Source organism: Nostoc sp. DSM 114161 (genome assembly GCF_052692665.1).
On the sequence record NZ_CP195141.1, the window covers coordinates 1,331,447 to 1,389,117 of the forward strand.

Here is a 57,671-nt window from a genome sequence, read left to right on the forward strand (position 1 = left end):
GCGCCATGCGCTACTAGCAAGATATTTTCTGGGAAGAATTCATTGGCTAAACATCTGGCGGTTTGTCCAGAACGTTCCCGTACTTTTTCGTGAGTTTCAGGATAATTGACGGCGATACGCGGAGTGTAGCCAATGTCAATTCTGGGGAATAATTCCGCTAAGGCTGGAGTCGAGAGTCTTTTGGGTTCTTCTGTCATCCAAACTGGATTTAGCCATTCACTCAAACCTGTTTCGAGTTTGATAGGCAAATTCATCACTTCTGCAACCGCGTTTGCTGTTTGTACGGTTCGCAAGAAGGGTGAAGCAAAAATATGAGCTATCTTTTCTCCTTTTAAACGCTTTGCTAACTGCTGGGCTTGGATCGTACCATCATCAGACAAAGGTGGATCGTAGCGTCGTTCGGCGGTGAGAAACCAATCAGGATTTACGAAGTCGAGGCGGTTAGCGTGTCTTGCGATCCAAACTATTTGACTCATGGGTTTAAATATTTTCGCGAATAGAATTCGCCGCTAAACAAATATAGATATCTGCAAGCAGGGCTGCAAATATTAATATATGACAAAAATCGTAATAATTTTTAATAATATGATTTATTTGGAAAAATTATCTATCAGTGGCGCAATTCAGAAGTTAAAAGTAAAACAGTTTGAACGTTGGGTTTGAGACATAGTTTGTCTACTTCACATTTCTTGAACTGTATGCATTTAGCTTGATGCATAACTGCTCAGATATTAACTGAGCAATTTATAGGAGGCCAAACAATTTTAGATTTTAGATTAACTGTACAAAATTGAGATTTTAGCTGTGTGCTTAGGTTAAGGAACGTAGCAAGCCGGAGGTTAACCCAACATACGATTCTCTTTAACTTTAATTCCAAACTTCAAATCTTCAAGTTTCTACTTAGAGTAGTCTCGTTCAATCCAAAATTGTCTAACTCTTTTTTCTAAGTTATTTATGGAGCTAAGAGGCTATTTATAAAGTAAAAATAAAAATGTTGTAGGGTATGTTAGGCGCGTATTTTGAGATTATTTTTCATAAAAAATTATTATATCAGCACCTAACGCACCATCTTGTATGTCGGTGCGTTACGGCTTGAGCCTAACGCACCCTACTTAAGATTTACTAAGTTCTTCTTGGAGCCAACAGCAGGTTCGAGCATCTAAGCCTTATCAATTCTGAATTCTTCATTATGCATAAATTCTCCCAAATTGCTTGAGAGAAATTGTAGAGGTCTGCATGATGAGGCTAACAAAAGGCATAAATTGCTATGGATGAAGAGCTTCGAGAATTGATCGGACAAGCTTCAGAGTTGTCTTTAGATAGTCCGCAACGAGCCAAGGCCATTTCTTTGCTCGTAGTTAAAATACAACAGCTACCAGGATTTTATCAATCTTGCCACCAAGATTATTTTGATGCCTTAGATCAAATTTGGGATTGGCTGGGGAGAAATATTCAAGATTTTGAAGAACATCCACCATCGCTAGCTGTCAGTTTGGTACGTTGGATTAACGGAAATTTACATTGGAGAATAAAAGATATTAGAAATAAGCGAAATCAAGGTATTAGTCTCGATACACAACTCAATGGAGACAGTATGAGTATTAGCTTTAAGGAAGTAATATCTGAAACTGGGTTTGAACCTCCACGCTTAGAGGGACTCGAAGGCTACATTGAAAAAATTCAACAGCAGAATATCAGGTTTATAGCTCAAAAGCTGAAAGAATATATTGATGAAGATCCTGATTTTGTCTTGCGAAAAGCACATTTAAGAAACAATCCTGAATGTAATTTTCAAGTGATTATTCAGCGACTTTATTTAAAAGATAAACCAGAAACAAAGCGAGCGATCGCTCAAGATTTTGGAGTTTCGGAGCAAACCCTCTACGCACACTACAGAAGAAATTGGTCAAACATTCAATCACATCTACAACAAGTTGCTTTTAATTCTGGATTGGAGCAGGATTACTTACTATGAATGAGGCAAAAATGCATAAATCTACAGTTCCTTTATCAAGAAAAGCACATCAGTTGGCTAAGAAATTTGCGGTTCAACAACTGACATCTGAAAAAGGAAAGCAAGTTTACCTCAATATTTTAAGTGTCTATGCTGTACATCGCTATTTAAAATACCTTGGAATTCATACAAATTTAGAGCAAAGTGATTGCTGGCAATTATCTAATCATATTATATCTGATATTGCTGATTTAGTTTTACTAGACATCAATCAAAGATTAGTGTGCTGTCCAATTTTACCAGGACAAACACACTTTGAGTTATCGTTGGAAGTGACAGAAAATTTGCTTGGTTATATTGGCATACAGTTTAACGATCTCCTCAGGGAAGTTGAACTTATGGGTTTTTTACCTGTAAATCAAGCGAGCGAACAAGAAATAGTAAATATAGCGATTGATGAACTGCGATCGCTAGATATTCTCATCGAACATATTTATGCTGTTAAAGCTGCACAGCAGACAGAAGATATAACACAGCAACCAGGTTTATTGAATAAATTAAAAAACACCAATATTGCTGAGATATTTCAGGAAACTGTCAAAGATATTTCCTCAGAAACTTTTCCATTTTATGTAACTCGTAGTCTTTCTATAAGTACGCTAGTTACAGCCATTAACTTAGGCTCAAAAAATATTCTACTGATTGCTGAAATTATACCTAAAGACCAGCAACGCCAACGTATTTCCTTGCGTCTAGAAGCAATTGACACCGAAGAATTGCCTTCATTACAACTCTCAATCATTGATGAATCCGAACATATCTTTCCTTACAAAATAGACTTAGAAAGTCCTACTTATATTCAACTCCAACCCTTCATTGCACGTATCGGAGAAGCTTTCCAGGTAAAAATAGCGAGCGAAGAAATTAGCGTCATAGAAAATTTTGTTATTTATTAAAAATCAGAATTTTCCAGTGCCTTAATTAATCATCCCAAATAAGCTTTTTTCACTCGATCGTCACTAATTAATTCTGATGCTGCACCTGTTAAAGTGATAGAACCAGCTTCTAAAACATAACCTCTATCTGCAATTTGTAGTGCCAGATTAGCGTTTTGTTCAACTAATAAAATAGTCACACCTGTAGCCCGCAGATTTTCAATAATTGAGAAAATTTCCCGGACGATGGCAGGTGCTAAACCTAAGCTAGGTTCGTCTAAAAGTAATAGCTTTGGCCTACTCATTAAAGCACGAGCGATCGCTAACATTTGTTGCTCGCCACCGCTCAAGGTTCCTGCTAGCTGATTGCGTCTTTGTGACAAACGTGGAAATAGCTCAAATTGACGCCCAATATCTTCTTTAATCTCTGCTTGATTCGAGCGAATATAAGCACCCAAAAATAAATTATCAAATACTGTTTGCCGCGCTAACACTCTCCGTCCTTCTGGGCAATGAGCAATACCAAGTTTCACAACTTCATGAGCTTGACGGCGGGTAACATTTCGTCCCTCATAGATAATTGCACCACTTTTAGGATTAACTATTTTCGATATAGCCCTGAGTGTAGTAGTTTTCCCAGCACCATTAGCACCGATTAAAGTAACTACCTCACCTTTTTTTATAATTAAATTAATTTTCTTCAGCGCTTGAATCCCGCCATAATTTACATCAAGTTCTTGAATTTCTAAAATTGTATAATTTGGTGTACTATTAGCGTTCATCGGCAGTTTAGATCCATAAATATCTTGATTTAAAACCTAACATACATCAATCATAGGTTTCCTCAAACAGTACGCAGGGGCATCCCGTCGTAGATACTGCATTAAGTAAAAAACCAACGCCAGAATACTCCAATATTTGTGGTATACCTTTAATTACTAATAAGTAATATTAACTGTCCTGTGGCAAAAGCAGCAGATATTGGTAGCAAGCGATTAATTAATTTAGCTCCCGATGCATGGGTACAATGGGTAACACAGTGTCCCGAAGTCGTGGCAAAAGAAATTCTTGGTTCGGAGTTTCAATGGGTTAGCCGGGAAACTGATGTTTTGGTGAAAGCATACAGCCCTACTCATGGAGATTTTCTAGTACTAAATGAACTACAGTTGCGTTACACAGCACACATGCCTCTACGGATGAGAGCCTATGCTGCTTTAGCACAAGAACGCTACCAACTACCAACTTACCCAGTACTCGTTAACATCTTACCGCCCCCATCCAGCTTAACTATTGTCAGTAGTTACGAGCAGGAATTTTTGGGATTACGTGCTATTCAAGATTATCGCGTGATTAATTTGTGGGAAGTCGATGCTGAAATAGTTTTTAGGCAACCACTACCGTCATTGTTACCGTTTGTACCCATCCTGCGAGGAGGGGGAGAAGCATCGGTAGTGCGACGTGCATTACAAATATTGCGAGCAGATGCACAGTTAGATCAATTAGAATCTTTGCTGGCGTTTTTTGCTAGCTTTGTGTTAGACACACCTTTAGTACAACAAATCATGAGGTGGGATATGGCAGTATTGCGAGAATCACCTTGGTATCAAGAAATTGAGCAAAGAGGTATTCAACTGGGTCTTCAGCAAGGTGCGCGACAGCAGTTAATCAGAGTATTACGACGACGTTTTGGCGAAATTCCTCAAGAACTAGAAGCAAGGCTTGAAAGCGAAAGTGTAGAGCAATTAGAAATTTTAATGGATAGTGCGATCGCTGTAAATTCCTTAGACGAGTTTATAAAAATTTTCTCTGTGTGAGCAAATGACGAAGCCTGCTGATGTCAGTACCAAAAAATTAGTCAGCCTTGCACCGAATAACTGGGTGAGATGGGTAACACAGATTCCTAATATTGTTGCTGGGGAAATTTTAAATAATGAATTTCAGTGGATTAGCAGGGAAACTGATGTTTTAATCCGTGTTAGTAGTCCCCAACATGGAGAGTTTTTACTTCTCAATGAATTGCAATTACGCTATCAATCCGTAATGCCACGTCGAATGCGTGCCTATACTGCACTTGCAGAAGAAAAATATAACTTACCAACATACCCCGTTCTTATTAACATTCTTAAAACTGGTAATAACTAAATACCCACAAGCTTTACATCAAATATTGCTGGATTACGCGCAATCCAAGATTATCGGGTAATTAACCTGTGGGAAATTGATGTTAATATTGCTTTTCAACAACCCTTACCATCTTTACTACCATTTGTACCTATTCTCAAAGGTGGTGAAAATGAATCTATTATTAGAGAAGCATTGCAAATTCTCCGTGCCGATGAACAACTAAACCAACTGGAAACAGTCCTAGCTTTTTTTGCTACGTTTGTTTTAGAAAGTACGCTTGTTCAAGAAATCATGAGGTGGGATATGACTGTATTACGTGAGTCACCTTGGTATCAAGAAATTTTACGCGAAGGGCAAGCACGTGGAGAAGCCCTTGGAGAAGCACGCGGAGAAGCACGCGGGGAATTGCAAGGAATACTTTCTGCTATTGAAATTAATTTACAGTTTAAATTCGGCGATCGCGGCTTAAACTTGATGCCACAATTGAAGCAGATTCAAGATTTAGAGCGTTTAAAAACCATTTTACGGCATATTGTAACTGCAAACACGATTGACGAATTACAACAGTTTTTGTAATTCTCAATTTAGTTACAGCAAGTACACAACATTAGTATCAAAGGTTGTTTAAATTCTGACTTCTGAATTCTGAATTCTCCTCTATCATTCATTACCCAAATAAGCTTCAATTACAGCCGGGTTGTTTCTAACTATAGCTGGTTCGCCCAAAGCAATCAATTGTCCAAAATCTAAAACAGCAATGCGATCGCACAAACCCATTACTAATGGTACGTGATGTTCGATCAGCACAATTGTCAAATTAAATTGTTCTCGCAGACTGCGGATAAATTCACTCAGTTGGTGTTTTTCATTAGGATTCATTCCCGCAGCAGGTTCATCCAGAAGTAAAATTTGCGGTTCTAGGGCTAGAGAACGGGCGATTTCTAAGCGGCGTTGGTCACCATAAGCGAAGTTTTTCGCTTTTTCTTCGGCGCGATCGCTCAAGCCCACCATCTCCAATAATTGTAAAGCTTTTCGCCTGGTTTTTTTCTCTTCACGACGCGCTTGCGGTAACCCCAAAACTCCTGTTAATACATTACTTTTATTATCCAAATGTCGGGCAATTACTACATTTTCTAACGCTGATAATTCACCAAATAAGCGAATATTTTGAAAAGTTCGAGCGATACCTAAACCTGCAATTTGATGCGGGCGGAGTTGGGAAATATTAGCACCCTGATAGCGTAATTCTCCACTAGAAAGGGGAATAAAAGCTGTAATTAAATTAAACAGTGTTGTTTTCCCAGCCCCGTTAGGGCCAATCAATCCAAAAATCTCATGTTGATTGACTGTAAAAGAGACATTATTCACCGCCACTAAACCCCCAAAGCGGCGAGTGAGTGATTTAGCTTCTAAAATAACATTGTTTGTCATTGAGCTACGGCTTTAATCAAATCGGCTGCTTTTTCACCAATCATAATTGTTGGTGCATTAGTATTTCCCGTAGTAATTGTTGGCATAATTGATGCATCTACTACACGCAAGCCCGCAACACCATACACTTTTAGTTCCGGATTGACCACCGAATCACGGTCAGTTCCCATTTTACAAGTGCCCACTGGATGGTACACACTATCGCAGGTTTCCCGGATATAAGCTAAAAGTCCTTCATCAGTTTTATTATCAATACCAGGCGCTGCTTCCTCTCTTCGCAATTCGTCAAATACACTTGATTGGAATATTTGCCGACAAATTTTGATTCCTGTGAGCAGCTTTTGCCAATCAGATTCACATTGCAAATAGTTCATCCGAATTATCGGTGGGTCTTTGGGTGAACCAGAACGCAGGCTAAGACTACCACGGCTTTCGGGATTAGTTATACAAGCTGCACTAGTGAATCCCGACACAGAACGCGCATAAGTAGGATGTGTCCAAAAAACAGGTGCACAGAAAAACTGTAAATCTGGCGGAGCATCTAAACGACCTTCACTATGTACAAACGATCCAACTTCGGCAATATTAGAGGTTAGGGCGGGTTGAATATCCTGGGTTGCTTCGTGTGCAACGCTCACTAAGAGGTGATCGTGGAGATTCTCACCGACACCAGGTAAATCAACAACCACAGGAATGTCCAAACTCTTGAGATGTTCTGCCTTACCAATCCCAGAAAGCATCAACAGCTTGGGCGAATCGATGGCGCCAGCGCTTAAAATCACTTCCTGTTCTACCCAAACTTGGTGTATCGTTCCCTGATGGATGTATTCTACCCCTACGGTTTGCGTTCCCTCAAACAATAACCTGGTAACTAATGCACCAGTGGTAACGGTTAAGTTGGGACGCTGCAAAATTGGTAGTAGAAACGCCGTTGCTGTACTATGGCGCTTGCCATCTTTAATTGTTAACTGATAAAATCCGGCTCCGTGCTGTTGTGCGCCATTGAAATCTGGATTGTATCCATAACCCAATTCAACAGCAGCTTCCACAAATTTTTGTGAGACGATGCTCTTGGTTATGGGATCTGTGACACTCAAAAATCCATCAACTCCGTGAAATTCAGATGCTCCTCGCTGTTGATTTTCAGATTTTTTGAAATACGGCAACACATCTTCATAATTCCAACCAACATTGCCTAACTTTTCCCAGCGATCGTAATCATACCGACTGCCTCGAATATAAATCATGGCATTGATCGCACTGCTGCCACCCAAAACTTTCCCACGCGGACAATAGATTTTACGATTATTAATATAGGGTTCTTCTTCTGTAGAATATGCCCAGTCCGCCTCTGTACCCCAAAGTTTTGTCCAGCTTAGAGGAATTTCTTGTTCCGGTAAATTCGGCGGATTTCCGGCTTCCAGCAACAACACAGTTGTTTCCGCATCTTCCGTCAATCGATTAGCAACAACACAACCAGCAGAACCAGCACCAATTACAACATAATTATATTTAGTCTTCATATGATTAACTTATTTGTTTTGATGTGTTAAAAAATAAATTTAGGAATTGCTTTTTACATTTTTTCAAAATATCTGGAGTCACAAATCCCTGGGGGAAAAATATAGTCCCTAAGACGATTAAACAACCGTAAATAATTAATCTTCCATCGCGTAAAAATTGAGCTAACCAAATAGGCAATCCCCCTATATCAGCTATTCTTCGCAAAATAATTTCTAATAAAACTTTCAATACGATCGCACCTACCACCGAACCTAAAAAAGTTCTTGAGCCACCAATTAACACAATGGTTAAATAGGTAATACTGGCATCAAAAGTACCTTGTCGAGCATTCCAGGTATTGAGAAAATGAGCGGTAATTACACCCACAATACCGGCAAGAATGGCTCCCAAGGTAAATGCTAAAACTTTGTAGTAAGTAGGATTGATTCCCATTGCACTGGCGGCTAATTCATCTTCACGAATGGCGATGAATGCCCTACCCGTGCGAATACGTTCTAAACGGTAAAATAATACCATACTAATTAATAGTAATGGCAGAGCAATCCACAAATATTCAAGTTGGCTTTGGAATGGTTGAGGAATACCAAAAATCCCTACAGCACCGCCTGTAATATCTAAATTTAAAGATACAACTCGCAATACTTCTACAAAAGCAATAGTGGCGATCGCTAAATAAATTCCCCGCAATCGTAAGGCGGGAATTCCCACTGCTACAGCTAATATCCCAGAAACTATACCAGCAATTAACATTTCTAATAAAAGAAATGGAATTGGAAATAAATTATTACTAGATGGGAAAACTTTTGTAGATAAAATCGCTGCAATATATCCACCTAAAGCATAAAATCCAGGACTAGCCAAAGACAACTGTCCAGCCATCAATGGTAAATAAAGCGATAATCCTAATAAAGCTTCCAATACCATGTAGACTATTGGTGATTCATAAGTAGAAAAAAATTCAGCCATTGTAAAATATTTTGATTAAGCTATCACTTTGATTAATTCTTAAGCTGTTAATATTTGCTCTGCTGTTAGTGCTAGTTCAGGAAAAGTTCGTGAGACAATTCGTTCAGAACCTCTAAAGTGTGTGCGTTGATATTTCCCCTCAGCATCTAGTAGAAAAACAAACACAGTTGGAACTTTAGGATTTCCCAAATACTCCCTTGAACCAATTGCCAAATAATCTATAATCCAATATTCTGTAATACCTAAACGTTGATATTCATCTAATTTATCAATGTAGTAATCTTCCCAATTAGTTGATGTTACTTCTATAGCTAACTGGATAGGTTCTTCAAGTGCAGAATAAGCAGAACGATTTGAGCGCCATACATCTTTATCTATCACACTGACATCAGGTTTGCGCCCTTGTTCTATTCCATTAGCAGTGATAGTTCTCAAAACTGCTGTGATTTTTACTACGTAATTCAGATTTAAACGTTTAATTTCATCTTTGAAAGAGTCAGCTGCAAAATCAGCGACATCATCGTGATTTCTAGTTGCACGCACTTCTACAATTTCTCCATCCACCAATTCATAGAAACCTTCCTCTGGACAATGTTCCACAAAATCATCAAAAGTTAATTTTTGTTTGGCGTATGTTTTCATAGTGCTACGTCTGTTTAAACTTTCTGAATAAATCGACGACCTAGCAAACCTTGAGGTCTAACTAACAACATGATAAATAATATTCCATAGGCTACAGCGTCTTTGTAACCGGAATATTCCGCTGGCACGAAAGCTTCAACTAACCCAATGAGCAATCCTCCTAAAACTGCGCCGGGAATACTACCTAAACCACCCAAGACAATTACTGCTAAACCCCTCAAACCAAAGGCAATGCCGAAATAAGGCCCGGCGATACTAACACTAGAAGCGACTAAAGTGCCTGCTAATCCTGCTAAGAAACTGCTGATAAAGAATGTTAAAACAATAAAGCGATCGCTATTTATTCCTAATAAACTAGCAGTAATTGGATCTTCTGCGATCGCCTGCATTGCTTTACCATATTTTGTGCGATTGATAAAATAGCTGAGAATTGCCACAATCGCTACTGATACAGCAAAAATTACTATCTGAACGGTGCGAATGGGAATTTGCTTGTCTTGAGTCCCAAAGTTAATAGAAGGTGGTAAATTCCCATAAGTATTTGCTGGGTAAGTGTAACTTTCTGCGCCTACTAAATACTGAATTAAGTTCACAATTACCACTGCTACTCCCAAACTAGAAACAACAGTTAGCAAAGGATCGGAACCTTGACGCCGCAGAGGTTGAAAAGCAACTCTTTCCATCACTACCCCAACCAATCCCGCCAAGCTACTTCCTAAAATCAAAGCTATAGGAAATGGTAATTTTATCGGCAAAGCTGCATTCGCTAATAAGCCATTAAATCCAAAGTTACCACCCATAAGTGCATAGGTAAAATATGCACCCAAGGTGAAAATCGCCCCATGAGCTAAATTAATAATGCCCAAAATAGAATAAACCAAGGTATATCCCAAGGCAAAAATCGCATAGACACTGCCAATGGATAAGCCGTTTAATAATTGCTGCAAAAATAGACTGATATTCATGTAGCAACTATTTCAAAAAACTAAATTTACCTTGACTTCCATCTTTTTCCATTTTGATTTGGGCTACATAAAAATCTTTTTGCACTACTTCACCTACGGGAGTAAAACCAATCTCACCCAGCGGTGTATTGTATTTTCCAGCAAGTATTTCTTTATTTAATTGCGTCCGTAATTCTGGTAGTTGTAATTTATTAACTTTGCTTTTGTTATCTAAAGCTTTTAGTGCTTCGACATAAACTTGCACGGCTGCAAAAGCTTGGGCGCTAAATTGGGGTGGTTCTTTCTTATATTCCTCTGTATAGGCTTTGCGAAATCCCGCATTAATTTCCCCAGGATGTTCTGGACTATAGGCTTGAGCAATCAATACGCCATCACAAAGTGCCTTACAAACTGGCAATATATTCGATGTATTTAGACCATTCCCACCAACAATTAAACCTTTATAACCTAGCTCGCGCAATTGTCGTATCAAATTACCACCATCAGCAGCCAAACCAGAAATAATAACCAAATCTGGTTTAAGGTTAATTGCATTGGTAGCTTGGCTTTGAAAATCTGTATCGCTAGTTTGGAACTTTTGGACTGTTACTAATTCCAGTCCTTGATCCTTAACAGTTTGTTGAAAAATTTCCGTTTCTGACTTGCTAAATGCATCGTTTTGAGCATAGAAAACTGCGACTTTTTTAATTTGGGGATTTTGCTTGAGTGCAGCTTTCACCGAATTAGGAGCTACAACAGAAACTGGTGCAGAAACACGAGCTACATAATCACCAATTTCCGGAATATTTTTCGCAGTATTCGATGGGCCAATAATTGGTACTTTCGCCCGTTCGGCAACTGGATCGGCACTAAAGGCTTGCTGTGATAAAGTTGGTCCCACAATGCCAATAACTTTATCTTTATTAATTAAATTTTGAACAGCGTTAATTGCTCCTGCTTCATCACCGCTAGTATCTTGAAACACTAATTTAATTGGAGTGCCGTTGACACCACCTTTAGCATTAAAATACTTCTCGGCAATTTTAACTCCAGCCACTTGTTCTTGGCCCAATAATGCCACATTGCTAGTTTGAGCAACCGCAATGCCGATGGGAATCGCACCTGATAATGTACCTGTATTTGCTGTAGCGTTAGTTGCAGTGTTATTTGTATTACTATTTGAACTATTATTTGGAGAATTTGTCACAGTTGTACTGTCGCCACCGCAGCCTGTCAGTAGCAAAGCGCAACTTGATAATAATGCTGTTATTCCAAAGAAAGTTTTTTTCATCGTTAAATAATTATCTAGTTATCAGATAGGTTCAGAAAACTTAAAAGTAAAGGTTAGAATCTGCAAACAATATAAGGCAGATTTTAGCTTTTGCAAGAATTATATTAAATCATTTTTGCCAAAATTCAGAAGTTATAATTCAAGAACTACAAGAGTTCAAGAATCAGGACAATACTAGATGAATAAATACACAAATCATACTAGACTAGCTAGAAATTGTGACTTTCAAGTTTTGGGTATTGAATTCTTGCTCATTTTTATTTGACCATACAAAGACAAATATTCAAAGTGTTTGTGAATACAAGTTATTGTAGTAGCCCATGATTTTATCATTCCCTGGTTCAACCTGGGAATGCGGTAAGAAGTTAGTTTTTCAGTTAATTTGGGTATCAGGGGTTAAGTTCATCCCGCCCCGAAAAGGAAATGGGATTTCACGCTGACTGTTGACGGTTAACAGTCAACACTTAACAACCTTTTTATCAAAACTATCAAATCTTTTTTTCATTACTGGTTAATTCTTTTGGCTCGTAGTGACGACAACCGTTACATGGCCCGTCGGGATTCACGGCACAGCGGATGTAGCCAGATCGGGCATTAAACTTGCAGCTGATGTCGCCAATCAGGTAACCCACCCCTTCTAAATAATAGCGATCGCCTTCAGGCGATGTGAAATTTTGTCCTTGCCGCATCCTGGGAAAATTCATGGCTGCTTGCCTCATCCGCAAACGCGCTCGCGATCGCGTTTTGCGGATCGCCCACAGGGAAAACAGGGACGGTAAAAAACCAACGGCAATCACTAAAAGTGTCTTTAACACCTTCTTTTTACCCCTTTTGAGCACCGATCGATCGTCCCTGATGTTGCGCCTGGTTTTACACAAGTGCAAATCTGAGGGCGGATGTGCTTTTTGATACCATAACTGGTAGCAATTAGCAACTCTCTGTGGTATTAGGTAATAAAACAGCATCTTTTCCTTCTACCACTTCAATCAGCATAACTGTTACAACCTCAGAGGTGGATTACCTTTAAATGGCGATCGCTTTAAGATTTGTTGACTAATGTTTTTTGAAGAATCGTTTTATATCAGCCTCAGCCTTATTTTTTCTGTGTCGCTGGGACGCTAATCTTTTTTTGGTTTGCTGACGCAGTTGCTGTGCTAATAGTGCAGCTTCCCTTTCTGCTCGGAATAAATCAACTCTTCGCGTTGTCAAAATAAAAGACTGGTCTGATTTTTTTCTTACCCAAGGCACGCTGACTGCCAAATACTGACAAATATTTTTATATTGGTTCGGCTTGATGAGCGGGCAATGTTTTTGAGTGTTGAGCGTGTTAGCGATCGCTTTCAACTCTAGTATCGCTGCTTCTAGCTCCCCTGCCATCCGGTTGATGCGTTCAACTTGCGCCACTAAGCGTTCGCGATCGCTGATGATTTTTTCCTCTTGCGGTTGTAGTGGCACTATGGCAGTATTCACAGATGCCGACTGCAACAGCGATTTGGCTGGAATAGGCTTTTTGTAGCTGTCTTGGATTTTTTTCATACTACCTCAAACAAGGCTAGCTGACTTGTAAGGCATTTTAGCAGCAAATCAGTACATTTGTACTGTAAAATTTTGTATATTGAGGTCTAGGAGCTTGTATACCAGGCAACAAGGAGTAAGCTTAAAAATCTCTAGGTTGAAAATCAATCAAAAAACCTCTCCCTGCTTTTACTACGCAAAACCGTCCCTCTCCGAGTCGGAGAGGGACGGACTTGAACTTCAGTTCAAAGCGGGGAGAGGTAGATGGAAGCTTGCGTCGAGGTATAGGAGTTTTGCTCGCCTACACGCTTACGTTCCTAATTCCAAACCCTTGATTTTTTGTATTAACAATTTTAAGTTAATTAACCGTTGGCACTTCGGTAATCAGCATCTAACCAACAGCGTGGTAAATCTTCGCCAGAAGGAAAAATGAGATTTTCTTTTTTAAAAGAATCAGGTTCCTGTTCTTCCTGACCTTCTTGGTCTTTTGCATGAACAACATCAGTATTGGGATCGAGTAATTCTTCAATTTTCAAAATTTTTACCAGCTCGCCAGTATCTTTCAGTTGTAAGAGCATATAACTAACCTCAATAAGTTTGCATGAAAATTTGTAGCGAGTCTCAATCCAAACTCGCCAAAGTTACAGAATTTATTCCAAATTCTGAATTCTGATTTCTAAAATTCCGTTTTCCTAAAATAGGATTTTGGTTTTAGCGATTAAAGTTCGCGTAGATATTTTTCCAAAATATCTACTAAAGTTACTTGAGATTGTAGTGGCAGCAAATCTATCAAAGGCAGTTCGCGTTTGCCGCCGCCAATTTTTACTGGAATGGATTCCAACACTTGTGTCACTTTGTCTTCACTAACAGAGTTGGAAGTAATTAAAGGATATAGTTTTTCAGCAACGATTGTATGCAGTTTGGCATTAGATAAATAAAGATGCCATTTAGCAACGTCTATATAGACATTCTCGCCAATTTCGGCTGCTAGGGCTTCTAGTAATTCTGTGGTGTTAGTCTTAGCCATAAAAATAACCCTATATTGAGAAAGAGCGCAAAATTTCAGGCTTATTTACATTATTGCTCAATTAACGAGGCTGATTCTACTGCCACAGGTTACAATCGCCCTAGCATCAGCAGTCCATCTTCAGGTGGATTTACGTGGAGTTTCGGTATAGTTGGCGATCGCAGCAATATAAATTAGATGTACCAACAATATTACTAGCCAACTAACAGTTAACCAAGGCAGCCACTCCCAACTAGCGCCTTTCAACTTGTGGAAGAACCACAATCCAGAATTAATAGTAGCAGCGATCGCCACATGCACGGCAAAATTCATTCGGTCATCGATTTTGCGATACTCTGGGTCATTGCGATCGGGTTTGCGAGGCCAACGAGGAGGCATAAATATTTGTTACAGATCTAAATACACCCTACTCATTCTAAGGGTTTTGGGACTAACGTTACTATCCTTCCTCAAGAAGCAGTCATAATCGAATTGGAAGTTAAGATTAGCTCTTTTAAATCCTATGACTATCTTTGGGCAAATAGACTCTGACCTCCTTTATCCAGACAGCGATGGCAAACCAATGGCAGAAAATACAGAGCAGTATCGTTGGATTGTCTTGATCAAGGAGAATTTAGAGATTCTGTTTGCGAATAATAATAATGTCCTGATTGTAGGAGATTTGCTTTGGTATCCCGTCCGTTCCCAGTTGATTACACCGACAGCACCCGACGTAATGGTTGTCTTCGGTAGACCAAAAGGCAAACGTCGTTCCTATCGTCAGTGGCAAGAAAACAATATTTCACCGCAAGTAGTCTTTGAGATTCTTTCCCCTAGTAACGATAACAAGGAAATGGATCGCAAATTAGAGTTTTACGATACCTATGGTGTTGAAGAATACTACCTATACGATCCTGAAAGTTTTCAATTAGATGGTTGGTTACGGCAAAACAACCATTTAAATAAACTATGGCAAATGGATAGTTGGATCAGCCCCCGCTTGGAAATTAAATTTGAAACAGGGCAGGGAGAGTTAGTAATTTACCGTCCAGATGGACGAAAATTTTTGAACTCACTCGAACTCAATGAACGTGCAGAACAAGCTGAGTTCTTATTAGAACAAGAACGCCTACGGGCCGAACAAGAACACCTACGCGCCGAACACCTGGCAGCACGCTTACGTAGTCTTGGCATCGACCCTGACAACCTCCCTTGAATCGACTGGACTTGGAGAGAGGCGGGGACGCAAAGAAGAACTAATGACAAATGCCCCATAAATGATTCATCAACCTTGTGGATGACCTTTGAACGTTTTCAAGTTAGAAACGATTCATCTGTTTGATAGAGGGAGTAAATATATCCACTTGTGAATATGGGGGATAACCATTAGAGGTGGACAAAAATGGCCAAGGCTAATCCAGTCGAAATCCAAAAACACTTGAAAGGTGTTGACTATCCTGCTAAAAAGCAAGATTTAATTCAACACGCCAAAAAACAAGGAGCAGATAAGGAGATTATCTCTTTGTTAGAGAAAGTGCCAGAAGACAAAGAATTTGAAAGCCCAACGGCTCTTAATAAAGCTTTAGGGGAGATAGTGTAGCTTATTGCCCTGGCGGGGAATAATCTCCTGATTTCCCGCCACTTTTAGCGATCAATCGAACTGATTCAATTTGAATCGATTTTTCTAAGCCTTTAGCCATATCGTATAAAGTTAAAGCTGCAACAGAAACGGCAGTTAAAGCTTCCATCTCTACGCCAGTTTCAGCTTTAGTTTTGACTGTGGCTTGAATTTCATAACCGGGTAGTTCGGGATGGGGTGTAATCTCGATCGCAATTTTCTGCAATGGTAACGGATGACATAAGGGAATTAAAGCCGCCGTTTGCTTAGCTCCCATAATTCCAGCCAGCCTTACAGTTCCCAACACATCGCCTTTTGGAACGTTTCCAGCTTGAATTGCAGCAAAGGTCGTCGCCAACATCCGCACCTTGGCAGCGGCTACTGCTTGGCGCACGGTGGGTGCTTTTTCAGACACATCCACCATCTGTGCTTGTCCTCGATCGTCTAGATGGGTTAAGTTACCAAAATTGGATGGAAAATTATCTTGCGTCATTTAGTGAGAACGTGTTAATATAGTTTCTTGTCAAGGGCGTGTAGCTCAGTGGACTAGAGCACGTGGCTACGGACCACGGTGTCGGGGGTTCGAATCCCTCCTCGCCCGTTTTTTAAAGTTAGGAGTCAGCAATTACAACTCTTAACTACTAACTTTTAAGTTATTCATAGCGTAGGGATCTGGGGCACGCCCCAATGCAAAACGCAATGAGCTAACTAGGGTTTTGCTGGACTTAGTGAAGAAAATCACAAGCGCGACACAAGCGAACCCAGCACCATAGGCAAACATATTGCGATAGCCGATTTGTTCGGCAATGGAACCCAAAACAGGAGCAGCGATCGCAATTCCCAGGTCAAACCCAGTGACGCAGATAGCAAAAATTCGCCCCCGTTCTTGTGGTAGCGATCGGTCTGCCATCATTGTCACAATCATCGATATAACTGTACCACCACCAGCGCCTTCAAAAATCGCCGCTAGTAAGAAACTAATTACACTGTGAGCCTGCCATAGCAGTATCGAAGCTAAAGTATAAGAAATTATACCAAAACTGATAAATAAACCACGCCCCAAGCGATCGCTGGCCTTACCAGCAAAGATTCTAATACTAAAACTAGATATTGCTGCAACTGTAAAAAATAACCCGCCATTAAAGTCTATTTGGCTTGATTTGATAAACAGAGATACAAAGGTATGTACAGCACCAGCAGACAAACCAACCAGCAACATAATTAAAGTCGGAACTCTCACCCGTGGGCTAATCAGAATTTGCCAAAATTTTCGCTCGTCGTCATGAGTTTTTTCCTGTGTCTGTATATGAGGATTGGTAACTTGTACAATTGCCAAGAGAGTGACAAAACCCAACTCAGCAGCAACCAAAAACAACACTCCATAACCAGTTGTGGCTTCTAAAAATCCTCCCAAGGCAGGGCCAATTGCTAAACCAATGGGAGTTGCTAGGGTCATGTAACTAATAATTTCACCACGTTTATCAGGTGGAGCTAAATCTGCAACTAAGGCACTGTAGCCAGTGGTAAAAGCGGCAATACTAACGCCGTGAAAAATCCGCACCAAGATTAACAGCCCAATAGATTGGGTTGCCAAGTAACCAAAAGGTGCGATCGCAGCTACTATCGTACCAATCAACAACACAAATTTTCGACCGCGTTCATCAGCTAACCGTCCCAGCATCGGGCGAGTTAGCAATAAGCCGATTGCGAAACTGCCCGTTACAATCCCTATTTGTTGCTTAGTTGCGCCCACATACTCAAGATAAAGCGGTAGAGTTGGTAAGAGCGAAGCCACGCTCGACCAGAATAATAAACCTGCCGTGAATAAAATCAGCAGGTTGTACCGCAGTTCGGTATCAAAGGTATTAAATATTTTCAAGGTAGATGCAATTTAATTAGTTTTTTGTCATTAGTCATTAGTCATTTGTCATTTGTCTTTTGTCTTTTGTTTAGAGTCAACCAATATTTACTCTTAACTATTTACTAATGACCAATGACCAATGACCAATGACAAAAGACAAATCATTACTATTGTTACCTTAGTTAACCTTTTTTGCTACCACCTCTCGCACGCGATAGATAGGCCGTCCTTGGGATTCATGATATGTACGCATGAGTAATTCTGCTAAAAGACCGAAGCAAAACAGCTGTACTCCAGTTACAAGCAACAGAACTGCCAAAATCAGCAAAGGGCGATTGCCAATCATTTCACCTAAAGCTAATTTAATGAAAGTCAAATAAATTCCGATTAGCGTCCCCGAAACCATTGAAATCAAGCCCAACAGCCCAAAAACATGCATCGGCCGGGTAAGGAATTTTTTCATAAACAAAATGGTTAATAAATCCATCAACACCCGGAATGTCCGCCAAATCCCATACTTACTGCGGCCAAAGCGGCGGGCGTGATGACGCACGGGCATTTCAGTAATTCTAGCTCCTTCGATGTAAGCCAAAGCAGGTAAAAACCGATGTAATTCACCGTAGAGGTTCATATCTGCCAATAGTTCTGCACGATAGGCTTTGAGCGAACAACCATAATCGTGAATATTGACGCTAGTGGTGCGGCGAATCAGCCAGTTAGCGATTTTAGAAGGAAGTAAGCGATTTACAGCTCCATCTTGGCGTTTTTGTCGCCAACCGCTTACCAAATCGTAACCTTCATCGAGCTTGGCCAATAACATCGGAATATCAGCCGGGTCATTTTGCAAATCAGCATCTAAAGAAACGATCGCTTTACCTAGTGCATAATGAAATCCAGCAGCCATAGCCGCAGTTTGTCCGTAATTACGACGCAAAATCACCGCTTTCAAATCAGGACGTGTTTGCGCTGCTTGCTTGAGATATTCCCCGGAACCATCCGTAGAACCATCATCAACACAAATGATTTCATAACTTATCTGACTCGAAGATAATGTAGATGCGATCGCTTCTAATAAAAGTGGCAAACTTTCCACTTCATTATGTATGGGCACCACCACCGAAACATCTGGAACAATTGTTGAAATCGCCCCATTCACCCCTTCATAAACCAACTCGCTCCCCATATTCCTCTACGTCCTCAGCGTCTTGACCGAAGTTCCGATCTCAGGAAGCCTTAGCTCAGACTTCTCTCTGTGGTTCGTAACTCTTAAAAACTCTACCAGCACCCCGCAGCTGCTGATAGTACGACTGACTAACAGTATCCCCCTGTTCCGAAAGAACATCAATCCCAATGCCATTACGTCCCTGTTCCTTCCCAGAACTATGGATATAATAACCATCCGCCAAATAAAGCCCCACATGGGTTGCTTTTTGGCTAGTCCCAAAAAATACCAGATCCCCAGGTGCTAACTCTGCAATAGTAATTGGTTGAGTAAATCCTTCCTGTTGATAGGCATCTCTCGGTAACCAAATACCCACCGAAGCAAACGCCGCTTGCATTAACCCAGAACAATCATAATTTGGTCCTACCGTACCGCCCCAAAGGTAATAATTTGATTGTTGCATCGCTTTTTGGGTAAAAGCGATAACCTGTGCTAGCAGTTTTTTAATTTCAGATTCAGAAAATGTTGCAGCCTGATAAAGTACAGTAGCAGGTTGTAATAAACCCAAATCTGAAAAGGATACCCATCCGGGATAGTCATCTTCACGCAAATACACCTCAACCGCCGAATCATGATGATTTGATGTTATCCATAAATGTCGCCCAGATGCGGCTTGAGTTGCTAGGCGCGTACACTCAGGAGAATCGTATAAATTCAGGTCAGCTAGACACTGATACTCCGCTGATTTGAGATTTGGGATTTGGGATTTTAGGTTAAAGGACATTATTCTAGAATGATTTTTTTTAATAAAGACGAACAACTCGAAAATCTTGGGTTAGGCATTTTAGATGCAACTTGGACAGCATTTCCTACCTTAGCTCGCAATCAAATTGCCTTGACTTGGGTTGTTTACGATCCACCAGTGCCGGTAAATACTGGTGGTGCGCTGACTCCCGACGCTTTTTGGAACCATCCAGTTCGGGGTTTTACTTATCGCGGTGTTGAACGGATTTACCCTGCAAGTGTAGTCAAACTATTTTATCTGGTGGCAGTAAATGAATGGCTGGAAAAAGGCATGAGCCAAACTTCTAAGGAGTTAGAGCGAGCCTTGCGGGATATGATTGTAGACTCTAGTAATGATGCTACCAGCTTGGTTGTGGATATTCTCACTGGCACCACCTCAGGGCCAGAACTACCAGTCGGCCCATTTGAAACCTGGAAATATCAGCGTAATATCGTTAACCGCTATTATCAATCCTTGGGATGGGAAGAAATGGAGACAATTAACGTCTGTCAAAAAACTTGGGGTGATGGCCCCTATGGACGGGAGCGGGCGTTTGTGGGAGAGTTGCTGGAAAATCGTAATATGCTGACCACAAATGCGATCGCCAGATTAGTGCATAGTATTATCGGCGGAGTAGCAGTTTCAAGTACGCGATCGCAAGCGATGATGGCTTTGCTCAAACGCGATCTCCAAAATTTGCCCGCTGATGTTGAAGAAGATCAAGTGACAGGTTTTTTGGGCGGTGGACTTCCGAAAGATGCCCAAATTTGGTCAAAGGCCGGCTGGACAAGCCAAGTTCGCCATGATGTCGCCTATATTGAGTTACCAAACCAACGCCCTTACCTTCTAGTAGTATTTACTGAAGGCAAAGCCCAAGCTAAGAATCGTGAAATTTTACCCTTTGTTTCCAAGCTAGTTGTAGAAGCCATTAGCAGTCTGTAAGAGGGACTGGGGACTGGGGATTGGGGACTGGGGACTGGGGAGACAAGGAAGACAAGGAGAATAATTCATAACCAATGCCCAATGCCCAATGCCCCATGCCCCAATCCCTATCTTTTTTTAGTTTTAATCTCTCTAAAGATAGATGCAATGTTGCGGGCATCGTCGATGCCACGATGGTGTGTGCCTTGTAATTTAATGCCCAACTCATTGAGAGCTTGTGCCATACCAAATTTTTTAGATACACCAAGGTATTTGGAAAATTCGTCTTTGATATTTATGTGTTCTGAACTAAAAGGATAAGCAACATTATGAAATTTGCAATCTTGAATAAATTGATTTTTGTCATAATTGCCCCAAGAACAAAAAACATGATTGGGAAATAAATTAATCCATTCTTGGAAGCGAGAAATTGCCTCTATAAATTTTGGTGCTTCATCAACATCTTGCTGCCGAATAGTAGTCAATTCTGTGCAAAAGGGTGTTAGTTGTGGGTGTCTAACAGGTTGGATAAATTGCTGAAACTCTGAATCAATTTCCCACGTTTCTCGATTCAGCATTACTGCACCAATTTCGATGATTTCCATTTCATGACGGGGAACAGTCCCACTGTCAGAGCAGGTAGCCTCTAAATCAACTATTAAGTAATAATGGGATCTTTGAGTTTTCATATTAGGTAATATTGAAGAATAATACAGAATCAATTTAACTTTACATAGTAGTTTTAAAACTTAATGTAATTATTATACTACAAAATAGTCGTTAGAGATAGGAGCAATAGAATTTTGGGCTATTTAGCTCATGAATTGATGCGCCTCAAGCACAGTAAACTACCATATTTTCAGCGAAATTTACACGTTATGACTCTTATCTCATCTGCTTTATAACTTCTTTGTCACTCCTTTAGGTATTGAAGGTTGCACCTATCATTAGCTTATGTTTAAATCGGTTTCTATAATTTTTGTACTTCAAAGTTTTGCAATTATTGCTTAGGGCGAAAGTAGAATAGCCGCGCTCCATCTACTTCTAGCTACTTAAATCACAAGTCTTTACGCTTTTGTTTGTATGATTGATTTAGAATCTGTAATCGGCATTATACTTGTCGCACACCAGCAAGCCTGATTTTTCTAAGTCTGAGTTATACGATTGCTTGGAAGAATAAAAGCCTCGCACTCTCGGCAGCAACAGCAAGTTGCTGGGTATATACTAGGCTTAGTACTGTGCGTCAATTTCATACAACGGATTGAGTTGGCGATAATGTTCGGCAGGTTTGAAATACAGCAACCGTAACCCGTCCGCAGCAAGCTGCTGTTGCCGGGTGTAAGCTAGGTAAAACAAATTCTCATAAAGATACCAATAAGAGGGGGAACCTCCCAGCAGAGGCTCTAAAGCTTCATCTATTCGCCGATAATGTCCCTTGAGTAATTCTGCAATTTCAAATTGGGCATCAAATGGCTCCTCCTCAGTTCCTATCAACATATCTAATTCTTCCAACCTTCTTTCTTCTTCCTGTTGCTGTTCGGGAGAAGGTGGTTTCATAACTGCCTGTATTTCCTCTGGCACATCTAGTAAGAAGAACTGTGAGCGTCCACGTCTATTAATCTCTTCGTCATAAAACTGGTTTTCTTCTTCTATACGGTCAACACTACCAGAAATAAACGTCTGACCCATAGCATCTGCTTCCAGAAGGATACCATGATGACCGTATGCGCCGAAGTGAAAAGCATTGCAACCAATTTGCATAGCTAGTTGTGATAGTCGAGGGCGAGTAGCACCTCTAGCTCGACGGCATAGTAGTTCACTCGGTTCGGTTTTCACTATAGTCCATCCCTGAGTGCTAACGAACAGTCCGACAATCCATAGGTCGCGTAATAGCAGCCAGGGAGTTTGGCGCAATTTCTCTTTTGATAAAGTTTGAGAAGGTTGGGAAATGCGACGGCAACCTTCAAGCTCAAGGATGCGGCTGAGAGCTAGTTCGATTGAATCTAAATTATTTGACTGGATACAAGTAGTGTAATTTCGGAACTCGATAAACAACAACAACCTCCTATTCTGAAAAGACAAGATTAGAAAGATTCATTCTCATCATTTTCAAACAGAGGCTCAGGTGGTAACAGGATGACGGGATGAGAATTGTACGTAATTGGGGGTTGAAAATACAACAGTTGCGCTCCCTTATCTTCTAGCTGTTGCGGTTCCGCATAAACATAGTAAAGTAAATCACCCAAATACCAGCAGAAATTCGAGCTATCTATTACTTCCGCTAAGGCATTATCTATACGTTCGGCATAACCCTTTAGAGCTTCATATTGTAGATCGATTAATAACTCTGATTTGGGGTTTTCTATCAACAGCCGTTGATACTCAGCTTCAATTCTTGCAATTTCTGGTTTTTCATGTATTCGCATCGCTTCCTGGATTTGCTGTGATACTTTTAACAGAGAAAAGTGTGAAATTAGCTCAGGTGCATTAATTTGTTCTCCGTAAAAAAAATGGGTTTCATCTAAGCTATTAACTCCTTCGTAATCATTCCAACCAGAAAGGAAGATATGACCAGTTGCATTGGCTTCCACCAAGATTCCGCAAATGTCACGAACTACCCGAAAATGAAAAATATCAGACTTTAACTGCATTGCTAACGCTGATAGTCGGGGGCGAGTAACGCCTTCTACCCGCTTACAAAGGAACTCGCTTGGCCAAGTTTTCACAATTGTCCATTCGTCTTCACCTCTGCACAAGCTAATGACTCACAGGCGCGGTCGCTCCCAAGCAGGAAGATAGCGCAGTTTTTGTGAGTCAATCGTAATCTCAGGCAGCTGAGTAAGACGACGGCAACCTACTTCCTGCTCCAAGAGGTGGGTCATTGCATCTGCAATGGCAGCAAAATTATCCGACCGAATACAAGTGGTAAAATTCCAGTATCTCTCAAACATTTGATGAAAAAGGTTTAACCCAATTCAGCTGCATAGCAATATCAAGTGCGATCGCTGCGATTGCAAACCACAATACACTTTCTGCTGCCAATACCAAAAAAGGCCAAATTGTGCTGTGCAAATTCCATCCAAGTTCTATTTGAGTTAATCCCCGCACTAAACCAAAAGCCAGCACACCACCAGCTTTGAGTTGAGGGTTTTTATCCGAACGGATGATATAGCGGTAAGTTACACCAAACAAAAAACCAGTAAAAGTTGCAACAGCAGCACTCACCCATAAATGCCAATTAACATTAGTTTGTAAAGTTACAAGTATTTGAAAATACTTTGCCAATACCAAAGTATTTAAAAAACTAGCGATCGCAAAGCCAGAAAATAAAGAAAAACCTCCAACTATACCAGCCTTGAGAGATTCTAGGCGTTCTGCCATTAATTGAGGATTTGAAATTGTGTTCACTGTATGGGCCAAACAGGACATTGGGTATGGGGAGACAAGGGGACGAGGCAGGGGAAAAGGTTAAAGGTTAAAGGGAAAAGGAATAAATTTAATCTTTCCCCTTTTCCCCTTACCCTTTGCCCTTTGCCCCATGCCCAGATCCTACTCTCATGTGGGAATTTTGATAATAAATTCAGTTCCCATACCTGGGTGAGAGTTAACTTCTAATATACCTTTGTGTTTTTCTACTACTATTTCATAGGCGATTGACAAGCCAAGTCCAGTACCTTTACCAACACTTTTTGTAGTAAATAACGGTTCAAATAAGCGTTTTTTCAACCGTTCCGGAACACCAATTCCATTATCAGCAATTTTAATTACAGCTAATTTTTCAGAATCTAGTGCTGTTGTAATTTTAATCTGAGGAATTACATTGCTGATTTTGCCTTGGATTATAGCTTCATCTAAAGCATCAACAGCGTTTGCCAGAATATTCATAAATACTTGGTTCATCTGCCCTAAATAACAGTTCACTTGTGGTAAAACTCCATAATTTTTAATCACTTCAATCTGCGGGCGATCGCTATTCGCTTTGAGACGGTGTTGCAAAATCATGAGTGTGCTATCTAGCCCTTGGTGCAAATCAGCAAAGATTTTGGCATCGCTATCCGAACGAGAGAAGTTGCGGAGTGAATTAGAAAGGTTACGGATTCGTTCGCTTCCTACTTCCAGTGAGTTTAAGATTTTTGTGATATCTTCGAGAATAAAATCTAGATCCAAGTTGTTAATAGCAGTAGTAATTTTAGCTGTTGGCTTTGGATACTCTTGTTTATACAGTGAAAGCAACTCGGTTATTGCTGCAATGTATTCTTGTAAGGGTGGAATATTGCTAGAAATAAAATTGACTGGGTTATTGATTTCATGACCAATACCAGCAACTAACTCTCCGAGTGTTGATAGCTTTTCTTGTTGCACTAGTTGGACTTGGGCTTGTTGCAAAGCCTTAGTGCGATCGCTAACTTGTTGTTCCAAAGATTCAGTCAATTGTTTGAGTTGTAAATGCACGCGCACTCTAGCAATAACTTCCTCTTGTGCAAAGGGTTTCGGGATATAGTCTACAGCACCAAGTGAAAAACCCTTAGTTTTGCTGTCAGTATCTGCTAAAGCAGTGGTGAAAATAATCGGAATGTTTTGAGTAACAGGATTGGCTTTGAGACGACGACAAGTTTCAAAACCATCAATACCAGGCATTTGTACATCTAGTAAAATTAACTCTGGTTGATTGCGTTCGACTTGAGCGATCGCACTTTCTCCATCTACTGCAACACGGAAACGAAACCCCTCACTGTTGAGGGCTTCACATAGAAGAGATAAATTTGTCGGATTATCATCCACAATTAAGATAAATCCAGTATTTGATTTTTTGTTCATAGTAGATTTGAAATTATAATTCAAATTTTATTAATTAATCAATATATTGTTCAATAAAAGTTGCCAAGCGTTTGAGTTGGAAATTACTAGCAAGTTGGACAATGTGTTGAGTAAAAACGTTTAGTTTTTCATCAGATGTGGAAAGTTGATCGGCCAATTCCAAAATATTTTGAATATCTCCATCATGTACGAGTTCAAGCAACTCTTGTAAAATCTGTTGGTTTGGAGAAATGGTATCAATAGATTTCTCCAAGGCAGCTGGTTTATTTTTTTGAATTGCGTCTATTTTCTCATCAAAAATCCATTTAAGCTGCAAAATTTGTCGGAGCATTTCTAACAGCACTTCAGCTTCCACAGGCTTTGGTAGAAATGTATCTGCACCAACATCAATACTCTTATGTTGGTCGATTGCAAATACACTCGCAGACGAAGCAATGATAGCAATATTTTTAAATTGCTCCGACTGACGCAAACGATTAATTAACTCAAATCCATCCAATATCGGCATCACTAAGTCAGTGATTACCAAGTCTGGTTTGTGGGCTAGAGCTTGTTCCCATGCTTCCTCACCGTGGCTAGCTTCAATAACAGTAAACCCAACTGGCTCTAGTAAATTTACAATTACCGATCGGTTTTCCCATTTATCATCTGCAATTAAAATAGTGCGTCTTTGTCCCATATAACCAACGATCGTTCCTTGGTCAACAGCTCTAGAAACCTTTGCCCAGTCTTTAGATTCTAGGAATTTTGCCTCAAACCAGAAAGTGCTACCTTTGCCCAAGGTACTTTGCACCTGAATTTGACCGCCCATTAACAAAACAATTTTTTGGCTAATTGCTAATCCCAAACCTGTACCTTCAGATTGTCGTTTTTGATTTCCTACTTGCTCAAAAGGTTGGAAGATTTTTTCAGCTTGTTCGGGTTTTATACCTGCACCAGTATCTATTACCTCAAAGCGAATTTTGTAGTTAGTTTTTCCATTAACACCTGATTCTCGTTCGGTGATTTTAACTTTGAAAGTGACACTGCCTTGGTTAGTAAATTTAATCGCATTACTAAGCAAGTTAATCAGTACTTGTCGTAAGCGTTTTTCATCACCGTGAATCCCTGTTGGCAGATCGGGATCGAGTTGGACTTCAAAGGCAATGACCTTTTGTTCTGCACGGATGCGGCAAATTTCAGTGACGCTATCAATAAATGCAGGCAAGTAAAAATCAACAGGATGTAATTCGAGTTTGCGAGCTTCGATTTTGGAAAGATCGAGAACATCATTAATCAGAGTTAAAAGATGAGAACCACATTGATAAATGACGCCGAGTCCTTTACGTCCTTTTTCACTCAAAGATTCTGTGCGTTGAAGGATTTGTGTATAACCCAAGATGCCATTGAGGGGTGTACGTAGTTCATGACTCATATTCGCCAGAAATTCACTTTTGGCGTGGCTGGAATCTTGAGCCACTTCTTCGGCTTTGCGTAGTTCTTGCTCGATGCGCTTGCGCTCTACAATTTCAGTGGAAAGCGCTCGATTGATAGCTTCTAACTGGGCTGGACTTGGTAGCGTCAAGGCTTGAGGCATCAGAAAAATTAAGGCAAATGCGGTGTATATCGAAATAATCGCAGTTAGAGCTTTTAGACAACCTGAAATCCAATAATCTGGATGCCAAAGCGTCCAAATATCCATTAAGTGTCCGGTACCGCAAGCAGTGATAAAAGCACCAAATAAGACAAAAACTCCATTGAAAGGCACGTCTTGGCGCTTGGAAATAAAGTAAATTAATAAGAAGGGAATAGAATAATAGGCAAGAGCAATAATGCCATCAGCAATAATGTGGAGCCAAACTAATCCAGTTTTCCAGAGATAACAATGTCCGTGGGGAATAAAACCGTCGGAGTTGAAAGCGTAGCTAAGAAATGTCAGCATTGATACTAGGGGTTGCTAAATTTGAAATATATGCGCCTAACCCTAATATTCCCAAGTCAGCGAATATAACAGCGCGATCGCTACTTTTTTACACCTGTTTTCATAATTACTTAAATTAATAAGTACTAATATTGAAATGGTGGTAGAGAAAGCGATCGCTCACAAAACGTTAGAACATCATTGATAAAAAAATCTCACCCTGCCCAATCCCTGTATGATAAACATTAGAGACCTTTTGTAATGATTTGAAAAGCGGGACTATGGAAATTTTGACACTGGGCTGGGTATCACTGCTAGTCGTGTTCACTTGGTCAATTGCAATGGTAGTCTGGGGACGTAACGGGCTGTAAAGGCATGGTAGAAAGTCCATTCCTGAGTATTTTGGCTTTAATTGCCGTAGTGCTGCTCGTAGCAGTGACAGGTGGTATTGGTTATTTGACCCTTGCAGATTGGCGCGATCGCCGTCGTCGAGATGAAGAAAAACGCACCCCTAGCAGGACTACTCCCAAGCGGCGATAATCCACCCTTAGTTGAAAAATCTTTTTGTAGGGACATGATAATACCATGTCCCTACATTATTTTATTTGGTCGCGTTTAGCGAATTTATCCAACCGCCCTACCCTGCGGGAACGCTAAGAGCGAACGAGTACTCTTCGAGAAGGGTTTTGCCCAACACCAGCGACGCAGGAGCGTCCCTAACGCGATCGACGCAAGACGCTAATAATGCCAATAATCCGAGAGAGTACTAGCGTGTCAAGGCTAAAATGTTGCAAAAAATTTTATTGTGGGATGGGTGTCCTCACCCGTCCGGGCGGACTTTCTGTCCCACCCCACAAGAGTTTACTAATGCACTATTTTAGCCTTGACATGCCACTACGTATATTTCAAAAATCAAATATCAGTCCTATAAAAACTTTTTACGTTAGTCACTGCATAACTCGCCGAAAGCATTTTACAGATTATTAAATTAAAAACTGCTCTTGCTGAAACCAAACAAGAGCAGTTTTAACACCAAAGCCCAAAATTAAAAATTTACGCATCCTCAAGTTCCAATTGAGCCACCGTAACGGCGTTAAAAGCGAAAGCCAAAACTAAAGGCATCGGAGACTGGAACCAGTAGGTAAATAGAACAGCAAAGATTGTGCCAATTACTGCTGAACTAGACCATAATCGTTCTTCAAAAGTTAATCCTTTTTCCGCTTTAATCAATCTCAGAACGTGAACAGGAATTGGTTCTGGCATTACACAACCTGGAGGAAAAGCCCAGTAATTATTACGCCGCTCGACAAATAAATCTGTCCAGCCATTTTCTTGGCACCATGCCTCAATCCATTGAAGTGAGTAATGATTAATCATCGCAGTTGAGAGTTGCTGTTTGTGGAATTTGTCTAGTTGCTGAAGATAACTTTTCGGAGATTCCTAAAATTTAACTAATTCAGTATAAAATTAACTCTATCTCTGGTATTTTTAAGCTTTGTTAAGCAGTTGAGATAAATCACTATTAGACTCAAACGTTGCTTGACTTAATTAAAAGCCTAGCAGCCAATAGAATCTGTTTACTTCAAATGACAATAAACTTTACGTGAAAAATCATAAGTTAAGAATTGTAAATTAGGCGGTAAGTCTTAGTGCTTAAAAAACTATGCAATAGGGAATAGGAAAGAAACTTTAGAGCTTTACTTACCTTTACAAAAATCAAATAGGAGTCGTAATATATCTGAAAAACCAAATTTTGAAATCAAGAATTGTAAATAAATCAAAGGGCATAGATCTAGCTATTGGTAGATATTGCTTGAAATCATTTCTTAATAGTTAAAAAAAAAGAAAGTTACTCATATCAGCCTTCGGTAATAATTTTGTTGGTAAGTTGAACGACTAAATGAAACCTAACTTAATTACCGGGTTTCGACTGCGCTCAACCCTCTTTTAGTCAGACTACTGAGCATTGAGCGGAGTCGAAATACCTCTTATAAATAATTGTGTCCACCTACTTATGATGTGGCGTAGACATCGCCCTCTCCATTACACCCAAGCGATCGCTGCTTTGTGCCTATAGTCGGATAAATAATTTTGCTCGCAGTGAGAAGCGATGCCTGTTTTTAGGTTACAAAATATTAAGCAGGGAAATTTATAGATTCCCCAAATTTAGCAGCAGGATTGCTGGTCTAAATAACTTAGGCTGTCAACAGTCAACAGTCAAAATGCGGTAAGGTTACAATGCAGCAATTATACACCAAATTGGCTCTCGATATGTTTTGGCGGCGAGGATTGGCGTTACTTTTGGCGATTCTTGTCTGGTGCGTGGCTCATCCTGCACTGGCGGTAGACTGGACTCATCCACTGTCATTTAGTAATGCAGAGTTGTCAAGACGTGATTTTTCTGGTCAAAGTTTGCAAGCTGCGGAGTTTTCTAACGCCAATATGGAATTGGCTAATTTTACAAACGCTGACTTGCGGGGAGCAGTATTGAGTGCTTCAGTTATGACACAAGCAAATCTCCACGCAGCCGATTTAACGAATGCAATGGTCGATCAGGTAAACTTGACTAAGGCCGATTTGAGCGATGCAGTTCTGAAAGAAGCCCTTCTGCTCCGCGCCATCTTTAATGATGTGAATATAGACGGTGCAGATTTTACAGATGCAATTTTGGATAAAGCACAAATCAAAGAACTGTGTGCAAAAGCTGGTGGTGTGAATTCCAAAACAGGCGTGCAAACTCGTGATTCTCTGGGATGTTAATGAAACGTGTAGGTGTAATTGGTGGCGGACAACTGGCCTGGATGATGGCAGATGCAGCACGCAAGCTAGGAGTAGAATTAGTAGTACAAACTCCTAGCCAAAGCGATCCTGCGGTGTCCATCGCTCAGGAAATTGTTTTCGCTCCGGTAGATGATGCCAGTGCTACAGAAATATTAGCGAAAAAATGCGAAGTCATCACCTTTGAAAATGAATTTGTTAACTTAGATGCTTTATCTGTTTTAGAAAAGCAAGGGGTTTGTTTTCGTCCGAGATTAGAAGCATTAACTCCTCTTTTAGATAAACATCATCAGCGTTCCTATTTAAGGGATTTAGGCTTACCGGTTCCGCAATTTTTCGCCGTTGAAGAGAGAGAAAATCTCAAATCTAAAATAGAATATCTAGGTTTTCCTGTAGTTCTTAAATCCCGACGCCACGGTTATGATGGTCAGGGTACCTTCATAATTAAAGATTTCGCGGCTTTAGAAGAAAAGTTAAGTTATGAAACCATAACAAAAACTGCCAATCAATCGCTTTTTTTGTTAGAAGAATTTGTACCTTTTGAAAGAGAACTAGCAGTCATAGCAGCTCGCTCTTTAAATGGAGAAATTGTCACCTATCCAGTGGTAGAAACTCAACAAGAACAACAAGTTTGTCGGAGAGTGATTGCGCCAGCTGATATTTCGGCAGATCGAGTAGCAGAAATAGAAGCGATCGCACATACTCTATTAAATAGCTTGCAAGTAGTAGGAGTGTTTGGAATTGAGCTATTTCTGACTGCTGATGGTAAAGTGCTGGTAAATGAAATTGCTCCCCGCACCCACAATTCTGGGCATTTTTCCCTCGACGCCTGTGAAACCTCTCAGTTTGAACAACAGCTAAGGGCAGTTTGTGGTTTACCGTTGGGAAATCCTGGTTTGCAGCGTGCTGGTGCTGTGATGGTGAATTTGTTGGGGTATGAAAATTCTGACAGCGATTACCAAAGCCAACGTCAACAAATAGCAGAGATTCCCCAGGCCCACGTCCACTGGTATGGGAAAACTCAATCGCGTCCTGGGCGGAAGTTGGGACATGTCACAGTTTTGCTGGATAATCAAAGTCGAGAGCAGGCGATGGCTGTTGCCCAGACTATAGAATCTATCTGGTATCCCAAGTAAATTTTTGAGAAACTTTCGATGTTGAACACACAACATCTTTTTGAAAGTTATAATGAGTTAGTTGCACTACGACGTTGGTGACTGCCATCAAGTTTTTTGATCTATGCCTTTAAAGAAAAGGGAGTCAAGCGTTCTCGTGGCAGTAGACCGGGCATGTACCCGGAAACTTTAAACGAGGAATTTAGGTTCCCACCTGGATAAAACCAGGTCATAAACTTAGGTAAAACGGCGTCGCGGTGAACTCAAAATTATTAGCTCCCAAACTCAGTTAGAATTTGGGAGCTTTAATTATTTAAATTAGTAAAACTTATATAACTGCGACAAGTGCCACTGGAATTGGCAGAAAATACGACTTTTTAGTCAGTCCCCCAAGCTTTCTAGATTTATGGAGCCAATTTGTAAGCTCTTGGCTTGCGTTTTTAGGGGACTCAAGCACACTAGTTTTTACAGAGGTTGAACTTGCTTTGAGGGCATTTTCTTCTAATAAGGAAATCAATTCTTTGTCCTTGAAGGAGCAAATAGCTTTTCAAAAGGCCATTCCTAAAGCATCAATGTTGTCAGTGATAGACTTAGAAAAAAATGGCTAGTCGCTGAACGAGGTTGGTATGAACGCAGAGTTCACTCAGATTTTTGAGTTAACCCTCTCAGAAAAATTGCAGCTTGTTGAAGACTTATGGGATAGCATTGCCCAAGTTCCAGAGCAAATTCCTGTGCTTGACTGGCAAAAAGAAGAACTTGCTAAGAGAAAAGCAACCTATTTACAAAATCCTGATTCAGGTAGTTCCTGGGAAGCAGTTAAGGAGCGAATTCGTAGTAGAGAATATGACGTTTAGAAATCTGATTATTCTGCCTGAGGCGGAACAAGATGTGGCTCAGGCTTATATCTGGTATGAAGATCGCGAAGTTGGTTTGGGTGAAGAATTTCTTCGTTGCGTAGATGCTTGTATTCAGTTGATTCGGCGAAATCCAGAAATTTATCAGCTAGTTCACCAAAGCTATAGAAGGGCTGTAGTTCGCCGCTTCCCTTACGTTGTTTTCTATGAGCATTCGGACACTACAATTATTGTCTATGCAGTTTTCCACTCTTCTCAAGATCCCAAGAAATGGCGTAGTAGGCTACCATAACAGCCAATAATCAGTAAACTGAAAACTTCTACGGACGTAAAAATAGTAGTTGATAATACAGTTTTTTGAGCAATAGGGTTGTAAGAGAGTTTCTTGCGATCGCTCGCGCTTGCTCCCATCAATCTCAGAAGCATCTCCATAACCTAAATTTTTGTCAACTAACAAAAGAGTTAGGTCTATTGAATTTAGCGATATCTGCTAATAAAAACAAAATCTGTATAACATGATTCTAATTTAGGTGACATTCAGCGGTAAAATCGCACAATTGAATGAAATTGTGGTTAAAGCTACAAAAAATTGTCACAACAAATAACTAATACCGTGTTTCCAGCCTCGGTCTTCCGACTAGACAATGGCTTAACGTTTATTCATCAAGAAATTCCCACTACCCCTGTAGTTGTGGCGGATGTTTGGGTGCGTGCTGGAACAAGCCTAGAGCCAGAACCTTGGTTTGGTATGGCACACTTTTTAGAACACATGATTTTTAAAGGTACGGCAACACTACCCCCTGGAATGTTCGACCACAACGTTGAAAACCGGGGAGGCGTCAGTAATGCGGCAACAAGCTATGATTACGCTCATTATTCACTTACCACAGCTGCGCCTTATTTGCAAGATACCTTGCCGTACTTGGGAGAATTACTGCTGAATGCGGCAATTCCAGAAGATGAATTTAGCCGCGAACGGGACGTAGTACTAGAGGAAATCCGTTCGTGCAATGACGATTCTGACTGGATAGGATTCCAAGCCTTGATTAGTAGCATTTATGGGCGTCACCCTTACGGACGTTCTGTGCTTGGTACTGAGCAAGAACTGATGCAGCACTCACCAGAAGCAATGCGCTGCTTTCACCGTGCCCACTACCAACCGGAAAATATGACGGTGGTAATTGCAGGGGGCATAGCTCAAGAGCCAGCTTGGGAATTAATAAATCGTTCATTTACTGATTTTGCCGAACCTTCTCATTGTCCCCAGTTTGAAAAAGTTGCACAGCCAATAATAACAGAAATTCGTCGTCAAGAACTATATTTACCACGCATAGAGCAAGCGCGATTGTTAATGGCGTGGCTTGTACCGGGAGTAGAAGAAATCCGCACTGCCTATGGCTTAGATTTGTTGTCCGTGTTATTAGCAGAAGGGCGCACTTCGCGTTTAGTACGCGATTTGCGAGAAGAATTGCAATTGGTACAGGGAATTTGTAGTAATTTTTCTTTGCAACGGGAATCGAGTTTATTTACAATTACTGCCTGGTTGGAGCCAGAAAATTTAGAAAAAGTAGAATCTTTGATTTGCGATTGTTTAGATAAATTACAGACTCAGGAAATTAGTCAACAGGAACTCGCGCGATCGCGCAGGCTATTATGTAACGATTATGCCTTTTCCACTGAAACACCAAATCAACTCACAGGGCTTTACGGATACTACAATACAATAGCCCAAGCCGAATTAGCTGTGGCTTATCCTCAGGAGATTCAGTCTTTTGATGCCCAACAACTGCAAAAATTAGCGAAACAGTATCTCTCGCCACAGAATTATGCCGTTACTGTGCTTAAACCGTGTTAGGTATGGGGTATCGGGCATGGGGCATGGGGTATGGAAGAGGATAAGGGGAAAGGGAAAGGGGTAAGGGGAAAAGGCAAAAGATTAAATTTATTCCTTTTCCCTTTTCCCTTTAACCTTTTCCCTGCCCTGCTTGCCCTGCTTGCCCTGCTTGCCCCATGCCCCATACCCAATGCCCAATGACTAATGACAAAGGACAAATAACAAATGACAACCTTGCTGCAAAAGTCGCCTATTCATCGCACTGTATTAAACAATGGCATTGTCGTGCTAGTGGCAGAAAACCCGGCTGCGGACATTATTGCGGCGCGAATTTTTGTACGTGCCGGTAGTTGTAACGAAAACCAAGAGCAAGCAGGGTTGGCACATTTGCTATCAGCAGTGATGACAAAGGGATGCGATGGACTTTCTAGCTTGGAAATTGCTGAAAAAGTTGAGTCTGTGGGGGCGAGTTTGAGTGCAGATGCGACCTCTGATTATTTTTTGCTATCTTTCAAGACGGTAACATCTGATTTTGCCGAAATTTTAACATTGGCAGGACAGATTTTGCGATCGCCTACTTTTCCCGAAGTTCAAGTGGAACTAGAACGGCGTCTAGCACTACAAGATATTCGTTCGCAAAAAGAGCAACCCTTCACTGTGGCCTTTGAACAATTGCGACAGGTAATGTACCAAAATCATCCCTATGCCATGTCGGTATTAGGAGATGAAACAACCATGAGCCGCTTAACTCGTGCGGACTTAGTGCAGTATCATCAAACTTATTTCCGTCCCGATAATCTGGTAATTAGTATTGCCGGTCGAGTTACACCCACAGACGCAGTAACATTGGTGAGAGATATTTTTGGCGATTGGCAAGTTCCAGCAGTAGCAGTGCCAACACTCAATTTACCTGAAATTAGGGTCGAACCACAGGTAAGACTGAAGCCACAACAGACGCAACAATCAATTGTGATGCTTGGTTATATGGGCACATCAGTGAGTTCTCCTGACTATGCCCCATTGAAGTTGCTGTGTACCTACTTGGGAAATGGGCTTTCTAGCCGTTTATTTGTCGAATTACGGGAAAAACGAGGTTTAGCTTACGAGGTGTCTGCTTTTTACTCAACTAGGCTATACCCAGCATCGTTTGTAGTTTATATGGGTACAGCACCAGAAAATACCACCATAGCCTTAGAAGGATTGCGTACAGAAGTAGATTTATTATCTACCACCGAAATATCCGCAAGCGCCCTGCAAGCTGCTAAAAACAAGATTCTGGGGCAGTATGCTTTGGGTAAACAAACGAACGGGCAGATTGCTCAGATATACGGCTGGTATGAGATTTTGGGGTTAGGAATTGATTTTGACATCAAGTTCCAAGAATTGATTGCGGCTGTGGATGCCCAAGATGCCATTGCCGCCGCTTCCCAATATTTAAAAGAACCTTATGTGTCTTTACTTGGCCAAGAAGCAGCAATTAATGGGGCGATCGCATAACGTAGATGATGTGCATCAGGCGTGGTCTGTTAGAGGCATCGCTTTGTGCAACAGCTGTTTTTTACACCAAGTGGCTGTACCATTAGCATCAGAATATTCTGGGAGTAAATTCCATGCAACGCAGCCTGACAGCAAGTATTTTGAGTTACTTAAAATTACTAGATCCAACTGTAAATCGCTGTAAAATGGAAAAACGGCAAAAGGGTTGGCGGACAAAGAGATTTAAGTCTTTATCAGCAACTCAAATACTCCTGTTATCCACTACACCTCTGTTCATTGCTTCCCCTGTAGTATCAATTGCAGCTCCACAAAAAATAGCCCAAGTAAACCCCGCAGATAGTATCAGCCGTCCTACCCTGAAAGTTGGTAGTCAAGGCGAACGTGTATCTGAACTTCAAGGAGCTTTGAGACTTTTGGGTTTTTACTCTGGCGAAGTAGATGGTATATATAGTGAAAATACAGCTAGTGCTGTTTCTCGATTTAAACAAGCAGCTGGTTTAAATCCAGATGGCATCGTTGATGCTACCACATGGCAAAGACTGTTTCCTAGAGAATCGGTAGCAGGATCGACACCTCCAGCATCTGGGCAAAGATTTAACTCAGCGACAAATTTTCCCGTTCCAACCCAGGCTAACAGCCCCACCAACGTTGCAAATCCCAACCCACCAAGACAGGCTGTTAGCCAAGTTCCCACCAAACCCAATCCACCGAAGAAAGCTGCAACACAAGCTGCTACCAACCCCAAACCACCAAAGAAAGCTGCAACACAAGCTACTACAAGCACCAAACCACCAAAAAAAGCTGCAACACAAGCTGCTACTAGTCCCGAACCAAGGCCTGCTAACCCCAGACAAGCTCAAAAAACGTCGAATCGTACTACATCAGCTACTAGAACCCAGTCAACCACACGTAGTAGGCAAACAACCCGAACTCAGTCCAATACAAGTACTAAGCGAACTCCTGGTATTCAATACACCTCAGAAGGATTACCAATTTTGCGTGTAGGTTTACGTGGTTCTGAAGTTGTGAGATTACAACAACAACTCAAAAAGCTTGGTTACTTAAAAGGCGATGTCGATGGAGACTTTGGGGCGACAACCGAGGCTGCTGTCAAAGCTGTACAAAAGCGCTATGGTTTAGAACCTGACGGCGTAGCTGGTGGGGCTACCTGGGAAATTCTTTTGCGCCGTTAGGGAACTCAAAATCATAATTATTCAACTCTTTAAATGAGGGGATGAGGGAGTAAATTCTTCCTTGTCCTTTTTGTCTTGGGATGAAATTGTGGAATGGGGTTGTATGCGATCGCATTGTCGCTGGGTAGTTGACTAGGTACATCGTGGAATACGATAAAGATACTGGGACAAAAAGTATTTCTCGATGCCAGCAGGAGGCTATTCTAATTTTGACGCCTTGGCGGAGCATCTGCGACTTGCTCCTGAATTCTGTTAGCGCAGCGGGGCGTAGCCCATTCTGAATTCTGACTCCTAACTTAGGGTTAATTCTTCTAAAAAAGCTTATGCGACACTTTTTATTAACTTGGTTCGGTACTGCGGTGGCGTTATTTATTACTGCTAATATTGTTCCGGGATTCTTTATTAAGAATTTTGTAGCTGCCTTGGTTGCTGCTATTGTTATTGGTCTAGTTAATGCATTTATTAGACCGATTTTGCGGATTTTAACTTTTCCAATTACCTTGCTAACTTTTGGTTTATTTACATTAGTAATTAATGCCTTAACCCTTTGGCTAGCAAGTGCCCTAACTCCGGGTTCTGGGTTTGAGATTCAGGGCTTTTTACCTGCTTTATTTGGTTCAATCGTGCTAGCAATTGTTTCTAGCATTATTAACTATCTTTTGAGAGTTGTTGAATAGAAAAGTTAATCACAGTAAGCAGCTAGGGCAACAGCTAGGGTTAAAGCTCCTGATTGCCCTTTTAACTGGAAAATTCGTTTGGGAACTAACAATTTTACCCGCAATTGTTCTGCGCTAATAGAGAGAGAATCAGTAAATAAAAAGTTGAGTTGAGTAGCTGCAACAACAGCCGCTGCCTCTGCTACGCTGGGCGTACCTACTTGTTGCTTGGTAATTGTGCTGGGGTTGGGAACCGAGACACAGCGAAGAACCTCAGCAGAAAAAGCCTTTAGGGGCAAATTGCGTAAGTTGCAAAATTCTACTAAGCCAACTTCCGAGGCTTTAGTATCGATGGTAGCAATACCCGCGATCGCACTTTGGCAAACTTGATTTTCTTCAAATACTTTCTCAATTGCCAAATCAATTAATTGCCATGAAGTTCCCCGTTTACAACCAATTCCTACCCATAAAATCTGCTGCACCTAGTAAATTTCCTAATTAACTTTGTGTTTTTACTCTAATAACCAACCAAACAAATCTCCCACCGTCAGCTTCAACTCACTTGCAAAATCTGGGACAGGAAGTAAATCTTTTAGCTCATCTAACATCACTGGCTGTTGATTGCGTATATAGACGAATACCGTTTGTTCTTCTGGATCTATTAGCCAACCCATTTGTGTTTCATAATTCAGACAATGTAATATATTTTTTGTAACTTTAGTTTGTCTTTGGTCGGGTGATAGAATCTCGATAGTCCAATCGGGAGCGGCTTGGAAAACGTTAGCAACTTGGCCATTTTCATCGCGGGGAATTCTCTCCCAACTAAATACAGCCACATCTGGGACAATCGATCTGCCACCAAATGTACACCGTAGTTCTGGAAAAGCACGAGCAATTCGCTTGGGCTTGACGCTTAAGTTGATAATGCTAACCATTTCACCTTGAATTATACTGTGCTTTCCCTGTGGCATAGGTTTTTGAATAATTTGACCATCGATGTATTCACTAGCAGGCTTGGTTTCTGGTAGTATCAGAAACTCTGCCAAAGTTATGTTTTTTGATGGTGTCCGTACCATTTGCCAGCCTCCAACAAAATACTCTTTTACAAGTCTACTAATTCTAAATTAAATAACTGCACTTCGGGTTCAGCAGTTAGCAATCGATACAAGGCGTCAAGACTACAACTGCTTCACTAAGACGCAAAGGACACAAACAAAAAATAACTTAAGTTGAACTCTTAATTTATCTTTCAAAATTTCTATTCTCCATCTCCCCACCTCCCCACAGTTAAAATTACGTTTTAGAACGCACATTAGTATTAATGCGAAACTGATGAGTCCCGACACTGGCAATGGTAAAGTCAAAACAAGTGGAGGTTTTGATATGGCTCAAGCTTTACCCAAACTATTGACTTTTGAGGAATTTATTGCATGGCTACCAGAAAATACCGGAAAACGTTACGAATTACACGATGGGATAATTGTAGAAATGTCTCAATCGAGTGGAAAGCATGAAAAAGTTACGGGATTTTTAGCAGGAGAAATTACCGTTGAATATAAGCGATTGAAACTGCCATATTTTATTCCCAAAACAGCTTTAGTAAAACCACCCAGAAAATCATCGGGTTACTTGCCAGATATTGTATTAATCAACGATGCTAATTTGCAAAATGAGGAATTGTGGGAAAAAGAGTCTACCGTTACTCAAAGCGAATCCATTCCTTTGGTCATTGAAGTTGTAAGTACAAATTGGGAAGATGATTATTACACCAAATTAGGGAATTATGAAGCCATGAAAATTCCTGAATATTGGATCGTTGATTATGCACCTCTAGGAGCCAGAAAGTTTATTGGTAACCCCAAACAACCAACCATTTCTATTTATCATTTAGTTGATGAAGAATATCAAGTTGCTCAATTTAGGAATTTAGAACGTATTATATCCCCTACTTTTCCAAATTTAAACCTGACTGCTAATCAAATTTTCAATGGTACTTTGTAGAATATTTTTGAGCTACCTTTCAGTAAAATTCACATAACCCTCTTTTGCAACTATTTCAAAGCTGGTAATTGTTACTGCATAATTTACTTTTTGATAGTTATTTCAGCTGAAAAATTATCTCTTACTCCCCAAAAGCGGGAATAGAGAACAGAAAACTGTTGCCTGTTCCCTATTCCCTTCTTTGATAAGATTCCTATATTACATCCTTTCTAATACCTGAATTCCCAACAAAGATAATCCCAATTTCAAGGTTCTAGCGGTCAAATCACACAAAATCAAGCGGGATGTTCGCTGTGGTTCCTCGGCATCCAGTACCCGAACTCCGCGATCGCGGTCATAAAACTGATTGAATTTTTTACTCAGTTCATACAAATATTCACATAAACGATGAGGCAATAAATCTTGCTCTAAAGTATTAATAACCTCATCGAGTTGAAGTAAATATTTTGCTAGCGCTAATTCGGTTTCATGCTCTAATACTACGCCATTATTTCCTAACTCTCGAAAGTTAATTTCACCCTTGCGGCTAATTCCCTGAATCCGTGCATAAGCATATAACATATAAGGCGCAGTATTGCCCTTATCTGATAGCATTTTGTCGTAGCTAAAAATATAGTTACTAGTGCGGTTTTGACTAAGGTCAGCATACTTAACAGAACTAATGCCAGCTACTTTAGAAACATGAGCTTTAAACTCTTCAGTTTCATTACGACCTTCTTCTTGAATTTTTGCCTCTAGTAACTCCCGAAACCTCGCAACAGCTTCATCTAACAAATCTCGCAACCGAACAGTATCCCCAGAACGAGTTTTGAATTTCTTACCATCTTCCCCAAGCACCAACCCAAAGGGTACATGCACTAATTCCACATCATCGGGAATCCATCCGGCTTTGCGTGCAACTTGGAAAACTTGAGCAAAATGGTTTGCTTGTCCAGCATCTGTTACATAAATTATCCGCTTTGCTTCATCCTGCTGAATCCGGTAGCGGAGGGATGCTAAATCTGTAGTGGCGTAGTTATAACCGCCATCGGATTTTTGCACAATTAAAGGTAGAGGTTCGCCTTCCCTATTTGTAAATCCTTCCAGAAAAACGCATTTTGCCCCCTGGTTTTCTACTAGTAATCCAGATTTTTCTAAATCTTCTACAACTCCTGGGAGTAAGGGATTGTAGAAAGATTCGCCGCGTTCAATTAACTTGATATCCAACAAATCATAAATTACTTGAAACTCTTGCCGCGATTGTTCGCAAAGTAATTTCCAAGCATGGAGTGTATCTTGGGCACCTGCTTGTAATCTGACGACTTCTTGGCGTGCTGTTTCTTGAAAAGCTTCATCAGCATCAAACCGCTGTTTGGCTTGGCGGTAAAAAGTGACTAAATCGCCGATATCTAAAGCATTAGCAGTAGTTAGAGCTTCGGGGTACACTTCCCGCAGATAAGCAATTAACATGCCAAATTGCGTACCCCAATCACCGATATGATTTAACCGCAGTACATCATGTCCTTGAAATTCGAGAACGCGAGCGATCGCATCACCGATGATTGTAGAACGCAAGTGCCCGACGTGCATATCTTTAGCAATATTTGGACTAGAAAAATCCACAATTTCCCGCTGGGGTGTCTTCGCCGTGGGAATTCCTAGCCTGGAATCTGCCTGAATAGCATTCAGTTGTGCTTCCAGGTACGTTGTTTTCAGTTTCAGATTAATAAATCCCGGCCCTGCAATTTCTGGTGGTTCGCAGATTTGCGATACATCTAATTTCTCAACTATGGCAGATGCGATTAATCTTGGTTGCTTTCCTAACTTTTTACTCAGGGATAAAGCCACATTTGCCTGATAATCACCAAATTTAGGATTACTTGCAGCAACCAAGATTGGATCTATTCCAACGAAGTCAGGGCCAAAAGCCGCCACTAAAGCCTGCTCAAACTGAATTTTTAGTTTTTCTTGTGTAGGGTTCATATATAAATTCTATCTGCGAGGGGTGTGATGTAGCTCTGGAAAAGCTTGATTATTTTAACCTTAAAATATATTCATCAAGTCCAAGCAAAGACAGCCATCTTTAAGCACAGCTCTATAAATTGTCTCCCATCCTTGGCATACCTTCTAGATTCTGTAAGACTCTGTTCGATTGCGTGAAAAGGCTCATTCTCTACTCCCTAGCTACGGAAAGTAAGTTAAAAAATCAAAGCAAATTACTTCAAGTCAATGAAAGTGTCGTGTGTAGTCAGCACTTCAGTGTTTCAAACAAAGGCTAAACCTCTGACTCCAAACTTATTTACTCAGATTTCGTCGATTGATGGACTGCTACGTTTCTCAACGTAAGTACGGAGATAAACTTTGTTTGTATAGCCGCGAACTCCATTGGTCATGGGTGAACTTGATGCGTATGACGCTGCTACTCTACCTATGTACTTCGTTTGAATGAAAATCCCTAGAGATTTAGGTTTTAACCTTTGACTCTATAATTTCTACATCTTGTTTTCATAAAACATATAAACTTATCATCAAATTTTTATCATATATAAGTTTAATCACTCAGTGCTAATAACACTGTATTAGCGAATCAATAATAGTATTTATTCGGTAAAAATACTTCAAATGAAGAACTATTTGAATATAGGAACAAAGCGCAAAAACAAGATTGACTTTCGAGAATCCTAGCTGTTAGAAGTAAGAGACAACATAAGAGAGATAGCTGCTCAAAAGGGCTTATCTAAATTGTTTTCCCTACTTAATGACTCTGTTATGAAACGTACTTTATTCACCGCTTTCATTGCTGCTACAGCTACATTGACTGGATTAGTATCTAAAGTAGAAACTGCATCTGCTTCTGGTTTTACTTGGAATGATTCTTGGAGTCAGCCAACAGTACTTAATAAGTCTCAAACTGGTTTTAATGACGCTCCTTTCCAACAATTTGTTCAAGCAGAAGGCATTGAAATTCCAAACAGCGGTCAGTTTAAATTAGACCCAACTAAATTAAACTTAAAATACGACCACAATGTTTCTGTTTACTTTATCAATGAGGGTGCTGGTTATAGAAACCAGTTAGCCTTCGATGCCGCAGGAACTACTAATAAGTCTGGACTAGTTTTTAATGATATTTCTTGTGAAGGAGACGGATGCGTTGGTGGTTGGGGTGGTAATGCACTCAAATTCGGTGATGGGGTAAATCTTGGTAAGTTTACCGCAGGTACTCAACTGGACTTCTGGTTAAGAGCTGATGGTCTCAACCGTGGTAGCTCTGCTAATATCTTTGGTACAGACACTGCCTCTAATGCTGACGGACTACAGCACACAGTTGCTTATGCCTACAACAACTACATCATTCTGGCATTCGAGGATTTATACGGTGGTTTACACGCTTCTGGGATAGATTCTGCAACTGGTAAGTGGAACGAAAGCTCTGACCGTGACTTTAATGATGTTATCGTTGTTCTTGATGTCGGTGAAGCCAATGTTAAAGGCTTAATCGGTGCTACTGTTCCAGAACCATCTGTTACTTTGTCAATGTTTGCGGTGGGAGCAGTTAGTATGTTTGGATTGCGTCGTCGCCGTAAAGCTGGCACAATCTAACTAAACTTTGGAACGTTGTTAATTTTAGGTGCTTTTACTTTTCTTGGACAATAACGACCGATCGCTAGCATTTTCACCCGTATAACTATACGGGTGAATTTATTTGTATAGTAGTGTTTATCTTCTAAATACCGCGATCGCGTTCTAAATCCTCAATTACTTTTTGTAAATACCACTCGTCTGACATTCCAGGATAATAATCCTGCTTTTTCTCAATTAATCGTTCGGCGATTTCCCAATATCCCCCCACCATTCGCAAAAGTCGCTGACGTAGCAGGTTATAATTTTGCTTTTTAAACTGCGGACTAAGTTTTTGAATTTTTTCTAGGCTATTTAAGACTTGTTGATAATTTTCCCAGTCTTCTCGTTCGCAAAAAATACTCGCGGCGCGTTGATAATTCTCCACAGCATTTTGCATTTCTTCGATGCAAGAATAGGCAATGCCCCGATTGTAATAAGCTTGAGCATCATTAGGATTGATTTGCAGCGCTTGGCTGTAATCTTGAATTGCACCGAGATAGTTGCCCATTGCTCGGTAGACATTACCTCTGGCAACATAGACTAAAGCATCTTCTGGTTGCATTTGGATTGCTCGATCGAGATCTGCGATCGCTCCTGTACGATCTCCTAAGACAGAACGTGCTTTGCCTCGGTTGCGGTAGACAATGGCATCCTCAAAATTTAGTCGCAATGCTTGATTAAAATCTGCGATCGCTTCTCGATAATTGCCCATTTTACAGCGGACAACGCCACGACAGCAGTAAGCTTGGGCATCTTGCGGATCGGCTTTCAATACCCAGTTTAAATCTGCTAGTGCCTCTTGGGTATCTCCTTTTTCAGCCTTTTCTAATAATTGCGTAAAATATTCTTTTGTAGATAAAATCGGCGCATTTGCAGAATGCGATGGCTGCACAGCGGGTAATTCTTGGGGTTGTAGCTGTTTAATTTGTTCCAGACACAGGCGACAATTTTCTTTGTCTTGCTGCTCTAAATATAACGTAGCAGCTTTTTTAAAGTTAGCGATCGCATCTTGAATATAACCCTGTTTGCGCCGCACCATCCCCCGCAGTTGATAAGCAGCAGCGTAATTGAGATTGAAACGAATGGCGCGTTCAACGTCTTCCAACGCCCCTGGCAAATTTTTTAGCGCCAGCCTTGCTAATGCACGACAATAATATGCTTCTACACTTTCAGGATTGAGCTTCAGAGCCTCAGTATAATCTGAAGCAGCTTTGAGGAATGCTCCTGAGTCATAGTATGCCAAACCCCGTTGCAAATAAGCTTCGATAAAATAAGGCGTTAATTGTAAAGCATGGTTAAATTCTTCAATTGCTCCGGCGTAGTCTTTTTGCTTAGCTTTTTCTAATCCTCTATTGTAAAATTCCTCATTCATGGCATTTATTTACTTGATTGAGTTAGTTAAATTCGAGCAGGCTTGCTTAGTAGCCTAACCTATGGAGCTACTCTTAATATTTTAAGTATTCACCTTGGCTTTGCTTGATTTCGTAATTTTCGCTGAATCTACTTAATTACAGCAAAATTGAGGATTCATGAATCATAATTGAGGAGTAAAACAGGTTTAATAGCTGATTTTGAGACTAATCGTTGTGTATTTCACAAAATTGAAATCTGCTGTATTTCTTTTAATACATTTTTCCTAAAATCTACCTACAGGTTATTTCTAATTAGAAGCTATTGCAACTAAGCTGACAAGGTAACGCTTAATTTTTATATACTTTTCCATATGGTAGATATCTATATTATTGACCTATTTATAATTGGTCTACTTTTATTAACGGTTACCTTAGGGTCGGGTTGGATTTCTCGATTACCTCTTTCGTTTGCGATTATCTATCTAATTGTTGGTATTTTTTTAGGGCCTTATGGCTTTGGACTGATTCAGCTACGTCGAGATGAAGTGTTCAATGCTGAATTACTAGAAAAAATCACAGAATTAGTAGTAATTATTTCCGTGTTTAGCTGTGGTTTAAGAATTGTTCGCCCTCTCAGGTTAGAAGTTTGGGGAATTACAGCCAGACTCATTGGATTTTTAATGCCAATTTCAATTTTTGCTTTAGCTGCTGTCGGTAAATTCTTTTTAGGTATGAATTGGGGAGAAGCGATTTTATTAGGAGCAATTCTCGCCCCAACCGATCCAGTATTAGCTTCGGAAGTTCAATTGACTGATGTCAAAGATAAAGATGAGTTACGCTTTGGTTTAACTTCTGAAGGTGGATTAAATGATGCTTTAGCTTTTCCGTTTGTTTATTTTGGGATTTATGCCCTTAAAGAAGATAACTGGGGTAGCTGGTTTAAACAGTGGGTTCTAGTTGATTTAATTTGGGCGATCGCTGCTGGCATTGTCATGGGATTTGTTGTAGCTAAAGCAATAGTTTGGTTAGATCAAAAAATTCAAAAACGGCGTCAGGTTGATGAGTTAATGGAAGATTTTGTGGCGATCGCTACAATTTTGTTGACTTATTCTCTGACAGAAATTGTTAATGGTTATGGATTTTTAGCAGTATTTGTTGCTGGCTTAGTGGTTCAACGCAGTTACAGAAATCCCGATAAACCACTAGAACAATTAGAATTTATCGAGCGAATGGAAAAGCTCTTAGAAATCGGGACAATTTTAATATTAGGGTCGATATTATTAGTCAAGCCCATGTTAAATTATGCGGCTCAATCTTTGTTAGTAATATTTTTGTTGTTTTTAATTATCCGACCTTTAGGAGTCTGGATTAGTACCATAGGAAAACGTCCTATATATTCTCACCGCCGCACCTTGAATCCTGGAACGCGTTTGTTATTTGGTTGGTTTGGGATTCGTGGTGTTGGCTCTCTATATTATCTTGCCTATGCCTTTGGTAAAGGCTTAGAAGGCGAAGTTGGCGAACAGATTTCCTGGATAACTTACACTACTATTGTAGCTTCTGTAATTGTACATGGAATTAGTGCAACTCCTTTAATGGAGTGGTATGAAAAGAGGATTGCCAAGTACGCCAAGCCTACTCCTCCTGACACAATTGATGAGTTTGAGTAACGATAAATAGAGGATTGATAATTAAATATATCAAAATCCCGGTATCTTGGAGATACCGGGATTTTAATTTTTAATGTTACTACAATTTTTACTTACCTGTCACCTTTTCAACTATCTCTCCAGCTTTATCAAGAAAATTCGGCTCAGAATTTCCTTCAGCCTTTAAATTTCTTTCGTAAGCTTTCTCTAGAGTTCCAAGATTTTGAGAATCTTTCACCGCTTGTTCGTAAGCCTCTTGTCGTGCTTCTTCTTGAACGCCAACACCTGGATCGTATTCGTTAGCGCGGTTAATTTTTTCTTCTGGAGTTGGTTTATACTCTGGAGGTATGAGCTTCAATTCTTCAAGAGTAGTTGCATAACTAGGCTGCTGAATGAAAATGAATGAAGCTGACAAGCTGATGAAAATCATCAAGCTAACAATCAAAAAGCTTGAACGTAGAGCTTTCTTTAAAGTTAATAGAATATTTTGCATCGAAAAACTCCCCTATCTTCTGATTTTCTACTTTGAGCCACTTTTGTGTATAGCCTTTCGCAATTGTATGGGGTACAGAAATTTTTAGGGTAGCACAGCTGTGCTACCCTACCTTGTACTTCACGAAAGCGAGAAAAACTATATTAATTGATTCCATTTCTGAAGCTCAAAGGTATCCTAATGGTTTAAGTACAGTTCTTCCTTCTACCGCAAGGTATATTAATTTTTAGTTATGACCAATTGTGATGAATTTTAATTCCTCGGCTTTGCATTGTATATTCAAATAAATCTGTTGTTAATGCTTCTTCTACAGGAAAAACACCTGGTTTATGGAGTTTGCCTTCTAGCAATAATTGGGCAATACTACCAGTGCCACAACCAGAGGCAACTGCTGTATTCTCATGCACTAAATTTGAACAATAAACGGCTGTTTTACCGTTTTTTTGTCCTGTAACTTCTGAACGAACTGCGACGCCAATACCACTAAAAGTATCGGTAAAATCTGTCATTGAATGACTGACATGAGAGAGAAATTCAATTGCGTAACGACGCTGCATTAACCACTTAGGAAAGACATGAGCCGCAATCCAAGTCAAGTGATTGTAAAAATCAGGTACAGAACCAAATTTAGTAATTACAGTTTTTACCGATGGGAAGGCTTTGGGCAGTGTAAAGGTTTCTGGCATATCAAACCAGTAAACTCCACTGTTTTGATAGGGAGATGGAAAGTTAACTATTTCTCTTTCGCTATAAGGCTTGACTATCTCCCATTTGCCATTTATCCAAGCTTCAAAAGGATGTTGTAATCCCAGAAAAGTTGTTCGCATAACTGTAATGCCAGCACCACCAGAACCAGAAACTAAATAACTTAAATGAATCTTTTCTGGTTCCTCGAATTGTTCAACGCCCTCACGTACCATGCTGTTAGAAATACCAGGGAAAATACCACTATTAACAATCGCTGTTACCCCAGCAGCAGCAGCTTGTTGATAATAATTGAGAGCCTTACTAGTATAAGATCGGTGGTCGCTGACATCTATATAGTTAACGCCTTGAGCAATACAAGTTTCGAGAACATTAGTATCTCTATAATGAAATGGGCCGGCACAGTGAATGACTAAATTAGAGTTGGCGATCGCTTCTCTTAATTTATCAATTTCTGCTAAGTCTAATACTAAAAACTCTACTTGCCCCCCTGAAGATAAGCTAACGCTTTTTCCAATTTCGGCAGAACGTCCAGTTATTGTAATATGTGCCTGCGTGTAGTTAGCTAGATCCTGAGCAACACTGCTACCAATGCGCCCTCGTCCGCCAAGGATTAAAACTTTGTGTGTCATTACTCCAGCATTAGCAACACCAACTTTATTTCATCAGTTTTTTGCCATCTTTGTCATCAGTTATAAGTGTGATTTATACCATTTCAGAAATTCTTCCTACAGATATGTTGTAGGGACTTTACAGCTGTAATATCATTTCACCAAATTCAAGATACAAATAATTTCTCCTCCGCTCCTCTGCTCCCCTGCCCCTCTGCTTGCCTAAATGTATCAAACTTAAAGTGAAACGGTATAAAGCCCTTACATTTACGCTTCAATTTGCCTGACTACTGTTAGCGCCGAATAACTTACCCCAGCGGTACCTTCGCCGGGATGGGTAGAGTCACCAACTAACCACAGATGTTCGATTGGTGTACGATTGGCAAAACCAAAAGGGCCAAAAGTGGGGATTCTTTGACCGATACCGCCAACTATACCGCGATCGCGTCCTGTGTAACGAGCAAAGCTACGCGGCGTTGCAGCTTCTACGTGAATAATCGTTTCTGGTTTGAGATAAAAATATTCGGCAAGACGAGCGATCGCTTGTTGGGTATACTTTTGTTTTAACCCTGGATAATCTTGAGTATTCCACCACGGCGCAGGATCGACGAATGATGAAGCGATAATTGTGGCTTTACCCTCTGGGGCGCGACCATCTCCAGGATGACTAACGGAGACAAATAAGGAATTATTCTCGCCAATGGGGCCATTGGCATCATACATAAATTGTAGGTGGGGCGGACATTCTAAGGGAATCGCGCTGGCGTCTACACCCAAATAAACTACAAAAGCGCCGGATGCTTGGGGGAGTTTTTTAACTCTGTTTTGATAACCAGATGGGGCTTTTTCTCCTAACAACTGCACCAAGTTTTGTACGGTGACGTTGCTAACTACATGGTCTGCTGGTTCTGTCCAGACTTCGCCGGTTTTTTGATTTCTAATAACTACACCAGTGGCTTTGCCGTTTTCTACTTTAATTTGTTCGACGGTGTGACGCATCAATAATTTGCCGCCATCTCGTTCTAAGGATTCTACCAGGCGATCGCTTAATACTTGCATACTACCTTGGAGATGAAACAATCCTTGGGGCAGTTGCGATACACTCAAAGCTGTGGCGGCGTAAAGTAATGCTGTTTCCTCTGCATTCACTTGGGAATACAACTTCAGTTGCAAATCTAAAAATGTTCTCAATCGTCGGTCATTTCCCAGCCCACAAAACCGTAAAGCATCGCCCACGGTGAACAAAGTGAAGGGTACAGTAATTAATGTACTCGGACGTACCGCTTGCGTTAGCTGCCACAAATCCCATAAATTACGCGGTGGTAGCACCGGATCGCGTCCTTGAAATTCCCAACTGGCATTAAATAAAGTTGCCATCAATTGCCAAAACGGTTCGCTACCAGGAAACTGCCTTTGCCGTTCCTCCCGCCATTTCTCTGGGTCGCGCCAAACGTTAATCGGCGTACTTTCTCCAGGTAAATACACCGCACAAGCAGGATCGCAAGGTGTCGCTGCTGGTAAATCTATTTCTAATTCTGAGAAAATCCGGTGGTGAATTCCTCCTGGTTCCAAGCCTGCAACTTGGGTTGCGCCGACATCAAAGGTAAATCCTTGGCGTTTAAATGTAGATGCACAGCCACCTGGTGCGATCGCTTGGTCTAAAATTAAGACGCTGTAACCTCTACGAGCTAATAATGCCCCAGCAGTCAGTCCACCGATTCCCGCACCAATGACGACGACACGAGATTTAGTTTTATCTACAGAAATCCTGGACATTGATACTTATTTTTTATAATTCTTAACATTTATATTAATAATTTTACAGCGTTTTTCATTTATTTGAACTCCAATATTCAGAAGGCACGGGGCAGGAGGTTTTATTAAGAAGGGGATTGGTGACTCCTCCCTCCTGCAATTGAGTTGCATCGACCTGCAATTGAGTTGTAAGTAAGCAAACATACAGCAGATTGCAAGTTGGTGAGGTACAGATCGTCGTAAGGGCACAACAATGTTCATTGGTGTCGACTTAAGTTCAAACGCTTATTCCACAGGCGTTTTACCCCACCCCTAACCCCTCCCCTTAGCAAGGGGAGGGGAGGTTTTACGCCAGCAAAACCGGGGTGGGGTAACGCGGATCTGGATGGTAAGTGAGTAGAACTCGCTCATCACGTTTTCACCAGGGTTTCACGTTAATTTGACACCAATGAACAATGTTGTGCCCCTACCCGTGTACTTTATTTACCTGAAAAGCGCTGTAATTAAATATAAAATCGAAACCAGTGAAATCTTTTACTGTTGAAAGTTTTGCCTCCTGCGTTGTGCCTGGTCACAGAGCGTAGTCGTACCCCTACGGGGAAGCAAGCTAGCAAGAGCGTCTCGTAGAGAAGTGCTGCCTCCTCTACCTCCTACCTCGTAGATAAGATATAAGGAGTAATATAGCTCCTCCCACACAACTCACAATGACCTCAACTCTAGACAAATTTCCTAGTCTAAATGCTCCAAACCTGCATAAATTACCTAATGGTTTGACAATCATAGCCGAGCAGATGCCGGTTGATGCGGTGAACCTCAGCTTATGGATAAAAGTTGGCTCATCTGTGGAATCTGATGCCATTAACGGCATGGCTCACTTTTTAGAGCATATGATTTTTAAAGGAACGGAACGACTGGCTAGTGGTGAGTTTGAACGTCGAATTGAAGAACGGGGTGCTGTGACCAATGCTGCTACTAGCCAAGACTATACTCATTACTATATAACTACTGCGCCTAAAGATTTTGCCGAGCTTGCGCCGTTACAAATAGATGTAGTATCTAATGCCAGTATTCCTGATGATGCTTTTGAACGCGAACGATTAGTAGTTTTGGAAGAAATTAGACGTTCAGAAGATAATCCCCGCCGCCGCACTTATCGACGCGCAATGGAGACAGCGTTTGATAGGCTACCTTATCGGCGTCCAGTGTTGGGGCCAGAAGAAGTAATTGCCGAACTCAAACCCCAGCAAATGCGGAATTTTCATGCTACTTGGTATCAACCCCAGTCAATTACTGCTGTGGCTGTAGGTAATTTGCCTGTAGAAGAATTAATTGCGACTGTTAGCGAAGCGTTTACACAAGTTCTTAAAACTCCTGATTCTCCATTGCCTATTCCTTATTCTCCACTCCTCACCGAAGCACCATTTACAGAAATAGTCCGTCAGGAATTTGTTGATGAAAGTCTGCAACAAGCGAGATTAGTCATGTTGTGGCGAGTTCCAGGAATGGTTGAACTGGAACAAACTTATGGGCTGGATGTTTTAGCAGCAATTTTGGGACATGGGCGAACATCAAGACTGGTGCAAGATTTAAAAGAAGAACGGAAATTAGTTTCTTCAATTTCAGCAAGCAACATTAGTCATGAGTTTCAAGGTACATTTTATATTTCAGCTAAATGTGCAGTGGAAAATTTAGCCGAAGTAGAAAATGCGATCGCCGAACACATCCGTAGTTTACATACAGAGTTGGTGAAAGAATCAGAAATTGCCCGCGTGCGGCGACGAGTAGCCAACAGATTTATCTTTGGTAACGAAACACCAAGCGATCGCGCTGGGTTGTATGGCTATTATCAATCTTTGCTAGGAGATTTGGAACCTGCATTTAACTACCCAGCTAAAATTCAAAATCAAGATGCTATTGACTTAATGCAAGCAGCTAAAGACTATCTTTCTGGCGATGCTTATGGTGTAGTTATTATGAAGCCGTAAGTATGGACGGATTAGATCGTTTTAGATTTTGGACATTGTTAATTTCATGTATGAAAACGATTGTGCATGAGACGTTGCAATGCAACGTCTCTACATGTAGATTAATACTGATATTTAACTAACTGTAATCACCGTTCCTACACTCTCATTCGCCAGCCTATCCACTGCACACACGGCATAGGTTCCCGCTTGTTGGACGGTGGCAAAGGTTGTGCCAGCAGACAAAATTCGCGCAATTGTCCAAGTATCATCGTCAATTTGGCGATAAAGCGTCCAGGAACGAACTGGTTGATTATCTCCAGGCTGCCAACTGAGTTTGCGGTTGTTGACTTGTAGTCCGGTGGGTGGAGGAAGCGGTGTTGTGTTCTGCCAAGACATAGTAGGAGGTAAGGCAGGTTTATTATAAAGCAGACTTTGGAAGCGATCGGCTATACCCTGACTATTTTCTCTTAAAACAGCGAGATTAAAAAAGATATTCCCTAATGATAAGTTTGCAGCTTGGCTGCGACTAATTTTCACTTGCTTTTCAATCTCATCACTTTCTCGGCTTTTATTGCTTGGTTCTGTGAGATTGTTACCTGCGTAAACGTGTCTTTGCTTTGTGTTGATGTCTGTCCACCACTTCAACAATGCAGAATAACTTTGTTGTGGTTGGTCTGTGCGCCAGTAAAGTTGAGGCGCGATATAATCAATCCAACCTTGTTCTAGCCACTTCTTCGAGTCGGCGTAAAGCACGTTGTAAGCATCTAAGCCAGTAATACCGGGGGGTTGTCCGGGGCGATAAATTCCAAAGGGACTAATACCAAATTTCACGTGGGGTTTAGTTGTTTTAATTCCCTCGGAAAGACGCAATACCATTTTGTTAACATTGTCCCGCCGCCAGTCGCCGAGGCTGAGTGTACCACCAGCTGCTTTGTAAGCAGCGTAGGTTTTATCATCGGGGAAAGATTGCCCGTCAACAGGATAGGGGTAGAAATAATCATCTAAGTGAACGCCATCGATATCGTAGCGTTTCACTACGTCGAGAATTACATTGTAAGCTCTGTCTTGGACTATTTTCAGTCCTGGGTCCATCCAGCGTTGAGTTTTCCACAAATAAACGCTTTCTGGATTGGTAACTGCTATGTGGGGATAGACGGTTTTAGCTGGGTTGGTAGAAGTACTGGCGCGGTAAGGGTTGAACCAAGCATGAAGTTCGATATTGCGTTTGTGACATTCTGCGATCGCAAACGCTAAAGGATCGTAAAATGGTTCCGGTGCTTTCCCTTGAGTTCCCGTAATCCAATTACTCCAAGGCTCTAATTGCGATTCATACAAAGCATCTCCCTCTGGTCTGACTTGGAAGATCAGTGCGTTGAAGTTCAGCTGTTGTAATTTAACAGTAATTTCGGTGAATTCAGCTTTCTGTTGCTCAACAGAAAGTCCCGGTTTGGAAGGCCAATCACCATTCCACACAGATACTACCCACGCCCCACGAAATTCTCTGGTATGATTTAGCTTCACGCTACCGGGAGGTGTTGGGGTTGGCGTTGGCGTTGGCGTTGGAGTTGGCGTTGGAGTTGGCGTTGGAGTTGGCGTTGGAGTTGGAGTTGGCGTTGGCGTTGGTGGCACCACGAGGTAACTAGAGGCAATCTTTTCTGCTGCACCTAAATACACCAAAGCTTGATAAATAATCGCAGCCACATCTGCACGGGTAGCTGCGAGATTGGGATTAAGTAATTTCAGATTTGGAAAATTAACTATTAATCCTGCACTAGTGGCAATAGCTATTTGATTTTTGCCATAGTCAGGAATTTGAGCAGCATCTTGATATATTTGTCCGAGTCTTGAGAGGAGATCGGGTTTTACCTTCGTGGCAATTTCTAAGCCTGATACTAAGGAAACTAAAACTTCTGTTCTGGTAATTCTGTTAGCAGAACGGAAGGTTTTATCAGGAAATCCGCTAATAAATGCTTTTTCGTAAGCTGTTTGAATGGCTGCTGCTGCCCAAAAACTATTGGGTACATCAACAAAAGGTACATACTGCCGCTTCTTGGTAACACTTGGAAATGCCTTAGCAATGATGGCGGCATATTCAGCACGGGTGAGAGAGTTATCGGGGCGATAAGTGCCGTTAGGCAACCCGCTAACAATTTCACGTTGGGCTAAAGCTGTGATAAATAAGCGTGCCCAATGGTTTTGAATATCTGAGAACGGAGTAGAGATAGATACCATTGTTGAGATTGCAGCTAGCCTGGATTTTGATTACCTTTGTTAATTTAGCAATACCAGAGCGATCGCTGCTGCAATGTCTTGTAAACTTTTTTTGGGCATGGGGCAAAATGCAACAGGAGCAGGGGAGAAGATCGTCCCTTCTGCTCCCTGCTCCCCTGCTTCTATGCACTTTCTTCTTCGGTAACTAAGTAGGATTTGCTGCTGAGTCAGTAGAATTCAAGGCAGAACGCAGATTCAATGACAACATTAGGCGGGAAATGCCGGTGAATAGAACGCTGACACCAACTAATGTTCCAAGCAGCCAGGGGGCATTGAACGGCCACTGAAACCAAATCATTGCACCTAAGACCAGTGTAATAATGCCGTTGACTAATACCCATGTCCAGTTTTGTTGCCCACGTAACTGGAAGGCTAAAATTAACTCGAATGTGCCTTCAGTTAACAAAAAAGTACCAAGCAACAGGGTTAGTGTGAGAATTCCTGTATAAGGATAAGCCAACAACATGATGCCGGTTGCAATATACAGTCCGCTTAATAAAAGTTTCCAAACAAAACCTCCGCGATCGCGGGTTTGGGAGGCGTAAACTAGTTTTGTAAATCCAGCAAAAACTAAAATCGCTGCAAACCAAGTTTCAGCAAATATGGTGGTGAATGTAGGTACTGCAATCCCAATAATTCCTGCAACAATTAGCAGAATACCAATTATCAACGACCCATTAAGCTGCTTTTTAATATCTCTAGAAACGTCGGCTGTCATACAAATCTTTTCCTATGCTTAAATTAAACTCTACACTTACGTTAGGGAATTTCTAAGTCATAGGGTACAATCTTGAGGTAGACTCATAGGTATTAGATTTAAACAGTAACTCCCCCTCAAAAGTTTTCTGCAAGATTGCTCAGGCGTTCATAAACAACGATCAGACGATCGCCTTCTAATTCCACGGAATTACTGGGATAATTTTGAATAGCTCCCAGTAGTGTAACTTCACCATTTTGCTTGATAGATTCACTTAAAGCGGTTCGCAGTGCTTGTTGGTTTAATTCTCCTGCGGGGGGATGAACTACCTCACCAATTTGGTTAACTAAAACCGGCCCTGCCCAACTAGAGAGTAAGTTATTTAAAAAAGTGCGATCGGCTTTGATGCCAGCTTTGAGTGCCTTACGAGCTAATGCGGGTTCTTGTTGAGCCGCCTGCAAATAAGCTGTTAATGTTGGGGTAGTCTTGCCAGTTTCTGCAAATTGATTTAATTCTTGAACGGATATTGTCCCTTGAAAATTGCCATATTTTAAAATAACTTGCTCGGCAGCATCAGCATTGTTACTTGAAAACAGAACAATAGCGCCTACGCCTAAAGCTACTGTTTGAGAAAGAAACTTAGTGAGCTTTTTAGTGTTTGATTGATTGAAAATTTTAAAAATCTGCATTATTTTGTCGAAGTTTTTATTTGTTTGGAGGGTGTCTGGGCAAAAAATACCCGACGCATTATTTTACAAAATTGTTGCTACAGCATAGATGATTATGGGCGTACACCTGTACGCCCCTACAGCCAATTTATGTGTTGGAAGAATTTTGAGAGATAGTGTTATCTTTGGGCCTTTTCATTAGGCGAAGTTGCATGAGGTAGTATCGATTTTTCCTCGTCTAAAGTTGGTGCAGGTATACCCAAATGCTTCCTTGCAGCTTCTTCAGCTAGCTGTCGGTCTTGTTCGGTCTCGAACTGACTTTCATCTAACAAATGAGGGTTTTTTGCTGCTTCATCTCGGCTTGGGCGATAGCCGTTTTTCCACCTATACTTCCAGTCCATAGTTTGATAAGCAGATATACTGCAATTTGATTTCCTAGTTCTACATCGTAGGCGGTTCATGGAAGATGACACTCTTGCTATAGGTTGAAGAGGCTTATTCAAAGGGTATAAGTTTAGCGTTATTTGGGTAATTTTGTTCAGAAATTTTGCATGGAGTCACATCAGTTTCAGTTCAGTCTAAAATTTTCTTAGCCGAAAAGTGAGAAGTTTCAGTAGAGATATTTCCCCAGGTAAAGATGAACAGCTTAACCGGAGACAAGAAAGACGCTGTAGCTGATTTGTTCGCTGGTGGTGGCGAGATGGGAGCATTAATGCGATCGCACGATTGGTCAACCACACCCTTAGGCCCTGTCGAGAACTGGCCGCCAACCCTTCGTACCTGCGTCAGCGTGATGCTCTCGACTCCCTTTGCCCAAGGCATTTACTGGCGGGAGGACTATATTCAACTTTACAACGATGCCATGAGTGATATCTTTGGGGCAAAGCATCCAGCGGCACTGGGGCAACCGTTGTACCAGACGTGGCCAGAAATTTGGGAAGACTCTTTTAAACCGCTCTTTGAGCGTATCAAAACTACGGGTGAAGCCTTCTTTGCTAAAGATCGGCTTTATCACATCTTGCGCCTTGGCTTCCTAGAGGAAGCTTATTTCACATTCGGCTATAATCCCATTCGGGATGAAACGGGTGCGATCGCAGGGTTATCCAACACCACGACTGAAACCACTCAACAAGTCATCAGTCAACGTCGCCTGACGATGCTACGAGAGTTAGCCACGGCGGGTAGTGGGGCAAAAACACTAAAGTCAACCTGTCTTGCTGCCGCTGATATGCTCAACTCCTACGATATTCCCTTCGCCTTGTTCTATCAGGTCAATTCCCAAGCCAACCTGGCAGAACTCGTGGCTGCAAGTGGGCTAACCCCAGACAGTGCCGCTGCACCCCCAACAATTATACTGTCCTCGAATAATTCAGAATGGCTGCTGGACCAGGTGCTGCAAAGCCGCGAACCGCTGCTGATGACCGATTTGGTCGATCGCTTCGGCGTGCTATCAGTCAAACCGTGGCCCGAAAGTCCTCATTCTGCATTGATTCTCCCAATTTTGGCGGGCAACAAAGAAATGGTGGAATGTCTGCTAGTTATCGGAATTAGTCCCCGCCTCCAGTTCAATTCGGAATACCGCTCATTTTTAGAACTGGTTGCCCAGCAAGTTGAAAGTTCCATTGCAACGGCTCGTAGCTATGAGGAAGAGCGTAAACGGGCAGAGGCATTGGCAGAATTAGACCGCGCTAAAATCGCCTTCTTCAACAACATTAGCCATGAATTTCGCACGCCGCTAACGTTGATGCTCAATCCACTTGAGCAAGTAATTGCCGAAACACAAACTTCACTCCAGCCAGAACAGCGCGAACAACTGGCGATCGTGCAGCGAAACGCCACGAGATTGCACAAACTAGTCAATACCTTACTTGACTTCTCCCGCATTGAAGCAGGCAGAATACAAGCAGTTTATGAGCCGACTGATTTAGCACAGTTTACAGCCGAGTTAGCCTCAGTGTTCCGTTCGGCAATTGAAACAGCCCGAATGCAACTAATTGTAGATTGCCCAGAACTTAGTTCTACTGTGTATGTAGACCGGGAAATGTGGGAGAAAATTGTACTTAATTTAATCTCCAATGCGTTTAAGTTCACTTTTGAGGGTGAGATTGCCGTTTCATTAAACCAAATAGATGGCAAAGTAGAACTAAAAGTAAGGGATACAGGCACAGGCATTTCCTCCGAAGAATTACCGCGAATATTTGAGCGTTTTCACCGCATACGAAATGTGAAAGGCAGAAGCTATGAAGGTTCAGGCATTGGACTAGCTTTGGTGCAAGAACTTGTTCGCTTACATAGCGGCACAGTAAAAGTTGAGAGTGTTTTAGGCAAAGGAACAACTTTCACTGTCACCATTCCCACTGGTTTATCGCACTTGCCCAGCGAACAAATTAGTAGCCAACGCACACTCACATCAACATTAGCAGGCGCAGCACCTTACGTAGAAGAAGCATTGGGGTGGATACCCGAAGAGGCAGGGGGGCAGGGGAGCAGCACTTCGGCTCCCTTCGACTACGCTCAGGGCAAGTCGCTCAGTGACCGGGGAGCAGGGGAGAATTCCGTTTCTCTACCCCCCAGCCCCT

The 57,671-nt window shown here is 41.1% G+C and carries 56 protein-coding genes, 1 tRNA gene, 1 other RNA gene and 1 pseudogene (2 of these 59 running past the window's edge); 24 read left to right on the forward strand and 35 right to left on the reverse strand.

All coding sequences use genetic code 11. The annotated features are described in order from the left end of the window. Positions 1 to 476, reverse strand: the 5' portion of a protein-coding gene (locus NSTC745_RS05730; protein WP_445636285.1) for a histidine phosphatase family protein. Its footprint begins 172 nt before the window's first position; the window shows 476 of its 648 coding nt (coding positions 1-476); the start codon lies at positions 474 to 476; its stop codon lies off the left edge, out of view. Positions 477 to 1,267: 791 nt separating this feature from the next. Between NSTC745_RS05730 and NSTC745_RS05735 the strand changes: the two genes are divergently transcribed. Together NSTC745_RS05735 and NSTC745_RS05740 are read left to right on the forward strand one after the other, a co-directional pair. Then, the gene (locus NSTC745_RS05735; protein WP_445636286.1) at positions 1,268 to 1,975 is read left to right on the forward strand and encodes a hypothetical protein; all 708 of its coding nucleotides are present in this window, start codon (positions 1,268 to 1,270) and stop codon (positions 1,973 to 1,975) included. Next, the gene (locus NSTC745_RS05740; RefSeq protein WP_445636287.1) at positions 1,972 to 2,910 is read left to right on the forward strand and encodes a DUF1822 family protein; all 939 of its coding nucleotides are present in this window, start codon (positions 1,972 to 1,974) and stop codon (positions 2,908 to 2,910) included. Before NSTC745_RS05735 ends, NSTC745_RS05740 begins: the two co-directional genes overlap by 4 nt. Positions 2,911 to 2,939: 29 nt before the next feature. On the opposite strand, the gene NSTC745_RS05745 is transcribed toward NSTC745_RS05740, so the two are convergent. Beyond that, positions 2,940 to 3,671: an ABC transporter ATP-binding protein gene (locus tag NSTC745_RS05745; RefSeq protein WP_445636288.1), complete on the reverse strand. Its 732-nt coding sequence runs from the start codon at positions 3,669 to 3,671 to the stop codon at positions 2,940 to 2,942. Positions 3,672 to 3,851: 180 nt separating this feature from the next. Here NSTC745_RS05745 and NSTC745_RS05750 point away from each other — a divergent pair, with 180 nt between their 5' ends. After that, positions 3,852 to 4,703: an Rpn family recombination-promoting nuclease/putative transposase gene (locus NSTC745_RS05750; protein ID WP_445636289.1), complete on the forward strand. Its 852-nt coding sequence runs from the start codon at positions 3,852 to 3,854 to the stop codon at positions 4,701 to 4,703. Positions 4,704 to 4,707: 4 nt separating this feature from the next. After that, positions 4,708 to 5,589, forward strand: a pseudogene (locus tag NSTC745_RS05755) (Rpn family recombination-promoting nuclease/putative transposase). Positions 5,590 to 5,673: 84 nt separating this feature from the next. Here NSTC745_RS05755 and NSTC745_RS05760 read toward each other — a convergent pair. From NSTC745_RS05760 to NSTC745_RS05810, 11 genes are all read right to left on the reverse strand, one after another. After that, a complete protein-coding gene (locus NSTC745_RS05760) occupies positions 5,674 to 6,444 on the reverse strand; it encodes an ABC transporter ATP-binding protein (RefSeq protein ID WP_445636290.1) in 771 nt (256 codons plus the stop codon). Further along, a complete protein-coding gene (locus NSTC745_RS05765) occupies positions 6,441 to 7,967 on the reverse strand; it encodes a GMC family oxidoreductase (protein ID WP_445636291.1) in 1,527 nt (508 codons plus the stop codon). The genes NSTC745_RS05760 and NSTC745_RS05765 overlap by 4 nt, the downstream gene beginning before the upstream one ends. A 4-nt stretch (positions 7,968 to 7,971) precedes the next feature. Next, positions 7,972 to 8,934 (reverse strand): branched-chain amino acid ABC transporter permease, encoded by a 963-nt coding sequence (locus NSTC745_RS05770; RefSeq protein ID WP_445636292.1) that lies wholly within the window; start codon positions 8,932 to 8,934, stop codon positions 7,972 to 7,974. Between the two features lie 39 nt (positions 8,935 to 8,973). Then, the gene (locus NSTC745_RS05775) at positions 8,974 to 9,576 is read right to left on the reverse strand and encodes a Uma2 family endonuclease (RefSeq protein ID WP_445636293.1); all 603 of its coding nucleotides are present in this window, start codon (positions 9,574 to 9,576) and stop codon (positions 8,974 to 8,976) included. Between the two features lie 14 nt (positions 9,577 to 9,590). Next, positions 9,591 to 10,541 carry a branched-chain amino acid ABC transporter permease gene (locus tag NSTC745_RS05780; protein WP_445636294.1) on the reverse strand — a complete coding sequence of 317 codons (951 nt, stop codon included), beginning with the start codon at positions 10,539 to 10,541 and terminating at the stop codon, positions 9,591 to 9,593. Positions 10,542 to 10,548: 7 nt separating this feature from the next. After that, on the reverse strand, positions 10,549 to 11,811 hold the full coding sequence (locus tag NSTC745_RS05785) for an ABC transporter substrate-binding protein (protein ID WP_445636295.1): 1,263 nt from the start codon (positions 11,809 to 11,811) through the stop codon (positions 10,549 to 10,551). A 488-nt stretch (positions 11,812 to 12,299) separates the two neighbouring features. After that, positions 12,300 to 12,626: a DUF6464 family protein gene (locus tag NSTC745_RS05790; protein ID WP_096535698.1), complete on the reverse strand. Its 327-nt coding sequence runs from the start codon at positions 12,624 to 12,626 to the stop codon at positions 12,300 to 12,302. A gap of 238 nt (positions 12,627 to 12,864) precedes the next feature. Next, positions 12,865 to 13,347, reverse strand: coding sequence for a hypothetical protein (locus NSTC745_RS05795; RefSeq protein WP_445636296.1), 483 nt, complete (start codon positions 13,345 to 13,347; stop codon positions 12,865 to 12,867). A gap of 341 nt (positions 13,348 to 13,688) precedes the next feature. Further along, on the reverse strand, positions 13,689 to 13,904 hold the full coding sequence (locus NSTC745_RS05800) for an acetyltransferase (RefSeq protein ID WP_445636297.1): 216 nt from the start codon (positions 13,902 to 13,904) through the stop codon (positions 13,689 to 13,691). A gap of 140 nt (positions 13,905 to 14,044) precedes the next feature. Next, on the reverse strand, positions 14,045 to 14,353 hold the full coding sequence (locus NSTC745_RS05805; protein WP_445636298.1) for a DUF3181 family protein: 309 nt from the start codon (positions 14,351 to 14,353) through the stop codon (positions 14,045 to 14,047). 120 nt (positions 14,354 to 14,473) lie between these two features. Next, on the reverse strand, positions 14,474 to 14,731 hold the full coding sequence (locus NSTC745_RS05810) for a hypothetical protein (protein WP_445636299.1): 258 nt from the start codon (positions 14,729 to 14,731) through the stop codon (positions 14,474 to 14,476). A 124-nt stretch (positions 14,732 to 14,855) separates the two neighbouring features. Between NSTC745_RS05810 and NSTC745_RS05815 the strand changes: the two genes are divergently transcribed. Together NSTC745_RS05815 and NSTC745_RS05820 are read left to right on the forward strand one after the other, a co-directional pair. After that, the gene (locus NSTC745_RS05815; protein WP_445636300.1) at positions 14,856 to 15,548 is read left to right on the forward strand and encodes a Uma2 family endonuclease; all 693 of its coding nucleotides are present in this window, start codon (positions 14,856 to 14,858) and stop codon (positions 15,546 to 15,548) included. Positions 15,549 to 15,734: 186 nt separating this feature from the next. Further along, positions 15,735 to 15,932, forward strand: coding sequence for a DUF2795 domain-containing protein (locus NSTC745_RS05820; protein ID WP_445636301.1), 198 nt, complete (start codon positions 15,735 to 15,737; stop codon positions 15,930 to 15,932). Between the two features lies 1 nt (position 15,933). Here the strand turns inward: NSTC745_RS05820 and moaC are convergent, their stop codons facing one another. Next, a complete protein-coding gene (gene moaC / locus NSTC745_RS05825; protein WP_445636302.1) occupies positions 15,934 to 16,443 on the reverse strand; it encodes a cyclic pyranopterin monophosphate synthase MoaC in 510 nt (169 codons plus the stop codon). 34 nt (positions 16,444 to 16,477) lie between these two features. On the opposite strand from moaC, the gene NSTC745_RS05830 reads away from it, so the two are divergent. After that, positions 16,478 to 16,551, forward strand: a tRNA-Arg gene (locus tag NSTC745_RS05830). Between the two features lie 33 nt (positions 16,552 to 16,584). Here NSTC745_RS05830 and NSTC745_RS05835 read toward each other — a convergent pair. The 3 genes from NSTC745_RS05835 to NSTC745_RS05845 form a co-directional block, all read right to left on the reverse strand. Next, positions 16,585 to 17,829, reverse strand: coding sequence for an MFS transporter (locus NSTC745_RS05835; RefSeq protein WP_445636303.1), 1,245 nt, complete (start codon positions 17,827 to 17,829; stop codon positions 16,585 to 16,587). A 160-nt stretch (positions 17,830 to 17,989) separates the two neighbouring features. After that, a complete protein-coding gene (locus NSTC745_RS05840; RefSeq protein WP_445636304.1) occupies positions 17,990 to 18,994 on the reverse strand; it encodes a glycosyltransferase family 2 protein in 1,005 nt (334 codons plus the stop codon). 55 nt (positions 18,995 to 19,049) lie between these two features. After that, entirely contained in the window at positions 19,050 to 19,757 is a 708-nt protein-coding gene (locus tag NSTC745_RS05845) for a C40 family peptidase (RefSeq protein WP_445636305.1), read from the reverse strand. A gap of 9 nt (positions 19,758 to 19,766) precedes the next feature. Between NSTC745_RS05845 and NSTC745_RS05850 the strand changes: the two genes are divergently transcribed. Further along, complete coding sequence (locus NSTC745_RS05850) at positions 19,767 to 20,699, forward strand: serine hydrolase (protein ID WP_445636306.1); 933 nt, start codon at positions 19,767 to 19,769, stop codon at positions 20,697 to 20,699. A 107-nt stretch (positions 20,700 to 20,806) separates the two neighbouring features. Here NSTC745_RS05850 and NSTC745_RS05855 read toward each other — a convergent pair whose 3' ends face one another. The 6 genes from NSTC745_RS05855 to NSTC745_RS05880 all read right to left on the reverse strand — a co-directional run bounded on the left by NSTC745_RS05855 (position 20,807) and on the right by NSTC745_RS05880 (position 27,417). After that, positions 20,807 to 21,367 carry an exonuclease domain-containing protein gene (locus tag NSTC745_RS05855; protein WP_445636307.1) on the reverse strand — a complete coding sequence of 187 codons (561 nt, stop codon included), beginning with the start codon at positions 21,365 to 21,367 and terminating at the stop codon, positions 20,807 to 20,809. Between the two features lie 541 nt (positions 21,368 to 21,908). Continuing rightward, a complete protein-coding gene (locus NSTC745_RS05860) occupies positions 21,909 to 22,733 on the reverse strand; it encodes a hypothetical protein (RefSeq protein ID WP_445636308.1) in 825 nt (274 codons plus the stop codon). Positions 22,734 to 22,762: 29 nt separating this feature from the next. Next, positions 22,763 to 23,404, reverse strand: a complete 642-nt coding sequence (locus tag NSTC745_RS05865; RefSeq protein WP_445636309.1) for a hypothetical protein — start codon at positions 23,402 to 23,404, stop codon at positions 22,763 to 22,765. A gap of 217 nt (positions 23,405 to 23,621) precedes the next feature. Then, the gene (locus tag NSTC745_RS05870; protein ID WP_445638537.1) at positions 23,622 to 24,059 is read right to left on the reverse strand and encodes a hypothetical protein; all 438 of its coding nucleotides are present in this window, start codon (positions 24,057 to 24,059) and stop codon (positions 23,622 to 23,624) included. Positions 24,060 to 24,233: 174 nt separating this feature from the next. After that, the gene (locus NSTC745_RS05875; protein WP_445636310.1) at positions 24,234 to 25,496 is read right to left on the reverse strand and encodes a hybrid sensor histidine kinase/response regulator; all 1,263 of its coding nucleotides are present in this window, start codon (positions 25,494 to 25,496) and stop codon (positions 24,234 to 24,236) included. Positions 25,497 to 25,530: 34 nt separating this feature from the next. Next, positions 25,531 to 27,417, reverse strand: a complete 1,887-nt coding sequence (locus tag NSTC745_RS05880) for an ATP-binding protein (RefSeq protein ID WP_445636311.1) — start codon at positions 27,415 to 27,417, stop codon at positions 25,531 to 25,533. 260 nt (positions 27,418 to 27,677) lie between these two features. Here NSTC745_RS05880 and petN point away from each other — a divergent pair, with 260 nt between their 5' ends. Then, positions 27,678 to 27,767 carry a cytochrome b6-f complex subunit PetN gene (gene petN / locus NSTC745_RS05885; RefSeq protein ID WP_012408302.1) on the forward strand — a complete coding sequence of 30 codons (90 nt, stop codon included), beginning with the start codon at positions 27,678 to 27,680 and terminating at the stop codon, positions 27,765 to 27,767. Between the two features lie 4 nt (positions 27,768 to 27,771). After that, positions 27,772 to 27,936, forward strand: a complete 165-nt coding sequence (locus NSTC745_RS05890) for a hypothetical protein (protein ID WP_445636312.1) — start codon at positions 27,772 to 27,774, stop codon at positions 27,934 to 27,936. Positions 27,937 to 28,449: 513 nt separating this feature from the next. On the opposite strand, the gene NSTC745_RS05895 is transcribed toward NSTC745_RS05890, so the two are convergent. Beyond that, entirely contained in the window at positions 28,450 to 28,773 is a 324-nt protein-coding gene (locus NSTC745_RS05895; RefSeq protein WP_445636313.1) for a hypothetical protein, read from the reverse strand. 894 nt (positions 28,774 to 29,667) lie between these two features. Here NSTC745_RS05895 and NSTC745_RS05900 point away from each other — a divergent pair. From NSTC745_RS05900 to NSTC745_RS05940, 9 genes are all read left to right on the forward strand, one after another. Continuing rightward, a complete protein-coding gene (locus tag NSTC745_RS05900; protein WP_445638538.1) occupies positions 29,668 to 30,156 on the forward strand; it encodes a pentapeptide repeat-containing protein in 489 nt (162 codons plus the stop codon). Continuing rightward, on the forward strand, positions 30,156 to 31,310 hold the full coding sequence (locus tag NSTC745_RS05905; RefSeq protein WP_445636314.1) for a 5-(carboxyamino)imidazole ribonucleotide synthase: 1,155 nt from the start codon (positions 30,156 to 30,158) through the stop codon (positions 31,308 to 31,310). Before NSTC745_RS05900 ends, NSTC745_RS05905 begins: the two co-directional genes overlap by 1 nt. Positions 31,311 to 31,370: 60 nt before the next feature. Further along, positions 31,371 to 31,554: non-coding RNA, 6S RNA (ssrS, locus tag NSTC745_RS05910), on the forward strand. Positions 31,555 to 31,915: 361 nt separating this feature from the next. Beyond that, a complete protein-coding gene (locus tag NSTC745_RS05915) occupies positions 31,916 to 32,143 on the forward strand; it encodes an addiction module protein (protein ID WP_445636315.1) in 228 nt (75 codons plus the stop codon). Next, on the forward strand, positions 32,133 to 32,435 hold the full coding sequence (locus tag NSTC745_RS05920; protein ID WP_445636316.1) for a type II toxin-antitoxin system RelE/ParE family toxin: 303 nt from the start codon (positions 32,133 to 32,135) through the stop codon (positions 32,433 to 32,435). The genes NSTC745_RS05915 and NSTC745_RS05920 overlap by 11 nt, the downstream gene beginning before the upstream one ends. 321 nt (positions 32,436 to 32,756) lie before the next feature. Then, positions 32,757 to 33,998, forward strand: coding sequence for a M16 family metallopeptidase (locus NSTC745_RS05925; RefSeq protein ID WP_445638539.1), 1,242 nt, complete (start codon positions 32,757 to 32,759; stop codon positions 33,996 to 33,998). A gap of 204 nt (positions 33,999 to 34,202) precedes the next feature. Then, positions 34,203 to 35,474 (forward strand): M16 family metallopeptidase, encoded by a 1,272-nt coding sequence (locus tag NSTC745_RS05930; RefSeq protein WP_445636317.1) that lies wholly within the window; start codon positions 34,203 to 34,205, stop codon positions 35,472 to 35,474. 113 nt (positions 35,475 to 35,587) lie between these two features. Beyond that, entirely contained in the window at positions 35,588 to 36,667 is a 1,080-nt protein-coding gene (locus NSTC745_RS05935; protein ID WP_445636318.1) for a peptidoglycan-binding protein, read from the forward strand. Positions 36,668 to 36,990: 323 nt separating this feature from the next. Then, positions 36,991 to 37,344, forward strand: a complete 354-nt coding sequence (locus NSTC745_RS05940) for a phage holin family protein (protein ID WP_445636319.1) — start codon at positions 36,991 to 36,993, stop codon at positions 37,342 to 37,344. 5 nt (positions 37,345 to 37,349) lie between these two features. On the opposite strand, the gene NSTC745_RS05945 is transcribed toward NSTC745_RS05940, so the two are convergent. Both NSTC745_RS05945 and NSTC745_RS05950 read right to left on the reverse strand, forming a co-directional pair. Next, positions 37,350 to 37,805, reverse strand: coding sequence for a cobalamin biosynthesis protein (locus NSTC745_RS05945; protein WP_445636320.1), 456 nt, complete (start codon positions 37,803 to 37,805; stop codon positions 37,350 to 37,352). Between the two features lie 30 nt (positions 37,806 to 37,835). Beyond that, a complete protein-coding gene (locus NSTC745_RS05950) occupies positions 37,836 to 38,399 on the reverse strand; it encodes a Uma2 family endonuclease (protein WP_445636321.1) in 564 nt (187 codons plus the stop codon). Positions 38,400 to 38,706: 307 nt separating this feature from the next. Here NSTC745_RS05950 and NSTC745_RS05955 point away from each other — a divergent pair, with 307 nt between their 5' ends. Then, the gene (locus NSTC745_RS05955; RefSeq protein ID WP_445638540.1) at positions 38,707 to 39,324 is read left to right on the forward strand and encodes a Uma2 family endonuclease; all 618 of its coding nucleotides are present in this window, start codon (positions 38,707 to 38,709) and stop codon (positions 39,322 to 39,324) included. Between the two features lie 198 nt (positions 39,325 to 39,522). Here NSTC745_RS05955 and argS read toward each other — a convergent pair whose 3' ends face one another. Then, positions 39,523 to 41,286: an arginine--tRNA ligase gene (gene argS, locus NSTC745_RS05960; RefSeq protein ID WP_445636322.1), complete on the reverse strand. Its 1,764-nt coding sequence runs from the start codon at positions 41,284 to 41,286 to the stop codon at positions 39,523 to 39,525. A gap of 786 nt (positions 41,287 to 42,072) precedes the next feature. Here argS and NSTC745_RS05965 point away from each other — a divergent pair. After that, the gene (locus NSTC745_RS05965; RefSeq protein WP_445636323.1) at positions 42,073 to 42,903 is read left to right on the forward strand and encodes a DUF4114 domain-containing protein; all 831 of its coding nucleotides are present in this window, start codon (positions 42,073 to 42,075) and stop codon (positions 42,901 to 42,903) included. A 124-nt stretch (positions 42,904 to 43,027) separates the two neighbouring features. On the opposite strand, the gene NSTC745_RS05970 is transcribed toward NSTC745_RS05965, so the two are convergent. Beyond that, positions 43,028 to 44,296, reverse strand: a complete 1,269-nt coding sequence (locus tag NSTC745_RS05970) for a tetratricopeptide repeat protein (RefSeq protein WP_445636324.1) — start codon at positions 44,294 to 44,296, stop codon at positions 43,028 to 43,030. A 351-nt stretch (positions 44,297 to 44,647) separates the two neighbouring features. Here NSTC745_RS05970 and NSTC745_RS05975 point away from each other — a divergent pair, with 351 nt between their 5' ends. Then, positions 44,648 to 45,946, forward strand: a complete 1,299-nt coding sequence (locus NSTC745_RS05975) for a cation:proton antiporter (protein ID WP_445636325.1) — start codon at positions 44,648 to 44,650, stop codon at positions 45,944 to 45,946. 88 nt (positions 45,947 to 46,034) lie between these two features. Here the strand turns inward: NSTC745_RS05975 and NSTC745_RS05980 are convergent, their stop codons facing one another. The 3 genes from NSTC745_RS05980 to crtD form a co-directional block, all read right to left on the reverse strand. Beyond that, positions 46,035 to 46,418 (reverse strand): hypothetical protein, encoded by a 384-nt coding sequence (locus tag NSTC745_RS05980; protein WP_445636326.1) that lies wholly within the window; start codon positions 46,416 to 46,418, stop codon positions 46,035 to 46,037. Between the two features lie 230 nt (positions 46,419 to 46,648). After that, complete coding sequence (locus NSTC745_RS05985; RefSeq protein ID WP_445636327.1) at positions 46,649 to 47,755, reverse strand: saccharopine dehydrogenase family protein; 1,107 nt, start codon at positions 47,753 to 47,755, stop codon at positions 46,649 to 46,651. 246 nt (positions 47,756 to 48,001) lie between these two features. After that, positions 48,002 to 49,510 carry a C-3',4' desaturase CrtD gene (gene crtD / locus NSTC745_RS05990; protein ID WP_445636328.1) on the reverse strand — a complete coding sequence of 503 codons (1,509 nt, stop codon included), beginning with the start codon at positions 49,508 to 49,510 and terminating at the stop codon, positions 48,002 to 48,004. A gap of 683 nt (positions 49,511 to 50,193) precedes the next feature. On the opposite strand from crtD, the gene NSTC745_RS05995 reads away from it, so the two are divergent. Then, positions 50,194 to 51,474 (forward strand): M16 family metallopeptidase, encoded by a 1,281-nt coding sequence (locus NSTC745_RS05995; protein WP_445636329.1) that lies wholly within the window; start codon positions 50,194 to 50,196, stop codon positions 51,472 to 51,474. A gap of 114 nt (positions 51,475 to 51,588) precedes the next feature. Here NSTC745_RS05995 and NSTC745_RS06000 read toward each other — a convergent pair whose 3' ends face one another. The 4 genes from NSTC745_RS06000 to NSTC745_RS06015 form a co-directional block, all read right to left on the reverse strand. Further along, the gene (locus NSTC745_RS06000) at positions 51,589 to 53,688 is read right to left on the reverse strand and encodes a glycoside hydrolase family 10 protein (protein ID WP_445636330.1); all 2,100 of its coding nucleotides are present in this window, start codon (positions 53,686 to 53,688) and stop codon (positions 51,589 to 51,591) included. Positions 53,689 to 53,872: 184 nt separating this feature from the next. Further along, positions 53,873 to 54,445, reverse strand: a complete 573-nt coding sequence (locus NSTC745_RS06005) for an HdeD family acid-resistance protein (RefSeq protein WP_445636331.1) — start codon at positions 54,443 to 54,445, stop codon at positions 53,873 to 53,875. Positions 54,446 to 54,561: 116 nt separating this feature from the next. Continuing rightward, positions 54,562 to 55,113 carry an alpha/beta hydrolase gene (locus NSTC745_RS06010; RefSeq protein WP_445636332.1) on the reverse strand — a complete coding sequence of 184 codons (552 nt, stop codon included), beginning with the start codon at positions 55,111 to 55,113 and terminating at the stop codon, positions 54,562 to 54,564. Positions 55,114 to 55,271: 158 nt separating this feature from the next. After that, positions 55,272 to 55,493: a bromodomain-containing protein gene (locus tag NSTC745_RS06015; protein WP_445636333.1), complete on the reverse strand. Its 222-nt coding sequence runs from the start codon at positions 55,491 to 55,493 to the stop codon at positions 55,272 to 55,274. Between the two features lie 236 nt (positions 55,494 to 55,729). On the opposite strand from NSTC745_RS06015, the gene NSTC745_RS06020 reads away from it, so the two are divergent. Next, positions 55,730 to 57,671: the 5' portion of an ATP-binding protein gene (locus NSTC745_RS06020; RefSeq protein ID WP_445636334.1), read on the forward strand. The gene runs 1,094 nt beyond the window's last position; 1,942 of the gene's 3,036 nt are visible here — the first part of the coding sequence; it begins with the start codon at positions 55,730 to 55,732; its stop codon lies off the right edge, out of view.

Coding starts and splice junctions, on each gene's coding strand:
- NSTC745_RS05735 (WP_445636286.1), top strand. CDS start 1,268: ATGGATGAAGAGCTTCGAGAATTGATCGGACAAGCTTCAGAGTTGTCT.
- NSTC745_RS05740 (WP_445636287.1), top strand. CDS start 1,972: ATGAATGAGGCAAAAATGCATAAATCTACAGTTCCTTTATCAAGAAAA.
- NSTC745_RS05745 (WP_445636288.1), bottom strand. CDS start 3,671: ATGAACGCTAATAGTACACCAAATTATACAATTTTAGAAATTCAAGAA.
- NSTC745_RS05760 (WP_445636290.1), bottom strand. CDS start 6,444: ATGACAAACAATGTTATTTTAGAAGCTAAATCACTCACTCGCCGCTTT.
- NSTC745_RS05765 (WP_445636291.1), bottom strand. CDS start 7,967: ATGAAGACTAAATATAATTATGTTGTAATTGGTGCTGGTTCTGCTGGT.
- NSTC745_RS05770 (WP_445636292.1), bottom strand. CDS start 8,934: ATGGCTGAATTTTTTTCTACTTATGAATCACCAATAGTCTACATGGTA.
- NSTC745_RS05775 (WP_445636293.1), bottom strand. CDS start 9,576: ATGAAAACATACGCCAAACAAAAATTAACTTTTGATGATTTTGTGGAA.
- NSTC745_RS05780 (WP_445636294.1), bottom strand. CDS start 10,541: ATGAATATCAGTCTATTTTTGCAGCAATTATTAAACGGCTTATCCATT.
- NSTC745_RS05785 (WP_445636295.1), bottom strand. CDS start 11,811: ATGAAAAAAACTTTCTTTGGAATAACAGCATTATTATCAAGTTGCGCT.
- NSTC745_RS05795 (WP_445636296.1), bottom strand. CDS start 13,347: ATGAAAAAAATCCAAGACAGCTACAAAAAGCCTATTCCAGCCAAATCG.
- NSTC745_RS05800 (WP_445636297.1), bottom strand. CDS start 13,904: ATGCTCTTACAACTGAAAGATACTGGCGAGCTGGTAAAAATTTTGAAA.
- NSTC745_RS05805 (WP_445636298.1), bottom strand. CDS start 14,353: ATGGCTAAGACTAACACCACAGAATTACTAGAAGCCCTAGCAGCCGAA.
- NSTC745_RS05810 (WP_445636299.1), bottom strand. CDS start 14,731: ATGCCTCCTCGTTGGCCTCGCAAACCCGATCGCAATGACCCAGAGTAT.
- NSTC745_RS05815 (WP_445636300.1), top strand. CDS start 14,856: ATGACTATCTTTGGGCAAATAGACTCTGACCTCCTTTATCCAGACAGC.
- NSTC745_RS05820 (WP_445636301.1), top strand. CDS start 15,735: ATGGCCAAGGCTAATCCAGTCGAAATCCAAAAACACTTGAAAGGTGTT.
- moaC (WP_445636302.1), bottom strand. CDS start 16,443: ATGACGCAAGATAATTTTCCATCCAATTTTGGTAACTTAACCCATCTA.
- NSTC745_RS05840 (WP_445636304.1), bottom strand. CDS start 18,994: ATGGGGAGCGAGTTGGTTTATGAAGGGGTGAATGGGGCGATTTCAACA.
- NSTC745_RS05845 (WP_445636305.1), bottom strand. CDS start 19,757: ATGTCCTTTAACCTAAAATCCCAAATCCCAAATCTCAAATCAGCGGAG.
- NSTC745_RS05850 (WP_445636306.1), top strand. CDS start 19,767: ATGATTTTTTTTAATAAAGACGAACAACTCGAAAATCTTGGGTTAGGC.
- NSTC745_RS05855 (WP_445636307.1), bottom strand. CDS start 21,367: ATGAAAACTCAAAGATCCCATTATTACTTAATAGTTGATTTAGAGGCT.
- NSTC745_RS05870 (WP_445638537.1), bottom strand. CDS start 24,059: ATGGCAGAACGCCTAGAATCTCTCAAGGCTGGTATAGTTGGAGGTTTT.
- NSTC745_RS05875 (WP_445636310.1), bottom strand. CDS start 25,496: ATGAACAAAAAATCAAATACTGGATTTATCTTAATTGTGGATGATAAT.
- NSTC745_RS05880 (WP_445636311.1), bottom strand. CDS start 27,417: ATGCTGACATTTCTTAGCTACGCTTTCAACTCCGACGGTTTTATTCCC.
- petN (WP_012408302.1), top strand. CDS start 27,678: ATGGAAATTTTGACACTGGGCTGGGTATCACTGCTAGTCGTGTTCACT.
- NSTC745_RS05890 (WP_445636312.1), top strand. CDS start 27,772: ATGGTAGAAAGTCCATTCCTGAGTATTTTGGCTTTAATTGCCGTAGTG.
- NSTC745_RS05895 (WP_445636313.1), bottom strand. CDS start 28,773: ATGATTAATCATTACTCACTTCAATGGATTGAGGCATGGTGCCAAGAA.
- NSTC745_RS05900 (WP_445638538.1), top strand. CDS start 29,668: ATGTTTTGGCGGCGAGGATTGGCGTTACTTTTGGCGATTCTTGTCTGG.
- NSTC745_RS05905 (WP_445636314.1), top strand. CDS start 30,156: ATGAAACGTGTAGGTGTAATTGGTGGCGGACAACTGGCCTGGATGATG.
- NSTC745_RS05915 (WP_445636315.1), top strand. CDS start 31,916: ATGAACGCAGAGTTCACTCAGATTTTTGAGTTAACCCTCTCAGAAAAA.
- NSTC745_RS05920 (WP_445636316.1), top strand. CDS start 32,133: ATGACGTTTAGAAATCTGATTATTCTGCCTGAGGCGGAACAAGATGTG.
- NSTC745_RS05930 (WP_445636317.1), top strand. CDS start 34,203: ATGACAACCTTGCTGCAAAAGTCGCCTATTCATCGCACTGTATTAAAC.
- NSTC745_RS05935 (WP_445636318.1), top strand. CDS start 35,588: ATGCAACGCAGCCTGACAGCAAGTATTTTGAGTTACTTAAAATTACTA.
- NSTC745_RS05940 (WP_445636319.1), top strand. CDS start 36,991: ATGCGACACTTTTTATTAACTTGGTTCGGTACTGCGGTGGCGTTATTT.
- NSTC745_RS05950 (WP_445636321.1), bottom strand. CDS start 38,399: ATGGTACGGACACCATCAAAAAACATAACTTTGGCAGAGTTTCTGATA.
- NSTC745_RS05955 (WP_445638540.1), top strand. CDS start 38,707: ATGGCTCAAGCTTTACCCAAACTATTGACTTTTGAGGAATTTATTGCA.
- argS (WP_445636322.1), bottom strand. CDS start 41,286: ATGAACCCTACACAAGAAAAACTAAAAATTCAGTTTGAGCAGGCTTTA.
- NSTC745_RS05965 (WP_445636323.1), top strand. CDS start 42,073: ATGAAACGTACTTTATTCACCGCTTTCATTGCTGCTACAGCTACATTG.
- NSTC745_RS05970 (WP_445636324.1), bottom strand. CDS start 44,296: ATGAATGAGGAATTTTACAATAGAGGATTAGAAAAAGCTAAGCAAAAA.
- NSTC745_RS05975 (WP_445636325.1), top strand. CDS start 44,648: ATGGTAGATATCTATATTATTGACCTATTTATAATTGGTCTACTTTTA.
- NSTC745_RS05980 (WP_445636326.1), bottom strand. CDS start 46,418: ATGCAAAATATTCTATTAACTTTAAAGAAAGCTCTACGTTCAAGCTTT.
- NSTC745_RS05985 (WP_445636327.1), bottom strand. CDS start 47,755: ATGACACACAAAGTTTTAATCCTTGGCGGACGAGGGCGCATTGGTAGC.
- crtD (WP_445636328.1), bottom strand. CDS start 49,510: ATGTCCAGGATTTCTGTAGATAAAACTAAATCTCGTGTCGTCGTCATT.
- NSTC745_RS05995 (WP_445636329.1), top strand. CDS start 50,194: ATGACCTCAACTCTAGACAAATTTCCTAGTCTAAATGCTCCAAACCTG.
- NSTC745_RS06000 (WP_445636330.1), bottom strand. CDS start 53,688: ATGGTATCTATCTCTACTCCGTTCTCAGATATTCAAAACCATTGGGCA.
- NSTC745_RS06005 (WP_445636331.1), bottom strand. CDS start 54,445: ATGACAGCCGACGTTTCTAGAGATATTAAAAAGCAGCTTAATGGGTCG.
- NSTC745_RS06010 (WP_445636332.1), bottom strand. CDS start 55,113: ATGCAGATTTTTAAAATTTTCAATCAATCAAACACTAAAAAGCTCACT.
- NSTC745_RS06015 (WP_445636333.1), bottom strand. CDS start 55,493: ATGGACTGGAAGTATAGGTGGAAAAACGGCTATCGCCCAAGCCGAGAT.